The following is a 56,122-nucleotide window of genomic DNA, read 5'->3' on the forward strand; positions in this document are numbered from 1 at the left end:
CTGGGCTGGATTCACGGGCTCGACTGTCGGCACCTGAGCACGCCGCAGCAATTTTTACGGGCTGCATTGTTCCCGGCAGGAAGCTAAATGCCGGTGAGACAGTTCACCGCGACCGGGTGACAGCGCCAAAAAAAAGCCCGCCGGAATGTGCGGGCTGGCAACAACGCGGGACGGTCAGCCGCGCTTGCGGCGCGAGAACGCCAGCAGGCCGGCCAGGCCCAGCCCCAGCATGGCGTATTGTTCCGGTTCCGGCACGGCGGCCGTGGCCGACAGGACATAAGTCTGGGTTTCCGCGGTCCAGCGGTAGCCGTAGTAATAGCTGTTGCCCCACATGCTGCTGAACGAATTGCTGTAAGACACTCCGGTATTCCACGACTCCGAACGATAGAACATTTCGTCATGCACGGCATACTCGGCCTGGAAGATTGGCGCACTGCCCGGCGTGTAGGAGAAGCTGCTCAGGCAGGTGAAGACCGGATAATCATCGCCGCAGCCAGTGCCATAAATCGACCCCGCCTGGAAATACACCACTTCGTCAAGTGAATAACTGCCATCGTTGTTCAGGTCGTCGACGCTGAAGAATGCCTGCAGTCGGCCATTCGGGTCGAAGGTGTTGGTCCGCTCATTAATGAAGCCCTTGAAGACGACCTGCAGGTCCTTCACTTCCGCATGGGCAAGGGTGCACGCGCCCAGCGCGCCCACGACGATCAGTTGCTTTAACATATTATCCTCGGTTAATTTAAGTGGAAGAATAGGTGTCTAGAAACAGGTGTCTGACACCGGAGTGGCAGTGAATCGGCACCGGGTTGCGGCGGCCGGCCACGGCGCGATAAAACGCCCGCCGAAATAGGCGAGCTGGCAGCAACGCGGGATGATCAGCCGCGCTTGCGGCGCGAGAATGCCAGCAGGCCGGCAAGGCCCAGTCCCAGCATGGCGTATTGTTCCGGTTCCGGCACGGCGGCCGTGGCCGACAGGACGTAGGCCTTGGTTTCCGGCGTCCAGCGGTAGCCGAGGTAGTAGCTGTTGCCCCACTCGCTGCTGAACGAATTGCTGTAGGATACCCCGGTATTCCAGGACTGTGAAATGTAGAAGAATTCGTCATGCACGGCATACTCGGCCTGGAAGGTTGGCGCATTGCCCGGCGTGTAGGAGAAGCTGCTCAGGCAGCTGTAAACCGGATACTGTTCGCCGCAGCCAGGGCCAGTAATCGACCCCGCCTGGAAAGACAGCACTTCGTCGAGCGAATAATTGCCATCGTTGTTCAGGTCGTCGACGCTGAAGAATGCCTGCAGTCGGCCATTCGGGTCGAAGGTGTTGGTCCGCTCATTAATGAAGCCCTTGAAGACGACCTGCAGGTCCTTCACTTCCGCATGGGCCAGGGTGGAGGCGGCGAGTGCGCCCACGACGATCAGTTTCTTTAACATATTATCCTCGGTTGATTATTGTGAGATAAAGCGCTGCGCCGAAGATATTAACACCCTGTTAGCTAAATAATATCAGGTTGTTGTAACAAGATCGCCTTGGTTTTTAAATGCAAGTTGGGGGGGATTTGACATTGTGGAATCATCGAGGTGGCCAGCGAATAAAAAAGCCCCGGTAGGCGACTACCGGGGCTTCAAAAATGGAACCTGCTGTCAGAACGCGCAGGGCGCATCAGCCAGGCCCTGCACGCCCGGGCGCAGCAGGATGACGGCGCCGCCCCATTCGGCGTCTTCCGGCTTGCCCGAGACGATCGACGTGACGATCAGCGTCTTCAAGTCGTCGCCGCCGAAGGTGCACATCGACGGCTTCGCGAACGGCACGTCGATGCGGCGATCGAGCTTGCCGCTTGGGGTGAAGCGCAGCAGGCAGCCGGCGTCGTTGGCGCAGGTCCAGTAGCAGCCGTCGGCATCGACGACGGCGCCGTCGGGCCGGCCCACGTGACCGGCCAGGTTCGCGAACACGCGCCGGTTCGACGGCACGCCACTGGCGACGTCGTAATCGAAGGCCCACACGAGGCGGCTCTTCGGATGCGAGTCCGACAGATACATGGTGCGGCCATCGGGCGACCAGGACAGGCCGTTCTGCGTCAACAGGCCATCCACCACGGGCGCCGACAGGCCGTTCGCATCGTAGCGGTACAGGCGGCCGACATCCTTCGCCGCCGCCATGTCCATGAACATGGTGCCGCTCCAGAACCTGCCCTGCCGGTCGGTGCGCCCGTCGTTGAAGCGCATGCCTTCGCCCAGCGCCTCGGGTTTGCCCAGCAAGGTGACGGCGACGCTGCCGTTGTCGAACAGGTCGACGTCGTACATGCCCGTCTCCATGCCCGCGATCAGGCCACCCCGTGCGCGGGGCGCCACGCAGGCCGGCATCTCGGGCGTGTCCCACGCGCGCGTCTTGCCGGCGGCATCGAGCCGCCAGATGCGTTTCGCGGGAATGTCGACCCAGTGCCAGGCCCTGGCCAGTGCGTCCCACGCCGGGCTTTCGCCCGTCGTGCAACGCACGCCGTCGATGCGTTCGATCGACGGGTTGGCCATTACTTCAGCACCAGTTCGCCGTCGACAACGCGCGGGATGCCCAGCGGGTTGTCGCTTGCCAGCGCGGCCGGCAGCAGTTCGGCCGGCACGTCCTGGTAGGAGACGGGACGCAGGAAGCGATCGATCGCCGAGGCGCCGACGGACGTCGAACGGCTGTCCGACGTGGACGGGAACGGTCCGCCGTGGACCATCGCGTGGGCCACTTCGACACCGGTACCGAAGCCGTTGAACAGGATGCGGCCGGCCTTGCGTTCCAGGGTCGGCAGCAGTTTTTTCGCGATGGCGATGTCCGCGCCCGTTGCGTGCACGGCGGCCGTCAACTGGCCTTCCACGTGTTCGGCCACGTCGACCAGTTGCGACTCGCTGTGGCAGCGGATCAGCAGCGAGCAGGGTCCGAAGATCTCGTCCTCCAGCTCCGGCTTGGCCAGGAAGGTGGCCGCGTCGGTGCTGTACAGCGCAGCGACGGCGCCGCACGGGTTGTTGGCTGTCTGGCCTTGCGCCAGCAGGGTCACGCCTTCGACGGCGCCCAGCCTGGCCACGCCGCTGTTGTAGGCCTGGTGGATGCCTGGTGTCAGCATCGTTGCCGCGCCCTTCGCCTGCAGGGCCGCCACGGTCCCTTCCAGGAACTTGTCCAGCGCCGGCGACTCCAGCGCGATCAGCAGGCCCGGGTTGGTGCAGAACTGGCCGGCGCCCATCGTCAGCGAATCGGCGAACTGCTGCGGCAGTTTTTCGTTCGCCAGCGCGCCTTCGAGCAGGAACACGGGATTGATGCTGCTCATTTCCGCATACACGGGAATCGGCTCGGGGCGGGCCGCCGCCGTCTTCATCAGCGCGATGCCGCCGGCGCGCGAACCGGTGAAGCCGACCGCCTTGATGTGCGGGTGGCTGACCAGGTTCTGGCCGATGGTCTGGCCCGCGCCGATCAGCATCGAGAACACGCCTTCGGGCAGGTCGCAGTCGATGGCGGCCTGCTGCACGGCTTTCGCCACCAGCTCGGACGTGCCCAGGTGGGCCGAGTGGGCCTTGACGACGACGGGGCAGCCGGCAGCCAGGGCCGACGCGGTATCGCCGCCGGCCACGGAGAAGGCCAGGGGGAAGTTACTGGCGCCGAAGACGGCGACAGGGCCCAGGCCGATCTTGCGCAGGCGCAGGTCCGGGCGCGGGGCCGGCGCGCGGTCCGGCAGGGCCGAGTCCAGGGTAGCGGACAGGTAGCGGCCGTCGCGTACGACCTTCGCGAACAGGCGCAGCTGGTTGCAGGTGCGACCGCGCTCGCCTTCCAGGCGCGCTTGCGGCAGGCCGGATTCCTGCATGGCGCGTTCGATCAGGGTCGGGCCGATGTCCATGATACGGTCCGCGATCGTCTCGAGGAACCTGGCGCGCTGCTCCGGCGTCGTCTCGCGGTAGCGGTCGAAGGCCTGCCAGGCCAGCGTGCAGGCCTGTTCCAGTTCCGCGTTTGACGCCAGGCCGAAGGCCGGTTCGATCTGCTCGTTGCGCGAAGGGTCGATGGCCTTGACTGTGCCTTCCTTGCCCAGCACGGCCGAACGGCCGATGATCATTTCACCTTTGACTTGCATGTGTTCTCCTTTTGCTGCGCGCCGTGCGCGCATCGGTTGTTCCGGCAAGCAGAATGCACGAATGCGGGCGCCGGGGCCCGCATCGATACTGCAGCATTTCCGGAAGCTGCCGCCGGCAGCTTCCCATTTTCGTATTACTGCGGGCCCTGGGCACGCATCAATTTTTCCAGCATTGCAAACTCTTCTGTATTACTGCGGGCCCTGGGCACGCATCAGTTTTTCCAGCATCTCGAATTCTTCCGGCGTCAGGTCCGTCAGCGGTGCGCGCACGGGGCCGGCATCGTAGCCGGCGATCTTCGCGCCTGCCTTGACGATCGACACGGCATAGCCGGCCTTGCGGTTACGGATGGCCAGGTATGGCAGGAAGAACTCGTCCAGCAGGCGGTTCTGCGTGACGTGGTCGTCGGCCGCCACGGCGTGGTAGAAGTCCATCGCCAGCTTCGGCATGAAGTTGAATACGGCCGACGAGTAGACCGGCGTGCCCAGCGCCTTGTAGGCAGCGGCGTAGACTTCCGCCGTCGGCAGGCCGCCCAGGTAGCTGAAGCGGTCGCCCATGCGGCGCCAGATCGACACCATCAGTTCGATATCGCCGATGCCGTCCTTGAAGCCGATCAGGTTCGGGTTGCGGTCGGCCAGGATCTCCAGCGAATCGGCCGTCAGGCGGCAGGCGCCGCGGTTATAGACGACGACGCCGAAGTCGACGGATTTGCACACTTCCTCGACGTGGCGGATCAGGCCATCCTGGCTCGCTTCGGTCAGGTAGTGCGGCAGCAGCAGCACGCCTTGCGCGCCGATCTTCTCCGCTTCCTGCGCGTAGGCGATGGCGGCGCGGGTCGGGCCACCGGCACCGGCCAGGATCGGCACCTTGCCGCGGCAGGTGTCGACGGCGGTCTTGATGATGTCCGTGTATTCGTTCGGAGTCAGCGAGAAGAACTCGCCCGTGCCGCCGGCGGCGAACAGCGCGGAGGCGCCGTAGGGCGCCAGCCATTCCAGGCGCTTGGCATAGGTGTCCGCGCGGAAGTCGCCATTGGCGTCGAAGTCCGTGACAGGGAAGGACAGCAGGCCATGGGACAGGACGGTTTGGAGTTCTTTCGGTTGCATGTGTCTCTCGCTTCTCTCAAATAGATGGATCAATCAGGGAGTGACAGGCGCTGGGCCAGTCGTTGTATGACATCGTACAACCTAAAGCGAAGCGGAGCAAGCGTTTTGGGCCGCAGCAGGATGTTTCCTGAAAAATGGGGTCTGTCCCCATTTTTCTGGCAACTTATGCGGCGGCGGTTTCGGCCTGGGCCTTGCGCAGGCGTTCGCGGCTGTTGGACAGGTGGGTGCGCATGGCGGCGCGGGCACCTTCAGGATCGCGGCGCAGGATGGCGTTGTAGATTTCCTCGTGCTCGCGGTTGACCCGTTCCAGGTAATCGGCCGGGTCGGCGTGGGCCAGCTGGGCCGAGTTGATGCGGGCGCGCGGTATGATCGTCGTGCCCAGGTGGGTCAGGATGTCGACGAAGTAGCGGTTGCCCGTGGCCTGGGCGATCAGCAGGTGAAAGCGCACGTCGGCCTCGACGGAGGCGCCTTCCAGAATGCGCTGCAGGGCCTCGCCCATTTCCTGCATCTGCTCTTCGGTACGGCGCGAAGCGGCCAGCCATGCCGCTTCCGTCTCCAGGCTGATGCGCAGTTCCAGGATGGCCAGCACGTCGCCGATGGTGCGGATGGTGTCGGCCGAGATGCGCAGCGGCTGGGCTGGCGGCTCCAGCACGAAGGTGCCGATGCCGTGGCGGGTTTCCACCAGCGCTGCGGCCTGCAGGTGGGAAATGGCCTCGCGCACGACGGTGCGGCTGACGCCATGCAGTTCCATGATGACCGATTCCGTAGGCAGCTTTTCGCCCGGCTTGAGCACGCCGTCGCGAATGCTGGCGCTGATGCTCTCCACGACGCCCTGGGCAAGATTGCGGTGGCGCTTCTTCGGCGGCGTAACGATGGGGGCGGTCAATTCGGTCATGCGGGGCGTTCAGGTCAGGGAAGTGCTGATTATAGCAGCAGCGCCAATGGTCCTATCTGGTTGTACGATGACCCCGCAGGAATGTAGAAAACGCGTGCCCTCGGAATCTGCTGATATACTGTATAAACATACAGTATTATTTCTGACTGGCACTATGAGAATCAAAATGGTCAAACTGCGCATGGGCGGCATCTCGCTGCCCAGCCGTGTCCTCGGCGACCGGTCCGCGCCCCGCTTCGGCGAATTGCGCATCCTCGACACGGACGACCAGGGGCTGCGCCGCCCCGTCAAGCTGGCGCGGCTGATGGAACACGGCTCGCAGGTGATCCGCGAGACCTTGCTGGAGCCCCGCATCCTGTGGTGCGGCGACGGCCGCTTCACGTTGACGGGTTTCGAGCGCATCCGCAACCGCAATGGCGAAATCGTCGAGTATGCCCAGTCGTGGCTGTGCGAGATCGACTTCAGCCCGCCGCCCGAACCGCCGCGCGACACCTTGCGCGCCGCGCCCTACAAGGATCGTTGATGCGTGTTTTTGCGTTTATATTGCATGTTTGTGCGGGTTTGTGTACGCTGGCGTCACCTGAACAATGGAGCGCCCCATGCAACTGGCCGAGGAACGACGCCGACTGATCATCGAAGCGGTCGAGCAGGAAGGAAAGGTACTGGCCGCCGCGCTGGCGCAGCGCCTGAACACTTCTGAAGACACCATCCGGCGTGACTTGCGCGAACTCGACCTGGCGGGGCGCCTGCGCCGCGTGCACGGCGGCGCCGTGCGGCGGGCGGCGGGCGAGGCCCACTTCGGCCAGCGTGAAGGCGCGGACCTGCAACGCAAGGCGCTGCTGGGCGAGGCGCTGCGAACCCTCGTGCAAGCCGGCGACACGGTACTGATCGACGCCGGCTCGACCAACCTGGCGCTGGCCCGCCTGCTCGACGATGGCTGCGCGGCGGCCATCGTCACCAACAGCCCCCATATCGCGCTGGCGCTGGGCGAATTTCGCCGCACCCGCGTGATCCTGCTGGGCGGCACATATCACGGCCAATGCGGCGCCGTGCTGGGCGCCCGCACCCTGGCGGACATCGAACAGCTGCGCGCGGACCTGTGCATTGTCGGCCTGTGCGGCGTCGATGCGGGCCGGTTGGGCGCCTCGGACGGCGAGGAAGCCGTGCTCAAGCGCGCCATGCTGGCCAGCAGCAGCCGGCGCGCGGCGGCCGTGCTGAACGAGCGCCTGGGCGCGTCGGCCCCGTTCACGCTCGGCACGCCGGCCGAACTGGACTACCTGGTGCTGGAAGCGGACGCACCGGCGGACCTTGCCGCCGCCATACGCGACGTAGCCGGCGGCCCGGAACTGCTGCGCGCGGAGGCAAAATGAACCACGCCCTCAACAACCTCGGGGCCGCGCGCTGGGCCATCTCCGCCATTTTCTTCCTCAATGGTGCCGGCATCGGCCTGTGGGCCGCGCACGTGCCCGTCGTGCAGGCCCGCGCCGGGCTCGATACGGGCGTGCTGGGCATGTTGCTGCTGACCATCGCCGCCGGTGCCATGGCGGCCATGCCGGTAGCCGGCTGGCTGACGACGCGCTGGAGCACGCGCCGCGCGACGATCTGGTCCACCGCTGCCTTCGCGCTGGCGATACCGCTGCTGGTCGGCACGTCCGACGTCTCCCTGCTATTCGCGGCCGCCTTCGCTTTCGGTGCCAGCAACGGCGCGCTGGACATCTCGATGAACGCCAACGCCAGCGAGGTGGAAACGGCGCGCGGCACGCCGACAATGTCCTCGTTCCACGCATTCTTCAGCCTGGGGGGACTGGTGGGCGCCGGCGTCGGCGGCCTGGCCGTCGAGCACGGTTTCGGCGACGGCCGCGGTGCCTTGGTGCTGAGCGTGGCCACTGTCATCGCGCTGCTGGTCAGCGCCCCACGTATCCTGCCGGCGCCGGCACACAAGGAAGAGGGCGCCAGCAGCCACTTTGCCCTGCCGCGGGGCCCGGCCCTGCTGCTGGGTTTGCTGGCGCTGCTGTGCATGGCTGTCGAAGGCGCGCTGGTGGACTGGAGCGCGCTGCTGCTGACGGAGCGCACGGGTGCCACGGCAGCCTCGGCGGCGCTGGGCTATTCCGCCTTTTCGATTGCCATGGCGGCCTGCCGCTTTGCCGGCGACCGCCTGACGGTGCGCTTCGGCTCGCCGACCCTGATGGTGGTGGGCGGCGTCTCCATGCTGCTGGGCCTGCTGCTGGCCGTCGTCAGTACGCACTACGCGTTGTCGGCCGTGGGCTTCGCGCTGGTGGGCCTGGGCGCGGCCAATGTCGTGCCCCTGATCTTCGCGGCCGCCGCGCGCATTCCCGGCATGTCGGCCGGCGGCGGCGTCGCCACGGCGGCCACGGTGGGCTACACGGGCCTGCTGCTGGGCCCGCCCGTCATCGGCTGGATCGCCGCCCACACGAGCATCGCCGTCGCGCTGGGTGCGCTGTCGCTGGCGGGCGCCGTCATCGCGCTGAACGCGGGCATCGTGCGGGGTGCCGGCAGCCACCACTGACCAGGGCGCTTCAAGCCTTGGTTCCACCGATCGGCGCCGTGCTTGAGGGGCGCCAGCGGCCGGCCGCCAAGTGATTGCGCCCCCGCCCGCCATTGCTATGCTCAACAGGAGACAGCAACCGGAGGAGGGCATCATGAGGAGGGCACCATGAGGAGGGCATCATGACACCGCAGCAGGCAGCGCACATCATCGAGCAACTGGCGCTGGGCACGGACCCGCGCAGCGGCGCCACCCTGGCCGAAGGCGACGCCTGCACGGCCCCCGAGGTCATTCGCGCACTGTTCCTTGTGCGCAATGCGCTGCGGGCCGAGCCGCCACCCGAACCGGCCCGGGCCGCGCGCAAGGGCCCCGTCGTGCGCAACGGCGTGGCCCTGCCGAACGTGGGCAAGAAGTGGACGGGCGACGATGTGGATACCCTGCTGCAGCAGTTCGAAGCGGGCACGCCGTTGACGCAGATCGCCACCCAGCTGGGCCGCACGGACGGCAGCATTGTCGCCCGGCTCGTGCATGCGGGCCTGTTGCCGGACCGGGACCTGGGATATGCGATGTTGAAGGGGCAAAAGCAGGGTGGGGCGGGCGGGCAGGAGCGTCCCGGCGATATATCGAGAGGTTAAAGCGCCCTGGTCACCGTTCCCGACGGTTGGCCGCTGTCCTGCCCGGCTAATGGGCCATCAGCACGGGCAAGGTCATCGACTGCAGGATCGTTGCCGTCACACCGCCGAGCAGCAGTTCCCTGAAGCGGGCATGGCCATACGCACCCATGACGAGCAGGCCGGCCGATTCGTCGGCCGCAAACGACAGCAGCGCCTGGGCCACGTCGTCGCCACCGTCACGCGCCGCAACGGTGGCGCCGATGCCATGCCGGCCCAGGTAGCGGGCGATATCGGCCGGCTCCGCGACCCAGGCCGCGGCGCCCGGCTGGCCCGGGTCGCCCAGCATGACGATCGTGACCTGCCGCGCCAGCCGCAGCAGCGGCAGGGCGAACACCAGCGCCCGGTTCGCTTCCGGGCTGCCATCCCATGCGACCAGGGCCTTGCCGTCCGGCTGGAACTGGGCGCCGATGTCGGGCAGCACCAGCACGGGCCGGCCGCTGCGCAGCAGCACGTGCTCGGCCAGGTCGAGCCGCGACCCCGGCACGGCCGGCGCGTGGGACGACTGCCCCAGCACGGCCAGGTCGCAGCATGCTGCCCGCGCCACCAGGCCATCAGCCTCCTGGTCGTCGATCAGCACGCGCTCGGTCGTGGCCACGCCCGCCGCGCGGGCAATCGCCTCGAACCGGTCCAGCTGTGCGCCGGCCTGGCTGCGCAAGCGCGCGCACCTGGCCGCCACCGCTGGCGCATCGAGAACCGGATTACCCGGCTCCACGAAGCGCGAGATGCCCGTCAGCGCCGTACCCACAAGGTGGGCCGGAAAAGCGGCCGCCAGGCGGGCAGCAATGCCGATGCGGATCTCGGACGACATATGCGCATCGGCATGAACGAGTATGGTCTTGTAGTCCACGGTCCACTCCCCGCGGCAGGCGCCGCATGCATCCAGGGCGGCTACACCGCCGATGCTTCCAAGGTATCGACGCAACACAGCCGGCGCCATGCGCCAGATCAAATGTGCCGACGTTCACAGGGCTGGCAAGTGCAGTGCGGCCGGTCGGCTTGAAGGCTCGTCCTTGCCGCGTCGGACGTTGCGGGTGCCTCCGGGTGCGGACAGCAAAGAACCCGCGATGCCTTGGGCATGCGGATTTCGAGCCTCGGTGGTCTGCGGGGTGCGGCAGCCGGGCGTCGAAAACTCCTGAGCGCTGCTACTGCTTCACCAGAAAGCTTGCGACAACAAAAAAACCGCCATGCCATGAACATGCGGGTTCTGAGTGTTGGATGATGCGATGTGATCCTGGTGCGTGGTGCCGGGAACCGGAATCGAACCGGTACGCCTTGCGGCGCGGGATTTTGAGTCCCGTGCGTCTACCTATTCCGCCATCCCGGCGACGCGCCGTGCATTATCACTGATTTGCCCAGCTGGGGCAACCCTGCAACAGACTTATCGATCAGGCAAGGGCGGGCGGGTCGATGGCGTATCATCTCGGCTGGCTCGTTATGTGCCGCTGGGCGGCAATCACGCATGAAAAACAACAAGATCCGCGAAATCATCTTGGGCAAGGCCCTCGACCCGATGGCCAGCGAGACGCGCCATTCGATGGCGCTGGTGGCCTTCCTGGCCTGGGTCGGCCTGGGTGCCGACGGCCTGTCCTCGTCCGCTTATGGACCCGAGGAAACCTTCAAGGCGCTGGGCGCGCATACGCACCTGGGGCTGTACATGGCCATTGCCACGGCCGTTACCGTCTTCATCATCGCCCTGGCATATAACCAGGTGATCGAGCTGTTTCCCACGGGCGGGGGTGGCTACCGCGTGGCGACCAAGCTGGTGGGGCCTTACCTGGGGCTTATTTCGGGCTGCGCGCTGATTCTCGACTACGTACTGACGATCGCCATTTCCATCGCTTCCGGTGTCGATGCGCTGGCGTCCTTCCTGCCGTTGTGGTTCCAACCTTACAAATTATCCGCCGAGGCCTTCTTTATCGGCCTGCTGATCGTGATGAACCTGCGCGGGCTGAAGGAGGCCATCACGATCCTGCTGCCGATCTTTATCGGCTTCGTGCTGACCCACCTGGTGCTGATCGTGTACGGTATCGCGGCCCATGCGTCCTACCTGCCGGACCTGGTGCCGGCGACCTTGAACGAAACCACCGACCTGGCCGGCTCGATCGGCTGGGCCGGCGTGGCGGGCATGCTGCTGCTGGCGTATTCGCAGGGCGGCGGCACGTACACGGGACTGGAGGCCGTGTCGAACAACGTCAACCTGCTGGCCGAGCCGCGCGTGCGCACCGGCAAGATGACGATGCTGTACATGGCCCTGTCCCTGGCCGTGACGGCCAGCGGCATCATCCTGCTGTACCTGCTGTGGGATGCCTCGCCCATTGCCGGCGAGACCCTGAACGCCACCACCTTCCGGCGCATCATCGAGAACGCCAATCCGGGCGGCGACGTGGCCAACCAGATCATGCTGGCCGTCGTGCTGGCCTTCGAAGCGGGCCTGTTGTTCGTGGCCGCCAACACGGGCTTCCTGGGCGGCCCGTCGGTGCTGTCGAACATGGCGGCCGATTCGTGGGTGCCGCACAAGTTCCGCTACCTGTCGACGCGCCTGGTGACGCAGAACGGCATCCTCGTGATGGGCATCGCGGCGCTGGCGATCCTGTTCTGGACGGGCGGCAGCGTCACCTTGCTGGTGGTGCTGTACTCGATCTCCGTGTTCCTTACCTTCGCCATTTCCCTGTTCGGCCTGTGCCTGTACTGGTTCCGCAACCGCAGGAAGGGCACCTATTGGCTGCGCCGCCTGCTGTTGTCGGCGGTGGGCTTCCTCATCTGTGCAGGCATCCTCGTGATCCTGCTGGTCGAGCGCTTCGCCCAGGGCGGCTGGGCCACGGCCGTCATCATCGGTGCCATTGCCGGGATGTGCATCCTCATCCGAAAACACTACCGGGAAACCAAGCAGGCCATCCACTCGGTCGACGAAGTGTTCGCCACCCAGCCTTTCGGACCGAACCGCGAGCCGGTGGAGCCGAACCCGGATGACCAGACCGCCGTGTTCATCGTCGGCACGTCGCGCGGCGGCGGCCTGCATGCGCTGCTGTGGGTGCAGCGCATGTTCCCCGGCCACTTCAAGAACTTCCTGTTCGTGAACGCCCGCACGGTCGATTCGCATGCCTATGGCGGCGAAGGGGCGATGGACAAGATGCGCGAGGAGGCGGCCGCGACCCTGGAATACTTCGTCGACTTCTGCCATAGCCACGGCATGGCGGCCTCGTCTTACTTGGGCTTCGGCACGGATGCCGTCGACGAGGTGACGCGCCTGTGCGAGGAAATCAGCCGCGAATTCCCCCATGCGATCTATTTCACCAGCAAGCTGATCTTCGCCAGCGACAACTGGATGATCCGCATGCTGCACAACCAGGCCTCCCTGGCTGTGCAGCGGCGTTTGCACCTGGAAGGCTTGCAGATGGTGATCCTGCCGATGAAGGTATAAGCAGCAAGGTATAAGCAGCAGCGTTTTACCCAGTACGTCCCGTCAATTCGCATCGACCCGCACAAGGCCAGGAACATGTCCACATCGCTACTGCCCGAACCTCCCGCCGGCAATCCGCCGCCCTTGCTGAACCCGCATCCGCACGTCAGCATCGTGCCGATCTTCGATGGCCACCAGTGCGTCGTCATCGATGACTTCATGCTGGCGCCCGAAGCGCTGGTCGATTTCGCGGCAGCGAACCACGCGTTCTTCGCGAAGGCGCCGGGCAACTACTACCCGGGCCCGGAATTGCCGCTGGGCGGCGCGATGGCGGCACGTATCCACGACAGCTTCCTGCTGCATGCCCGCGCGCCGCTCAAGGTGCGGCGGGTCGCCAGCATGGCAAGCCGCCTGTCGCTGGTGACGCAGCACCCCGACCAGTTGCTGCCGGGTCAAAGAGTGCCGCACCGGGATACCGCCGGCCTGCCGGCAGGGCAGGAAATGGCGGCCATGGTGCTGTATCTTTTCAAGGATGTGCGCTTTGGCGGCACCAGCTTTTTCAAGCCCAAGGTGCCGCTGCAGGAGATCACGGCGCTGCTGCATGACATGCGGCGCCAGGAGCGCTCTGGCGAAGCAGCCACGGCGGACGTGCCGTCCACGTATGCGATCGGTTCGACGCGCTACTTCGAGAAAATACTGACGATACCGCCGCGCTTCAACCGGGCGATTTTCTACAATGGCGGGCTGTTCCACTCGGGTGACGTGCACTCTCCCGAACTGGTGGTGAACGATCCCAGCCAGGGACGCCTGACGGTCAATGCCTTCTTCCACGTGCGCATGGCCAATACCTGACGCGATGCGCTTTCCCATGAGGTAAGGTTCGGCCCTGCCCGGTGGAATGCCGCCGACGCGCTGAACAGGGCCGCCAGCGCCGCGCCACAGCCATATGCAGTCCAACCCGTATCTCCGCGTTCTGTCCCCGCAAACCTGCGCTTCGTCACTTCCCGCTCCCTTTGCGCCGGTTCGTTTGCTACCTTGTCATTGTTGCCGCACATTACATAGAGGCCGCAACGACCCTGGCAAACCCTTCGGAGAAACAAATGAACAAAATCCTCATCAGTGCAGGTGTCGCGCTTTCCATCGTCGTGGCCGGCCTGGCGCCCGCCATGGCCCAGGTGAACGAGCCCAGCGTGCCCGTGCCGGCACCGGCCCGCGCCACCGCCACCTATGACCTGAAAGCCCACGAGTTCGACGATTACGCCTACAGCTACCGCCTCAGCAACGGTCAGGTGGCCGAATTCACCGAACAGAACAATCGCTACTTCGTCGTCGTGCGCAACCATGCGTCGGGCCAGGCAGTGCAGGCGCTCAACGCCAGCCGCAGCCGGCCGGTGCAGTTGCTGGCCGTTGGGCCAGGCCGCTTCGTCACGCGCGGCGGCGTCGAGATGAGCTTTGCCAACGACGGCGACATGGTGACGATCGCCAACTTCGAGCGCCTGCCGGCCGCCAAGGTGGCCATGGCCGATGCCGGCAAGCCGGTGGTGGCGTTTCGCTGACGCGGATGCGGCGGCCAAAGAAAAAAGGCCCGCTGCGAAGCGGGCCCATTTTCGTCATGCGTGACGGTGTGGAAGTTTATGCGGCCAGGCGCAGCGGTACCGGGTCGAGGCGCTCGTGCAGCAGTTCGAACACGTCGTCCTTGGTCAGCACATAGCGTTCCATCAGCACGTCCTTCAACGATTCCATCACGTCGCGGTAGTCGCTGATCGAATTCAGGGTCAGGCTGTACAGCTCGTCGGCCTTGGCTTCCAGCTGCACCAGCGTGTGCTCGCCGCTGTTGTCGTTCTTGAACTGGCTGTAGTCCAGTTTGGAACGGGAATACATCGACAGGCGGTTGACCATCGTGTCCAGCATCGACGTGGCCTTCTGGATGTCGTTCTGGCTGCCCACGGAAATGCCGCGGGCGCCGTAGAACAGTTCCTCGGCCGCGACGCCGCCGTACAGCTGCATGACGTCGCGTTCCATTTCTTCCAGCGTGCGCAGCGACATGTCGTCGCCGGCGGACAGTACATAGCCCAGCGCATTGAGTTTCGACACGGATTCCGTGCTGATCTTCAGCAGGTGCGACTTTTCCTTCACTTCATCGAGCGTCAGGCCGGCCCGCAGGTAAGGATCGATCTGCATGAAGAAGTGGCCCAGTTCGTGCAAGGCGATGCGTTCGCGCTGGCGCGTCTTCTCGGCCGTCGTGGCGCGGTCCGTCAGGCCGATGGTGGCGCGCTCGAAGGCGCGGAACATCAGGTCCGTGTTGATGACGGTCTTGTCCTGGATCGACAGCAGCGAGGCGCGGTCGACGACGGTTTCCAGCAGGGCAGGGCTGAGGTTGGCGGTGATCTCGGCGACCTGCGACAGGTTCATGTCGTTCCAGTCGACCAGGCCGTCTTCCTTGCGCTTCAGGAAAGAGCGCAGCAGTTCCTCGCGCTCGGCCTTGTTCGGCAGGCGGAAGTTGATCTTGACGGAGAAGCGGCGCAGCATCGCTTCGTCCATCTGCGAATTGTTGTCGTCGAAGTTCGACGCCACCACCCAGATCACGCCCTTGCCTTCGTCGCTCTTGACGCCGTCCAGCAGGCCCAGCAGGGTGTTGGCCGTGTCGTCTTCCCATTTCTTTTCGCCACGACCGCGTGGCATGAACAGGGCTTGCGCCTCGTCCAGGAAAATAATGCAGTTGCCGCGGGCGGCAGCCTTGCGGTACAGCGCGTTCAGGGCCTTCGAACCGCCGCCGATATAACCGGATTCCAGCGCCGAGCCGGAGGCCGAGATCAGCGGATAGCCCAGGCGCTTGGCCAGGTAGCCTGCCAGTTTGGTCTTGCCGGTGCCGGCGGGGCCCGTCAGCATCACGTTGAAAGGCTTGTCGATATTGTGCTGCTTGTACACGGCACGGTTGCGGATCATGTCTTCCAGGTGCAGTACTTCCTGCTTGATGTCTTCCATGCCGATCAGGTCGTCCATCGAGCCCTTCAGCTTGTCCGGCGTGATGACGGAAGCGGACATGCCCATGCCGGGAATGCCGAACTTCAACACGAACAGCAGCACGGTGATCAGGAAGATATCGAAGGCATGGCGGCGCACGAAGGAGGTCACGGTGGCCATCGTGCCGCCGTCGTCCTGCAGCACGGCTTTATGCGAGGCCAGGAACTCTTCCTTGGCGATGGCGTACGGCAGGCTGTTCTTCAGCAGCACTTCGCGCTCCAGGCTCAGGTGGGATGTGCTGGGCACTTTCACCACGTGCAGCTGGGCCGAATCCTTGAACTTGTAGATATAGCGGGGGGCATCCGACAGGGGGCGGGCGATCAGCAGGTAGTCGAGCTTCTCGCGCTGGGCCACCAGGGCCGTGATCTCCGAGATGTTCTGCGAACGCACGACAGGGCTGCCATCCTGCGCCGTCTCATTGCTGAGGATCGCAAAGGCAACGACTGCCACTGCCAGGATCACCAGGGAGACGCGCACCCAGGTGTTCTTGAGAGCAAGCTGAAGTTTGTAGAGATTGAACATGGGCAGACTCAATAAGTGACAAGCAATAAACGGATGTCGGGCACAACGGGCGGGCTGGGGCGCGTGGGCGCGGCGCTTCAGCACAGACCTCGGATTCCAGCAGATGCAGATTGGGGCACCACCGGGAAGTTGCGTGTCGCAGATGCATGGACGCTGCTTGGGGGGCAGCTTTTGTTCCGATAAGGGCTTGTCCCTTAATGCCGAGCGGCAACGTAGCGTATATGTGGACTATACCGGCCTGCACAAGCTTTGTCTTTAGTTTCCTCAAGAAAAGACAATGCCCCGCAACACGTTTTTCAACTTGTCTAGCCCCTTTGGCAAGGCCTATTTTTTCGGGCTTAGATGGTCGTATTGGCGGTCGATACGGGTCAGGCTGCCGTCCGCGCGCATGCCCTCGAAGACGGTATTGAGACGCTCGACGAGAGCATCGGGGACGCTGGGATTGCAGGCCAGATAGAGCTCGACCTTGTTGAACACCAGCACGGGAACAATCTTGCCGTTCAAGGTGAGCTTCTCGAGGATATTGCTGTCGGCGCGGGTGGCGATGGCCCACAGGTCGATACGGTTGAGCAGCAGTTTTTGCTGGTTCGACATATCGTTCAAGGTGGCGTCGACATTGAAGCCCCGGTCGCGCAGGTATTCGCCGCGGGCATCGCCGGTGTAGGAACCGATGCGCAGGGGGCGGGCGTCCTCCAGCGTGCGCAGCTGGAACTTGTGGCCGGCGCGGCCCAGCAGCAGCCATTCCGTGCGGTTGATCGGCCCCACCCATTTGAACAGGGCTTCCCGCTCGGGCGTGCGCGACGTGGAATAGACGCAGGTGAGCGGATCGCGCACGGCCATGACATAGGCCCGCTTCCACGGCAGGATTTCAATGCGGTAGGGAACGCCGGCACGCTGCAGCAGCAGGCGCATCTTGTCGGTCTGGTAACCGACCGGCTTGCCGTCGACGATCATGCTGGACGGTGGCGTGTGTTCGCCCGTGATGACGAGCGCGGGCCAGGCCGTATCCGCCGGGGCAGTCGCGGCCGAAACAAAGGCGGAGCCCGTACGCGGGGCGGCAGCCGGCCCGCTGGCAGAGGCAGGAACGGCTGCGAGAAGTAATGCAAGGGCCGCTGCCGCTGTCCACATGATCATTCACCAAAGCAAGATACGCTTCAGCATAGCGGATCGACTGGCAAGCAGCAAGCGAGGCGGCCCGTCAGCTTTGACAGGTGTTGCCTGCCCGCCGCGCGCCGTCCAGGACATCAAGGCAGGCGGCGCATCAGGCGGAAGCGCTCGCTGCGGTCGCTGGCGCGGCGGCCTTCCCACAGCACGGTCCATTTGCCGGGCGGCGGCGCCACGCGCACGGGGCCACGCACATTGTCCTGCCACAGCAACAATTTGCAGTCCCGTTCACCGGCGCGGCTGAACGGCAGCTTGCCGTAGTAGGCGAACGAGGCGCGCTGGGCCGGGCCGGCATTGCTGGCGATGCAATCGGTATCGGGCGGCAGGGCCGCCGCCACCTGGCCCGCCACCGTGGCGTAGCTCTTGCTGTAGTTGGTGTGCGGCAGGAACAAGGTCATCAACAGAATCCAGATGACGATCACGCCGCCGGAAGACAGCACGACGGCCCGCCACAGCACGGATGGGCGGCGCGACACGCGCCAGTGCACCAGCAGGAACCAGCCCAGGGTGGCACCAGCGGCGACGACCGTGGCCAGCCAGTTTACTTCCGGCACATAGCCGGGCAACAGCTTGAGCACGTTGCGCGCCAGGCGCGGCGGCCAGCCCGTCAGCTGGGCATACCAGAACAGCCACAGCACGGCCGCGCCCAGGGTCAGCACCATCACGGAGAACCAGTCGATGGCGTTGATGGCGCCCCGCTGCACTGTCAGCAGGCCGAACGCGGCCATGATGGCCAGCGGCGGGATCAGCATCAGCAACTGGCCGTGCTCGGGCGCCGGGTGCAGCATCAGCAGCACGGTGGCGATGGCAACGAAGGTCGTCGGCACAACGATATGCAGCAGGTTGCTCTGGCGCCGCCACGCATAGCCGGCCCACAGGGCGAACGGCCAGGCCGGCCAGAAGAACCAGACGCCGTCGCGCAGGAAGATCTGCAGCGCCCGCAGGCTGGGCAAGGCCACCTGCGTGCCGTTCCAGGCCACCCAGGCCGCCAGCGGCGACTGGCCGTAGGGCTGGGTCAGCAGGGCCGGGACTACCCACGGCAGGGTAACGACGGCGGCCACCAGCAGCGACAGCAGCAGGTGCGACAGCGCCCGCACGGCCGGCATGGCGAGAAAGCGGGTGCAGATGAACAGGGCCACCAGCAGGGCCGCCGGCGGCACCCACCCGCGTGTCAAGGTCATCAGGCCCAGCGCCAGGCCGATCAGGGCCGCATTGCGCATACTGGGGCGTTCCATGTAGCGCACCGAGCGGTACAAGGTCAGCGCCAGCAGCGCCGTCAGCAGTGGTTCGGCCGTCGTCTCATGGCTGTGCTGCAACAGGCCCAGGCAGCCCAGGTAGATCAGCAGGGCGGCGTCGGCCAGCGTACGACCGAAGTCGTCCGGCTCGGGCTGGCCGCCGAAGGCCAGCTTCAAGGGCTGTGCCTCGGGCCGCCGCCCAAGGTTGAAGGTGGTGTACCACAGCGACAGGGCGCCCAGCAGGAAGATGAAGACCGTGACCACGCGCGCGCCCAGCACGTCGCCCAGCACGGGACCGAACAGCTTGATCGACAGCGCCCCCAGCCAGAACGCCAGCGGGCCTTCCTCGGGCATCGCCATGCCGGCGATATTCGGCCACAACCAGTCCTGCCAGGCGCCGTGCGCCATCGTCCACATGACGCCGAAGCTGGCCGCATCGTCGTTCTTCCACGGCTCGCGCCCGATCAGTCCCGGCAGGATGTACAGCAGGGCCAGGGCAAACATGGCCCAGCGCGGCAGCGCGAGGGTGGCGGAGGCAGGCAGGCGGACTGGCTTCATCGACAGGATGCTTTATGGAAGAAACAGGAAGTGTAATAAAAAAGGCAGCCGCAGCTGCCTTTTTTTCGTTCTGGAGGTCGATTAACCTGCAGCGACGGCGGTCTTCGAACCGACTTTGCCGAACTTCTGGCGGAACTTTTCCACGCGACCGGCGGTGTCGACGATCTTGTGCTGACCCGTGAAGAACGGGTGCGATTCCGACGAAACCTCGATCTTCACCAGCGGGTATTCTTTACCGTCGAGGGTAATTTTCTCGCGGGTCTGGATGGTCGAACGGGTAACGAACTTGAAGTCGCACGACAGGTCGTGGAACACAACTTCGCGGTAATCTGGATGGGTATCAACTTTCATGGGGCACTCTCGGTTAGGTTGGTAGCCAAACAGCACTTCGTCGGTCGTACAGCTTCGTGACCCGATTGCCGCTCACTTGCCAGGGTTAAAAACAGCCGTGGATTATACACCGTCCACATAAAAAAAATGGGGACGGACCCCATTTTCCAAGAAAGATTTCCCGGAAAATGGGGTCTGTCCCCATTTTTGCAGCAACTTTTTAGCCGCCTCTGCGCATCATGTCGAAGAACTCGGTGTTCGTCTTCGTGGCGCGCATCTTGTCGAGGATGAATTCCATCGCTTCGATCTCGTCCATCGAGTACAGCAGCTTGCGCAGGATCCAGATCTTCTGCAGCTGGTCCGGCTTGATCAGCAGTTCCTCGCGGCGCGTGCCGGATTTGTTCAGGTTGATGGCCGGGTAGACGCGTTTTTCCGCCAGGCGGCGCTCCAGGTGCACCTCCATATTGCCGGTACCCTTGAATTCCTCGTAGATCACGTCGTCCATGCGCGAGCCCGTTTCGATCAGCGCCGTGGCGATGATGGTCAGCGAGCCGCCTTCTTCGATGTTGCGGGCGGCGCCGAAGAAGCGCTTCGGACGCTGCAGCGCGTTGGCGTCGACACCACCGGTCAGCACCTTGCCGGAGGCCGGGATGACGGTGTTGTAGGCACGGGCCAGGCGGGTGATCGAATCCAGCAGGATGACGACATCCTTCTTCATCTCGACCAGGCGCTTGGCCTTTTCCATCACCATCTCGGCGACCTGCACGTGACGCGTGGCCGGTTCGTCGAAGGTCGAGGCGACCACTTCGCCGCGCACCGAGCGCTGCATCTCCGTCACTTCTTCCGGACGTTCGTCGATCAGCAGCACGATCAGGGTGACGTCAGGGTGGTTGGCCGTGATGGCGTGGGCGATATGCTGCAGCATCACGGATTTGCCGGACTTGGGCGAGGCCACCAGCAGGCCGCGCTGGCCCTTGCCGATCGGTGCGATCAGGTCGACGATACGGCCCGTGATGTTTTCCGCGCCGTTCATCTCGCGTTCCAGGCGCAGCGGCTCGTTCGGGTGCAGCGGCGTCAGGTTCTCAAACAGGATGCGGTGCTTCGAGGCTTCCGGCGATTCGCCATTGACCTTGTCTACCTTGACCAGTGCGAAATAGCGCTCGCCGTCTTTCGGCGTGCGCACTTCGCCTTCGATCGAATCGCCCGTGTGCAGGTTGAAGCGGCGGATCTGGGAAGGCGAAATATAGATGTCGTCCGTGGAGGCCATGTAGCTGGCGTCGGGCGAGCGCAGGAAGCCGAAGCCGTCGGGCAGCACTTCCAGGGCACCGTCACCGAAGATCTGCTCGCCGGACTTGGCGCGCTTCTTCAGGATGGCGAACATCAGTTCTTGCTTGCGCAGGCGCGCAGCATTGTCGATATCCAGACCGATAGCCATTTCCAGCAACGCCGAAACGTGGAGGGCCTTTAATTCAGATAGATGCATAGGTGTTTGAGTGTCCCGTGACGGGAAAGTAGGGTAGGGGAGGGAACTGCGTGGACTAAGTTATCAAAAAGGGACGGGCTGGAGCCTCAATCCCTGCCAGGCAGGCAGTGCTGCGGGCGCAACACCGCCTATATTACTCAAATATTGCTGTCGATGAAAGAGGTCAGTTGGCCTTTTGCCATCGCGCCCACTTTCTGTGCCGCTGGAACGCCGTTCTTGAACAGAATCAGGGTCGGAATACCACGAATACCGAACTTGCCCGGCACGGCCTGGTTGGCGTCCACATCGAGCTTGGCGATGGTCAGCTTGCCGTCGTATTCCTTGGCCACTTCTTCCAGGATCGGGGCGATGCTCTTGCAGGGACCGCACCATTCGGCCCAGAAATCGACCAGCACGGGACGATCCGACTTCAGCACGTCCGCTTCGAACGATGCGTCGGTAATGTGTTTGATGTTTTCGCTCATGTTTTTTGCCTCTTCGGGAGGTTGGATTAAGTTTGCCCATGGATGGCACCAAGCCATGCCGCTGGAGAACGGGTCTCCCGCGTCGTCGCCCGGCCGCTTCATAAGCGGCAGATGGTGATGACGTGCGCTAATTCAATGACAGGTTGCTAGGGAAGCGCTGAGTTGAACAAATCAGCGGTTCCCTTAGGGAATCAGGCAGGAATGGATCAAATAATAACCTATTTTCCCGTGCCGTGTGCCGCCGGTCCGGTACGGGCCCGCCGCGTCGCCAGGGCCAGCAGGTCCGCCAGTTCGGCCCGTGCCACCGGCTTGGTGCAGGCCCCCAGGATCGTCAGGCCCTGTGCCATGGCCAGGGTCTCGGCCGCGCGCAGGATGCCGCTGTCCATGCCGGAGAGCAGGATGACGGTGCCGCGAAAGTGGATCTCGGCCGCCGCGCGCAGGAATTCGATGCCATCCATCTCCGGCATGGACAGGTCGCAAACCAGCAGTTCGGGCTGGAACGCGGGCAGGACCGTCAAGGCCTGGCGGGCGTCGCTTTCGCCGTGCACATTGTCGTAGCCCAGGCCGTTCACGATATCGGTCAGCAGTTCCAGCATGAAGGCATCGTCGTCGAGCAGCAGAATCTTGAGGGAAGTATCCATGTCAGTCGTCGGCAAAAGTGGTGTTGGTCATGATGTGTTCGGTGATCTGCGCCAGCAGCGGCCACAGCCGGGCGATCAGGTCGGCCGCAGTGCGCGTTGCGGCCGTCGTGTCGCCGGCGGGCAGGCGTTCGAGCTGTTCGCACAGTTCGCCCAGGCCCATGGCGCCGACCGTGCGGGCAGAAGCCTTGAGCCGGTGGCCCAGGTCGCGCACCGCCTGCAACTGGCCCGCCGCCAGCGCCTTTTCCAGCTCGGCGAAGCCGGCTTCGCTGGTCTGCAGGAACTTGAAGGCGAACTTGCGAATCTTGTCTGGATGATAACCCAGCACCTGGGCCAGCACGGACAAATCGATGATGTCCGGGTCGCCCGCCAGCGGTGGCCGGGTCTGGGCCCGTTTCGGCGCGCGCAGCCGCTCGAATTCATCCTCCGGCTGGCGCGGCGGCAGCCACAGCGCCACGGTCTGGTACATCAGGGCCGGCTGGATCGGCTTCGAGATGAAGTCGTCCATGCCCGCTTCCATGCAGCGGGCCCGGTCTTCATTGGTGGCCGTGGCCGTCATGGCCAGCACGCGCAGCCCGGCCAGGCGGGGATCGGCACGGATGCGGCGGGTCGCTTCCAGCCCGTCCATCAGCGGCATCTGCACGTCCATCAGTACGCAGTCGAAGCTGGCCTGGCGCAGCAGTTCCAGCGCCTCGGCGCCGTTGTTGGCCAGGCAGACGGCCGAGCCGGCCTCTTCCAGCATCTCCTGGGCGATCTGCTGGTTGAAGGTATTGTCCTCGACCAGCAGGATGCGGGCGTCGCGCAGCGCCGACATGCTGGGGCTCGACAGCACGGGCAGGGGCTCCTCGCGCCGCGCCGCGGCGTCGGCCGCCGTGCCGATGCCCAGGCGGGCCGTGAACCAGAAGGTGCTGCCCTGGCCCGGCGCGCTGGTGACGCCCACCTCGCCGCCCATCAGCTGGGCCAGCTGCTTGCAGATCGCCAGGCCCAGCCCCGTGCCGCCATAGGCCCGCGTGGTCGACGTGTCGGCCTGCTGGAATGACTGGAACAGCTTGCTCATCTCGTTGTCGGACAGGCCGATGCCCTGGTCGCTGACGGCAAAGCGCAGCAGGCAGTGGTCGTCGTCGGACACGACTCTGCGCACGCCGACGCGGATGCTGCCCCGTTCACTGAACTTGATGGCGTTGTTGGTGTAGTTGATCAGCACCTGGCCCAGCCGCAGCGGGTCGCCCAGCAGCACCGGCGGCAGTTCCGGGTCGAGATCGAACTCCAGCGCCAGCTCCTTGCCGGCCGCCTTCGGCGCCACCACCGTCGTCAGGGTCTGGATCACGTGCTCCAGCGAAAACGGCACGTGCTCGATCTCCAGCTTGCCGGCCTCGATCTTCGAGATGTCGAGGATATCGTCGATGATGCGCAGCAGGTGCTCGCCGGCGAAGCGGATCTTCTCCAGGTAGTCGCGCTGGCGCGGTTCCAGCGCCGTCTTCAGCGCCAGGTAGGCCATGCCGATCACGCCGTTCATCGGCGTGCGGATCTCGTGGCTCATATTGGCCAGGAACTGGCCCTTGGCCAGGCTGGCTTCCTCGGCCACCTGCTTGGCCTGGTCCAGTTCCTCGGTGCGTTCCACCACGCGCTCTTCCAGGTGGTCGTTCAGGTCGCGCAGCGCCTGTTCGGCGCGCTTGCTGTCGGTGATGTCGATCGACATGCAGATCAGGTAGGAGCGCTCGCCCTGTTCGTCGTACACGGGCTTCTTGAAGGTGCGCAGGAACAGGCGCTGCTGCAGCAGCGGGTTCCAGATGGTTTCCTCGTAGTCGATCAGGTCGCCCCGCGCGAAGGCTTCCTCGTCGCGCCGGCGGAAGCTCGCCAGTTCGGCGGGGCTGTGCAGGTGGGCGTAGCTGCCGTTGTGCAGGTCCTCGAAGGTATAGCCGAACTGCTGCTCGCAGGCCGAGTTCATCTGGATCAGGCGTCCCGCCGCGTCCTTCAGGAACAGGCCGATCGGCATCATCTTGATGATTTCGTGCAGCCGCTGCTCGCCCCGCCGCACGGCGTCCGCGCTGCGCTTGCGTTCCGTGATGTCGGTCAGGCTGACGACGGCCATCGTCGAGGCGCCCAGCTCGTCGCGCATCGGTTCGGCGTTGACGGAGAGCCAGCAGGTCTCGCCGTCGCCCTGGGCCACGCCCATCACGACATTGCGCACCGAGCGGCTGGTCTTGAGCGCGCGCTGCACGGGATGCTCGTCCTCGCCGAACGGGCGGCCGTCCTCGTGCACGCCGGGCCACAGCCGCGCGCCGCTGGCCGCCGCCGCGCCCAGCATGCGCGCGGCCGCCGCATTACATTCGAGCAGCACGCCATCGCTGTTGAGCACCACCAGGCCGTTCGTGACGGCATTGAAGACGGAGGCCATGCGCTGGCTGGAATTGCGCAGCGCCACCTCGGCCAGGCGGCGGTCCGTGATGTCGGTGATCATCGCCAGCGTGCCCGCATACACGCCATTGTCGGCATTGATCTGCGTGGTCGACAGCAGGCCCCACATCGACGAATGGTCCTTGCGGTAGAAGCGGGCGTCGCCCTGCTCGGCCTGGCCGGGACGGCGCCGGCTGTTCTGCTGGCGCAGCAGGGCGCAGCTGTCCTCGTCCATGAATTCGCTCATCGGGCGGCCCAGCATTTCCTCCGGTTCGTAGCCCAGCATGCGCGCCATGGTGGGGTTCACGAAGGAGGTGCGGTCGTTCGCATCGGTCATCCAGATGCCTTCGGCGGCCGTCTGCACGATCAGGCGGTAGCGCTCGGAGCTGGCGTGCAGCGCCTGTTCGGCGCGCTGGCGCTGGGTCATGTCGCGCAGCGACAGCACGGACAGGCCCTGGCCTTCCAGCCGGATCGGCGCCAGGTGCACCATGGCGGGGAAATGGCTGCCGTCGTTGCGCCGCGCCGTCAGCACGCGGCCCGGCAGGTTGGGGCGCGAGAACAGTTCGCGCGCCTGGCCCGGGGTGCTGCGCATCACCTCGGGCACCAGCAGTTCCAGCAGCAGGCCGGGCATCTCGTCGGGCGCGTAGCCGAAGCACTGGGCCGCGGCGCCGTTGGCCTGGCGGATACGGCCGCTGCGGTCGGCCACCAGCATCGGGCCGGGCATCGCTTCGAGCATGGCCGCCACCCGCTCGCGTTCCGCGTTGGCCCGCTCGCCGGCGTCGCCCATGGTGCCGCTGATGCGCAGGGGCCGTCCCTGCTCGTCCCGCTCGAGCACCATGCCGCGCACCTGCACCCATTTATAGTGCCCGTCCCGGCACACCATGCGGAACTCCAGCGAGAAATGGGCCTGGCGGGCCTGCGGCGCTTCCACCGCTTCGATCTGCAGCAGCAGTTGCGGGCGGTCCTCCGGGTGCACCAGTTCCAGCCATTCCTCGCGCGTGCGCGGGGCCAGCTGGCCGGGCGCATGGCCGAGGATTTCCAGGTAACGGTCCGACAGCACCAGCTGCGGCGCCTGCGGCTGCCAGTCCCACAGGCCTTCGCCGGAACCGGCCAGCGCGAAGCCGGCGATGCGCTCGGCGTCGCCGGCGCGCTCCTCGGCGCCATGCAGCCGCCGTGCCATGCCGCGCTGGCGCCACAGGGCGAAGCCGGCCAGCAGCAGGGTCGCCACGGCACCGACCAGCCAGGGCAGGTAGGGCCGGGGTGCGGCTTCCTCGTACAGGAAGCCCTGCAGCGGGTAGCTGGCCGGCATCATGCCCAGCGCCGCATAGGTGTCGGCAATGGCCTGCCAGCGCACGGGATTGCTGTACCCCAGTTCGATCAGGTGCTGCTCCAGCAGCGGTGTCGTGCGGCGCGCCTCGAACATCAGGTGTTCGCGGGTATTGCGGTCCGGGTAGCGGGCCCGGATCAGGTCGGCGATTTCCTCGGGATGCTCGATTGCATACTGCCAGCCCTTCAACGTGGCGGCGCGCATGGCCCTGGCCCGCTGCGGATGTTCGCGCAGTTCGCCTTCGGTGGTATAGAGGGTATCGCCATAGAAGTCGATGCCGGCCGCGCGCGGCAACACAACGTCATACGGCACGCCGGCCCGTTGCAGCGCGTAAGGCGTCACCGTCAGGTAGCCGGAGATGGCGTCCACCTTGCCTTCGGCCAGATCCTCGTAGCGGTAGCTGTAGGGCAGCAGGGCCATGTCCTGCGTGCGCAGGCCCGCCTGGCGCAGGTAGGCGCGCACTTCGTCGCTGTCCGGTCCCAGCATGACGCGGCTGCCCGCCAGCGGGAGCGGCTTGCCGCCCGGTCCGCGCCGTACGATCAGGGCCGAAGCCGAGTGCTGGAAGATCGACGCCAGCACCACCACGGGGGCGCCGGCGGCGCGCTTGAGCAACAGGCTGCTGTCGCCCGTGCCGTACTGGGCACGCCCGTCCAGCACCGCCGCCACCGGGTCGGTGCCGGGCTGCGCTTCCACCAGCGTCACATCCAGCCCGGCGTCGCGGTAGTAGCCCTTGTCCTGGGCCGCGTAATAGCCGGCGAACTGGAACTGGTGGCGCCATTTCAACTGGACCGTGACGGGTTCGGCCAGGGCCAGGGCGCTGGCCAGCAGCGGCACGAGGCACAGCAGGCGCAGGCAGGACAGGGGGGCAAGAGGCGAGGCAGGGCGCGGCAGCGGCACCGCGCGCACCAGGCGGCGGAGCAGCGGAGGACTGGTCTTGATTCTGCGGTGTGGCAAGCGCTACCCTTTCATGACGGTAGCCAGTCGATGGCTGCCGGTGCCCGGTCAACTATAGCATCGAAGCGCCGCCCTGTAACGCCCGCCGCCTCAGCCTTCCTTGGCCGCGCTGACGCTGCCGGCGAACTGGTAGCGGTGGCCCGGATGCCACATCGTCACGATCGAGGCAACCTTGCCGCCCGAGCGGGTCTGGCGGCGCAGCACGAGGCAGGGCTGGCGCGCGTCCATCGCCAGCATCTCGGCGATGTCGCGCGGGGCGGCCAGCGCTTCCAGGCTGTAGCTGGCGCCCTGCAGCGGCGCGGCCGCCACCAGGTATTCGTTCGGCGTGATGCGCGTGAAGTCCTGCGCCATATAGGCCGGCGCGCACTGGGGGTTGACCCAGCGGTCTTCCACCTGGATCGGCACGCCGCTTTCGTAATGGACGATAATCGAATGGAACAGGGTTTGGCCCGCCGGCAGTTCGAACTGCTTGGCCAGCAGCTCGCTGGCGCGGCCCTGTTCCAGCAATTGCAGGGTGCTGCGGTGGACATGGCCGCGCGAGCGCACTTCGTCGGCGATGCTGCGGATTTCCAGCAGGGTGGCCTGGTATTTTTGCGGGGCGACGAAGGTGCCGGAGCCCTGGCGCCGCGTCAGCACGGCTTCGGCCGTCAGCTCGCGCACGGCACGGTTGACGGTCATGCGCGAGACGCCAAACTGCCGTACCAGCGCCTGCTCCGACGGGATCACGTCGCCTTCCTTCCAGTGGCCGGCTGCGATCTGGGCCGTCAGGAAGTCTTTGATGCGCTGGAAGATCGGCGTGCCGTCCGGGGTATTATTTTGTGCTGGCTGTGCTTCCAAACCGGGTCTCCGCTGCAAGGTGTGGCGATTTTAGCATCGGGCCGGATGAATTCGAAAGCAAGGCCCGGAGTGCCGTGGCAGGGCCGCCACCCTACCATGTCGGCATCGATCAAGCGAGGTAAGCCGATGAACCAAGTCACCTATACCACCGACGACGCGCGCTGGGGCGCCGTGCAGCAGCGCGACGGCAATGCCGACGGCCAGTTCTGGTATGCCGTGCGCACCACCGGCGTGTATTGCCGGCCCTCGTGCGGCGCCCGCCCGGCGCTGCGCGCCAACGTCACCTTCCACGCCAGCATGGCCGAGGCGGAAAGCGCGGGCTTCCGGCCCTGCCGACGCTGCAAGCCGGACCAGCCGCCGCTGGCCGAGCGCCATGCCGCCCTGGTCGAACGCCTGTGCCGGCTGATCGACGCCGCCGACAGCGAACTCGATCTCACCAGCCTGGCCGCGGCGGCCGGCGTCAGCCAGTTCCACCTGCACCGCGTCTTCAAGGCGCAGACGGGCATCACGCCAAAGGCCTACGCGGCCGCCGGGCGCCAGCGCCGCATGCAGGAAAAGCTGGTGCAGCAGCCCTCCGTGACGGATGCCATCTACGCGGCCGGCTTCAATTCCAGCGGCCGCTTCTACGCCGCCTCGCAGGGCGCCCTGGGCATGACGCCGACAGCCTTCCGTGCCGGCGGGCAGGGGGCCACCATCCGCTTCGCCATCGCCCAGTGCTCGCTGGGCGCCATCCTGGTCGCCAGCACCGATGTCGGCATCTGCGCCATCCTGCTGGGCGACGACCCGGAACTGCTGGCGCGCGACCTGCAGGACCGCTTCCCGAAGGCGGAACTGATCGGCGCGGAAGCCGACTACGAGCAGACCGTGGCACGCGTGATCGGCATGGTCGAGGCGCCCGAGCTGGGCCTGGACCTGCCGCTGGACGTGCGCGGCACGGCCTTCCAGCAGCGCGTCTGGCAGGCGCTGCGCACGATCCCGGCCGGCCGCACCGTCAGCTACACGGAACTGGCCCGGCTGATCGGCGCGCCGGCCAGCGTGCGCGCCGTGGCCGGGGCCTGCGCCGCCAATGCCGTGGCCATTGCCATCCCCTGCCACCGCGTGGTGCGCACGGACGGTTCCCTGTCCGGCTACCGCTGGGGCGTCGAACGCAAGCAGGCCTTGCTGGAAAGGGAGGGCGCCAGGTGACGCCCTTCGACTGGGCCGCCATCGAGGAAGCCTTGAACGCGCACGGCTGCGCCCACGTGCCGGGCGTGCTGGCGCCAGGGGATTGCGCGGCGCTTGCCTCGCTGTACGCCGACGGCGAGCGCTTTCGCAGCCGCGTCGTGATGGCGCGGCACGGCTTCGGCCGCGGCGAGTACCAGTATTTTGCCTACCCGCTGCCGCCGCTGGTTGCCGCGCTGCGCGAGCGGATGTACGGCCCCCTGGCCGCCATCGCCAACCGGTGGTACGAAGCGATGGCGCTGCCGGTGCGGTTTCCGCCCACGCACGCCGAATTCCTCGCGCGCTGCCACGCCGCCGGCCAGCAGCGGCCCACGCCCCTGCTGCTGCGATACGAAGGGGAGGACTACAACTGCCTGCACCAGGATTTATATGGCGAGCACGTATTCCCCCTGCAGGCGGCTTTCCTGCTGTCGCGGCCCGGCCAGGACTTCACGGGCGGCGAATTCGTGCTGACCGAGCAGCGCCCGCGCATGCAGTCGCGGGTGGAAGTGGTGCCGCTGGCGCAGGGCGACTGCGTCATCTTCCCCGTCTTCCACCGGCCCGTGAACGGCACGCGCGGCATCTACCGCGTCAACCTGCGGCATGGCGTGTCGCGCGTGCGCAGCGGCATGCGGCATACGCTGGGGGTGATCTTTCACGATGCGGCGTGAGGGCAGGCCGCATTTCCGCTGTCGCCTACCGGCCGGCCATGCGCCGCCAGCTGGCGGCGTAGCGCCAGCATCGAACGCTGAAGTCCCGCGTCGATCGCGGCCACCATCGAGGCCGAGAACGACTGGGGGTCTTCCCGCAGTCCTCGCTCGAGCCGGGCGATTTCCTCGGCAAGTCCCTGCGCCCCCAGCGTGGAGGCGGTTCCCTTCAGCGTGTGCAGCGTGGCGGCGGGATCCCTGTGCTGCGCCACATCGAGGCTGCCGTCGATTGTCGCCAGCAGCCGTGCCGCCTGCTCCGGCAGGGCTTCGAGCAGGCGGGCATAGATGTCGGCCGCGCCGCCGAAGCGGCGCATGATATCGGCGAACGGCTCGACGAAACAGGCGTCTTCGCCAGCGCTCCGAGACTGGCAAGTCTCCGTCAGCACATCGACCACTTGACCGATGTCGATGGGCTTGGCGATATGGGCGTTCATGCCGGCCGCGAGGCATGCTTGCCTGTCCGCCTGCGCGGCGTTGGCCGTCATCGCAATGATGGGCAAATCCTTGAGACGATCGACAGCGCGGATATGGCGGGTCGCTTCCAGGCCGTCCATCACGGGCATCTGCATGTCCATCAGCACGGCGTCGAACAGGTTGTTCGTTGCGTAACCGACTGCTTCCCTGCCATTTTCCGCCACGGTCACGCACGCACCTTCCTGCGTCAGCAGGATGTAGGCCACTTGCTGGTTGAGCTGATTGTCTTCCGCCAGCAGGATATGCATGCCATCAAGTCGATGCGAGCCCTGGAAGCTGTGCGCATGTTCGCCCGGCGCAAGCTTCAGGGCGCGCGACACCGCATCGACGATCAGGTGCGGCATGACGGGCTTGGTCAGCATGTCGGCGATTGCGGCGCCGCCATCCTCCGTTTGGATGCTCGTCATCGCCTCCCGGCCATACGCGGTGACCATGATGATCACCGGGGGCCGTTCCACCCCGGCCAGTTCCGCGATCCGGCGTGCCGCGCCGGTGCCGTTCAGGCCGGGCATGTTCCAGTCCATCAGCACCACGTCGAAACGTCCGTCGCCGTTGGCCACGCCGGCAACCGTGTCGATCGCTTCCTCGCCGCTTCCCGCCAGCCGTACCTGCCAGCCGAGGGACTCGACCATCCGGCCCAGAAGGGCCGCGGCCAGGGGATTGTCGTCGACGACCAGGACGCGGACGGGCTTCATGGGCGGCGGCGTGACGAGGGCCAGGCTATCATCGGTTGCCGGCAGGTCGACCTCGAACCAGAACCGGCTCCCCACGCCGGGAGCGCTGTCGAGCAGCAGTTCCGAGCCCATCATCCGAACCAGGCGCTGCGCGATCACCAGCCCCAGGCCGGTACCGCCGAAACGGCGCGATATCGAAGTTTCCGCCTGCGTGAAGCTTTCGAAGATGGCCTGCTGCTGCTCGGGAGCGATCCCGATGCCCGTGTCCGAAACGGTAAACCGCGTGCGCTGCTCGTTGCTGTCCTGCATGCGCTGCACGGACAGCACGACGTCGCCACGCTCCGTGAACTTCAGCGCGTTGCCCGTCAGGTTGATCAGGACCTGCTGCAGGCGCAGGCGATCGCCGAGCAGTTCGACGGGGAGCGTGGGGTCGAGATCGAACATGATCTCGACTTCCTTGGCCCCCAGCGTGCCGGAGAGGATGATGGATAGGTCGTTCAGCAGCTCGCGCAGGTTGAAGCGGTCGACGTCGAGCACCAGCTTTCCCGCCTCGATCTTCGAATAGTCGAGCAGGTCGTTCAGCAGCTGCAGCAGCGAACGGGCCGCGCTGGTCGCCTTGACGGCGTAGTCCTGCTGGTGGGGCGCCAGCCCGCTCTGCTTCAGGATCTGCAGCATCCCCAGCACGGCATTGAGCGGCGTGCGGATTTCATGGCTCATATTGGCGAGGAAGTTTGATTTTGCCTGGCTGGCCGCGTCGGCTTCCTCCTTAGCCTGGCGCAGGGTATTGACGAGCTCCATGCGCTCCGTCACGTCCAGGCTGATGCCCGTGATCTGGCGCGCCATGCCTTCCCCGTCGTATTCCGTGCGTGTCGCCGACTGCAGGTAACGGATCTGCCCGTCCTTGCGGAGGATGCGGAAGACGTGATCGTGCTCGCCTTGGCCCTGGGCGATTGCATCGAGCCGGCCGCGCGCGTCGATCACGTCGTCCGGGTGGACCATGGCCAGCCAATCATCGATGCCGGGGCCGGTACCGCCAGGATCCGGCTCGATGCCATAGATGGCGAACATATGGGCATTCCACTCCGGACTGCGTCCGTCCAGCCGCCAGCTCCATACGCCGAGACGCGCCACGTCGGCGGCGAGCAGCAGGTGATCTCGCACCAGCAGCAGCTCCGCATGTTGCCGTTGCAGCTCGGCTTGCGCCCGCCGCAGCTGGCTGACATCCATCGCGATACTCAGGTAGCCGGTCAGTTCCGGGCCGTCGCGCAAGGCGCTGATGGCAACCGAAACGGGCAGCTTCTCGCCGCTCTTGCAGAGGTAGGTCCATTCGCTCGTCTCCGGTTCGCGCGCGCAAGCCGCGCGCAGGACGGCGCGCATGCCGGCATCGCGTTCGACCGGCAGGACGGCGGGGTCCAGCCGTGCCTCGATATCGCCCAGCTCGACGAGCATGGCCAGCGAGGCGCGCCCCACCATTTCGGCCGCGCCATAGCCAAGCAGGTTCTCCGCGCCCCGGTTGAAGACGGAGATGACACCCCTGTCGTCGGTTGCGATGATTGCCAGCTCAAGCGAGCCCAGCACGCTGTCGAGCAGGATGTTGAGTTTGCGCAACTGTGAGGTGCGGTTGCTGACGGCAATCGCCATCTCCTTGTATGTCCGTTCGGCCAGCGCCTCCATCGACTTGCGTTCCGTGATGTCGCGCACCGTCTTCGAGGCACCGACGACGGTGCCGGTGGCATCGCGGATGGGCGAGGCGGTAACCGATACGGTCACCTTGCTGCCGTCCCGGCATAACCGGACCGTGTCGAAGTGCGCTACCGTCTCGCCGCGCGCGAGCCGCGCCAGGATATCGGCTTCTTCCTGGCGCAGTTCGATGGGCACGATCAATTCCGCCACCGTCCTGCCCACGGCTTCGGCCTTCGAATAGCCGAACAGCGCTTCGGCGCCACCGTTCCATGTTGTCACGATGCCATCGAGCGTATTGCCGAGAATGGCATCGTTCGAATTTTCGACGATCGCGGCCAGGCGCGCATGGGTTGCCGTGATCTGCCGTCGCCGCCAGCGGTTGCCGGCAATCGACCCCGAAAGCGCAGCGGCCAGGCTGCTGACGACCAGGCCGCCCAGCAGCACCCATCGGGCCGGCATCGTTCCCTGCTGCATGGTGAACGCGGGCCGGGCGTGGAACTTCAACCGCCACTGCCTGCCGTAGACATTCACGACCGTGCTGTACAGGTAAACCGGATGCACATTCGCCGGCGCCAGCGGCACGATCACTTGTTCGTTGTGCCGGTCGGTAATGTCCGACACGCCCAGATCGATCCGGGTGGGATCCAGGCCCAGCGTGTGCAGTAATTCGTCGATGACCAGGGGCGCATAGGTCCACCCCTTCAGACTGCGGCGTCGTTCCTGCACGGTGACAGGCGTGCCCGGCCCGTCGTAGACGGGCAGCAGCAGCAGGAACGACCGCTGGTGCTTGCCGCTTTCCTGCAACAGCGTAATCGGCGCGGTCAGTTGCGCGGTGCCCCCATCCATGGCGGCCAGGGCCGCCTGGCGTCGATTGGCTTCGGAGGCGATATCGAAGCCCACTGCTGCCCGGTTGGGCGCCAGCGGCTCGATATACTCGATAACGAAGCGGTCACCGTCATGAGGAGCAAGTTCGCGGATTTTCGCACCGGCGATTCCACCAGTTTGCATGTGCCGCTCGAACTCGCGAGCCTGGGCGCGGGCGACGCGCCGGATGAAGCCTAACCCTCGCGCGCCCGGGAATTCCGTGGCGATGTCCCGTGTCCTGCTGTAGCGCTCCAGGTCGGGCATCCGCAACACGTCCGGACCCACGGTGAGAATGAAGCCGCGTAGTCCACGCAGGCCATACTGGTACACGCCCATGCGCTGAACCGCGTGGTCGGCCGCGGTGCCGGCGGCCGCCGACAAGCGTTCAAGGATAACGGCGTCGTTGAAGCGATCCTGCCAGAATGCCGCGCCAATGCTCAGCGCCGCCCCCGTTACCAAGACCAGGCCAGCACTGAACAATGCGACCCGGGTTGCCGGCTCGTCGTGTGGCGCGGCGATAGGCGCTTTGGGCATGTCAAGGCACCGGCTGGGTGCCGGCCTGCGTCGCCGCCGACGGCAGCACGATCGTGAAGGTCGTACCCAGGCCCACTGTGCTGACGACGTCGATGGTGCCGTTCATCTGGCGCATCAGGCGGTCCGCGATGGTCAGGCCAAGGCCCGTGCCCTCCGCCGAGGACGTCGATCGCCCCAACCGGTCGAATGGCTGGAATAACCTTTCCCGCAAGTCGGGCGCGATACCCTGGCCGGTGTCGCTGACCGTGATGGAAGTGTGGGTGAGCCCCAATCCGCATACGGCAACGGTCAGGGTGCCGCCAGGCTTGTTGTACCTGGCGCCATTGCTCAGGAGGTTCAGCAGTACCTGTTGCAGCCGCGTGGCATCCGCATGGACGGAATGCCCGACGTGGTCGGGCATTATAAGCGTCACGCCATGGCGCTCGCATTCGGGCGCAATCAGCCGGGCGCATTTTTCCAGCAGCGGCGCGAGCATCACGCAGTCGACGCGCAGGTCGGCCTTGCCCGCTTGGATCTTCGCCAGGTCCAGCACTTCGTTCACGAGCGACAACAGGTGGTTCGCCGCATCGACGATATGCCCGGCGAATTCAGCCGATTGCACCGGTGTGCTCGACAAATGCGCGGAGCGCAGGATATGCGCGAATCCGATGATGGAATTGAGCGGCGTACGCAGCTCGTGGCTCATCGATGCCAGGAAGCGTGACTTGGCCTCGTTCGCCAGCTCGGCGCTGTTACGCGCCAGGATCAATTGCCGGTTCAGCATCGCGAGCTCCATCATGTGCTGCTGGATTTTCTGGTCGGCGCTCCATGCCGCCTTGCGCAGCGCCACAGTACGAAAGGCGCGCTGCAGCCCTGCCTTGACCGCGACGATGTTGAACGGCTTGAGCAAGTAATCGATGGCACCGGCGTCGAGGGCGCGCTGGCTGGTCGGCAGGTCGCCTTCGCCGGTCACGATCAGGCAACCGAGGTCCGGCTTCAGTGCCAGTGCCGCCTCGATCACAGCGATGCCATCCATCGACGGCATATTCAGGTCGATCAACGCAAGCTTGTAGGGAACGCCGGCCAGGCTGGCCAGCGCCGCCATGGGATCGGCGAATCCTGCGGGCGCATAGCCTTCCCGCGTCAACAGTTCGCACATCACTTCGCGTACGAGGTCCTCGTCGTCCACCACGAGGATGGGCAGCGGCGCATCGCGTCCGTCGACATCTTGCATGTCCGTCTCCATGTGTACGCACCTGCCGCAAAGCGTCGCTCAAGCGCCCTTCGCCAGGCCATTCATCGGGTCGGCGACTATCATTTCGCAAGCTGCAAGCGCGAAAGTCCATATAGATAGTTACATGATTTCAGCGGGGCGTAAAGCAGACTTCGTGCACCCATTCACATCATTTACCTGGTCGTCATGGGTAGCGTTCTTCGACGATAAATCGATGATCGACGACCGTTGCGGCCTGCATCCGAAATGTCCTGCCGATCGTCGTCCCGGCCGTCGTCATTGCCCCGCATGGGCTCAGGCGGGACCAGCGCGACTATGGGCTGGAGGCCGGCGGCGAAGCAGGCCTTGCGGGGTCACATCGCCGGCGGGACCATTCCGGCCGCCGCCGTGCTCGCGCGGGTGTCGTCATCGCCGGGGCTGAATGCTGCCCCGGCACGTGGTCTCGTCCTGATCCCGGTACCCGGGTGGAATGTCGATCACATCGACGCCGTCGTCGCGGCCGCGTCTTGCGGTGCCACGCCACAGGCCGCGCACACGCTGTCATCGACCTTGATCTTGCGCTCGAACGGCAGGCGGAGCGACCAGGTATCCTCCGGCATGCGACCGGCCTGTAGGCATGCACCGGCATGCCATGCACCAGCGGCGCGCCGTTGGTCCACCGTGCCTTGAACGTGATCGAAAAGCACGGCACGCCGTCCGGGGACCGTACCTTCAGGCCGGCCGGCCGGCAGGAGGGGCAGCAGCGTGCGGGCCAGGCAACGTTGGACCGGTCGCACGGATCGGGATGGTGGGGGTGATCGACCATTGCAGGCCCGCCGCCGGACCGGTTGGCCGGCGATGCGAATTTCGCTACACTCTGAAGCTTCCCAGCCCAGCAAGGAATTCCATGCCCCGCCTGCACCCGATCGCCGCCAGCCTCGCCCTGGCATTGACTGTCTCCGCCCACGCGCAAACGCCGGCCACCACCGGCACCGTCATCGACAATGCCAACGGCTACACCTTGAACGCCGCCGGCAAGCTGGTGCGCTTCCAGTCGCTGGCGTTCGACGGCCAGGGCCGCATCGTCGCCGTCGGCAGCGCGCGCGACGTGGCCGCCAGGGCCAAGGGTTTCCAGCATGTCGACGTGCAGGGCAAGACCGTGCTGCCGGGCCTGATCGACGCCCATGGTCACGTGTTCGGCCTGGGTGAAGTCGCCACGGCGGCGGAGCTGTACAGCTCCACGTCGCTGGACGGCGCCCTGGCGACCATCGGCAGCTTCGCGCGGGCCAACGGCCAGCGCGCCTGGGTGGTGGGCAATGGCTGGAACCAGGAGATCTGGAAGCTGGGCCGCTTCCCCACGGCGAAGGAGCTCGATGGCGTCGTGCCGGACCGGCCGGCGCTGATGCACCGCGTCGACGGCCATGCCGTGTGGGTCAACAGCCGTGCGCTGGCCCTGGCCGGCATCACGAAGGACACGCAGGACCCGGCCGGCGGCAAGATCGAGCGCGACGCGGCGGGCGAGGCCACCGGCATCCTCGTCGACGGCGCCATCGAACTGGTCACGAAGGTGATGCCGAAAGCCACCGAGGCCGAGTCGCGCGCGGCGCTGGACGGCGCGCTGGCCATTCTCGCCAAGAACGGCCTGACCAGCGTGCACGATGCCGGCGTCGGTGTCGGCGCGGACAAGCTGTATCGTGCCTATGCGGACAGCGGCAAGCTGAGCGCGCGCGTCTACGCGATGATCGGTGACACGGGCGAGGACTTCGACCGTCTGTCCGCCCAGGGGCCGTTGAAGAGTTACGCCAACGACCTGTATGCGCTGTCCTCGGTGAAGCTGTATGCGGACGGCGCCCTGGGCAGCCGCGGCGCCGCACTGATCAAGCCATACAGCGACGCGCCGCACACGCACGGCCTGCTGTTTTACAAGGACGGCGAGATGCGCGCCAAGATGGAAAAGGCCATCAAGGCCGGCTACCAGCTCAATGTGCACGCCATCGGCGACGCCGGCAACCGCCAGATCCTGGACAACTACGCGGCGCTGCTGAAGAAGCATCCGGGCGCCGCGCTGCGCCACCGCATCGAGCACGCCCAGGTCGTCGCACTGGCCGATATCCCCCGCTTCAAGGCGCTCGGCATCATCCCGTCGATGCAGCCGACCCACGCGACGTCGGACCAGAACATGGCCGAGCAGCGGGTCGGCCCGCAGCGTATCGAAGGCGCCTACGCGTGGCACACTTTCCTGAAGCAGGGCTCGCGCATCGCCTGCGGCTCGGACTTCCCCATCGAATCGCCCAACCCCTTCGAAGGCATCCATGCCGCCGTCACGCGCCAGGACATGCGCGACGTGCCCGCCGGGGGCTGGCACAAGGAGCAGGCCATGACCTTGCAGCAGGCCTTCCGCTGCTTCACGCTCGATGCGGCCTTTGCAGCGCGCCAGGAAAACGTCATCGGTTCGCTGGAGCCGGGCAAGTGGGCCGACTTCATCGTCACGGACCAGGACCTGTTCCAGGTGGCGCCCGAGAAGATCGGCCGGATCGGCGTGCTGCAGACGTGGGTGGGCGGCCGCCAGGTCTACCGCAAATAATCCCGGCGTTCAGCGCGCGCCGGCCATGCCGTCCAGTTCCGCCACCGCGTCGGCCGGCAGGTCGAGCGCGGCGGCGGCCAGGTTCTCGTGCAGGTGCGCCACGGAAGACGTGCCTGGAATGACGAGGATGTTCGGCGCGCGCCGCAGCAGCCACGCAATGGCCACCTGCATCGGCGTCGCGCCAAGCCGCGCCGCCACGTCCGACAGCGTGCCTGATTCCAGCGGCGAGAAGCCGCCCAGGGGGAAGAAGGGCACGTAGGCGATGCCGTCGGCCGCCAGCGTGTCGATCAGCGCATCGTCATCCCGGTGCACCAGGTTGTAGTGGTTCTGCACGCAGGCGATCGGCACGATGCGCCTCGCCTGGCGCACCTGCTCCGCCGTGACGTTGCTCAGGCCGATATGGCGCACCAGCCCCTGTTCGCGCAGGCCGGCCAGCACGGCGAGCGGTTGTTCCAGGCTGCCTTCGGCCGGGCCGTGCACGCTGAACATGGCGCGCAGGTTGACGACGTCGAGCGTTTCCAGGCCCAGGTTGCGCAGGTTGTCGTGCACCGCGGCGGTCAATTCCTCGCGGCCGAAGGCCGGCAGCCAGCCGCCCTGGTCATCGCGCCGCGCGCCGATCTTCGTGACGATGGCCAGGCCGGCCGGATAGGGATGCAGGGCCGCGCGGATCAGCTGGTTCGTCACGTGCGGGCCGTAGAAGTCGGACGTATCGATATGGTCGATCCCCGCCGCGATGGCCGCCTGCAGCACGGCGCGGGCGGCGGACGGGTCCTTCGGCGGGCCGAACACGCCGGGGCCGGCCAGTTGCATGGCGCCGTAGCCGATGCGGTGGACGGTACGTCCGCCCAGTCGGAAGGTGCCGCTGCGTGCGATGTCGGTCATGTGCTACTCCTCGTGTGGTTGATGAACCCATGTTGAGGCCAGCACGATTCGGCGACAATCCGGTACAGTGTGCACGGGCTGTACGAAAAAACGCACAACACTACAAGAGGAGCAGGAATGGGTGTCGACCTGGGCGACCTGAACGCCTTCGTGGCCGTGGCACGGGCCGGGGGCTTTCGCGATGCGGCGCGCGCCGGCGGCGTCTCCGCCTCCGGCTTGAGCGAGGCCGTGCGCCGCCTGGAGCAGCGCCTGGGTGTGCGCCTGCTGAACCGCAGCACGCGCAGCGTCGTGCCCAGCGAGGCGGGGCGGGGGCTGCTCGAGCGCCTCGGGCCGGCGCTGCAGGAAGTGGAACTGGCGCTGGACGTGGTCAACGGCTTTCGCGACCGCCCCACGGGCACCTTGCGCCTGAACGTGCCGATGGCGGCGTCGCGCCTCGTGCTGCCGGCCATCGTGCCGCCGTTCCTGGCGGCCTACCCGGATATCGTGCTGGACGTCGTCACGGAAGACAGCTTCGTCGACATGCTGGCGGCCGGCTGCGATGCCGGCATCCGCTACGAGGAACGCCTCGAACAGGACATGATTGCAGTACCCATCGGCCCGCGCGTGCAGCGCTTCGCGGCGGCCGCGTCGCCGGCCTACCTGGCGCGCCACGGCCGGCCGGCGCATCCGGGCGAACTGACGGCGCATGCCTGCCTGGGCGGCCACTTCGCCGGCAGCACGCCGTTCGAATGGACTTTCGAGCGGGACGGCGAACAGGTCAACGTCATGCCGCGCGGCCCGCTGACGGTGCGCCTGGGCGGCGCGGCCGACCTGGCTGTCAGCGCGGCCATTGCCGGCACCGGCATCGTCTACCTGTTCGAGGACTGGCTGCAGCCCCACTTCGCCAGCGGCGCGCTGGAGCCGGTGCTGGCGCCGTGGTGGCTGAGCTTTTCCGGCCCCTACCTGTATTACCCGGGGCGCCGCCTCGTACCGGCGCCGCTGCGCGCCCTGATCGGCTTCATCCGCGAACATGGCGCTTGACTTCGGTTGTATAGACAACTTATGCTTGTTGTATCACCAACAGGAGACGACATGAGCCACGACACCAGTTTCGATCCCCGTTTCGACGCCACCCGCGATATCCGTGCGCCGCGCGGCCCTGAGCGGGTCTGCAAGACCTGGGGCGCGGAGGCGGCCTACCGCATGATCCAGAATAACCTGGACAAGGAAGTGGCGGAAAACCCGCAGCACCTGGTCGTCTATGGCGGTATCGGCCGGGCCGCGCGCAATTGGGAGTGCTTCGACCAGATCCTGGCGTCGCTGAAGGAACTGGGCGAGGAAGAGACCCTGCTGATCCAGTCCGGCAAGCCCGTCGGCGTATTCCGCACCCATGCCGACGCGCCGCGCGTGCTGATCGCGAACTCGAACCTGGTGCCGAAGTGGGCCAACTGGGAACACTTCAATGAGCTGGACCGCAAGGGCCTGTTCATGTACGGCCAGATGACGGCCGGCAGCTGGATCTATATCGGCACCCAGGGCATCGTGCAGGGCACGTTCGAAACCTTCGCCGAGGCGGGGCGCCAGCATTTCGGCGGCGACCTGAAAGGGCGCTGGCTGCTGACGGCCGGCCTGGGCGGCATGGGCGGCGCCCAGCCGCTGGCCGCCACGATGGCCGGCGCCGTGTCGCTGACGATCGAATGCCAGCAAAGCAGCATCGACTTCCGCCTGCGCACCCGCTACCTGGACAAGCAGGCCGCCAGCATCGACGAGGCGCTGGCCCTGGTGCGCCAGCACAAGGACAACGGTGACGCCATCTCGATCGGCCTCCTGGGCAACGCGGCCGACATCCTGCCGCAGCTGGTGGAAAAGGCGAAGCAGGGCGGCCTGGTGCCGGACCTCGTCACGGACCAGACCTCGGCCCATGACCTGATCAACGGTTACCTGCCGCAGGGGTGGACCGTGGCGCAGTGGAAGGCGGCGCAGCAGGACCCGGCCCGCCATGCCGAACTGACGGCGGCGGCCGCACAATCCTGCGCCGTGCACGTGCAGGCCATGCTGGACTTCCAGGCATTGGGCGCGAAGGTGGTCGACTACGGCAACAATATCCGCCAGGTCGCCTTCGACCACGGCGTGAAGAATGCCTTCGACTTTCCCGGCTTCGTGCCCGCGTATATCCGCCCCCAGTTCTGCGAAGGGCGCGGCCCGTTCCGCTGGGTGGCCCTGTCCGGCGACCCGGAAGACATCTATAAGACGGACGCCAAGATCAAGGAACTGTTCCCCCACCACGCCAATGTGCACCGCTGGCTGGACATGGCGCGCGAGCGCATCGCCTTCCAGGGCCTGCCGGCGCGCATCTGCTGGCTGGGCCTGGGCGAGCGCCACCTGGCCGGCCTGGCCTTCAACGAAATGGTGAAGAACGGCGAACTGAAGGCGCCCATCGTCATCGGGCGCGACCACCTGGACACGGGCTCCGTGGCCAGCCCGAACCGCGAAACGGAAAGCATGAAGGACGGCACCGACGCCGTCTCCGACTGGCCCTTGCTGAACGCCCTGCTCAATACCGCCGGCGGCGCCACCTGGGTCTCGCTGCACCATGGCGGCGGCGTCGGCATGGGCTACTCGCAGCACTCCGGCGTCGTCATCGTTGCCGACGGCACGGAAGCGGCGGCCAGGCGGCTGGCGCGGGTGCTGGTCAACGACAGCGGCTCGGGCGTCATGCGCCACGCGGATGCCGGTTACGACACGGCGGTCGACTGCGCCAAGCGCAATGGCCTGAACCTCCCGATGATCAAATAAACCAGGTATCGAACATGAAGCAAACCAATCACACCCTGACCATCAAGCCCGGCAAGCTGACCCTGGCCGAACTGCGCGCAGCCTGGACCACGCACGGCAATATCGCGCTGGCCGCCGAAGCCTATCCCGTCATCGACGCCGCCGCGCAGGCCGTGCAGGCCATCGTGCAAAAGGGCGACGCCGCCTACGGCATCAACACAGGCTTCGGCCTGCTGGCGAAAACCCGCATCCCGGACGACAAGCTGGAACAATTGCAGCGCAACCTGATCCTGTCGCATTCCGTCGGCACGGGCGAGCTGATGGCGGACCACGTGGTGCGCCTCCTGATGCTGATGAAGATCGGCAGCCTGGCGCGGGGCTACTCGGGCATTCGCGCCGTCGTCATCGATACCCTGATCGCGCTGTACAACGCCGGCATCATGCCCGCCATTCCCGTCAAGGGCTCGGTCGGCGCCTCCGGCGACCTGGCGCCGCTGTCGCACATGACCCTGGCCATCCTGGGCGTGGGCGAAGTGCGCGTCAAGGGTGAGCTGATGCAGGCGGCCGATGCGCTGAAGTCCGCCGGCATCGCGCCGGTGGTGCTGGCCGCCAAGGAAGGCCTGGCCCTGATCAACGGCACCCAGGCATCGGCGGCGCTGGCGCTGCATGGCCTGTTCATGGCCGAGCGGCTGCTGGAAGCGGGCATGGTGACGGGATCGCTGTCGCTGGACGCGGCCAAGGGCAGCGATTCGCCGTTCGACGCACGCGTGCACGAAGTGCGCGGCCAGCCGGGGCAGATCGCCGCCGCCGCCATCTACCGCCAGCTCGTGACGGGCAGCGCCATCCGCGCCTCGCACCTGGAAGGCGACGAGCGCGTGCAGGACCCGTACTGCCTGCGTTGCCAGCCGCAAGTGATGGGCGCCTGCATGGACCTGATCGGCAACGTCACGCGCACCCTGCTGATCGAGGCGAACGCCGTCACCGACAATCCGCTGCTGTTCCGCGACGGCGACGAAGTGAACATCGTCTCGGGCGGTAACTTCCACGCCGAACCCGTCGCCTTCGCGGCCGACACGCTGGCGCTGGCCATCGCCGAGATCGGCAGCATCGCCGAGCGGCGCATCGCGCTGCTGATCGACGCCACCCTGTCCGGCCTGCCGCCGTTCCTGGTGCGCGACCCCGGCGTCAACTCCGGCTTCATGATCGCCCACGTGACGGCCGCCGCGCTGGCTTCGGAAAACAAGTCTCTGGCGCACCCGGCCAGCGTCGACACCATTCCCACGTCGGCCAACCAGGAAGACCACGTCAGCATGGCCACCTTCGCGGCGCGCCGGCTCGACGAGATGGCGCACAATACGGCGGCGATCGTCGGCATCGAGCTGCTGGCGGCGGCGCAGGGCATCGACTTCCACCGCCCACTGCGCACGTCGCCGCACCTGGAACACGTGCATTCGCAGCTGCGCCAGAAGGTGCCGTTCTTCGACGCCGACCGTTACTTCGCGCCCGATATCGAGGCCGCCAAGCAGATGGTGCTCAAGGGCGAGCTGTCGGCGACCTGCCGCAGCCTGTTCACGCCGCTGCATCCATAACCGACAAGGGAGGGGCGATGGATTACCGTTTCAACGCAGGCAGCGCGCCGCTGCTGGTGTCGATGCCCCACGTGGGCACCGATATTCCGGACGATATCGCCGCCGGCATGGCGCCGTGCGCGCAGGCTCGCGCCGACACGGACTGGCACCTGGAGCAGCTGTACGGCTTCGCGCAGGAACTGGGCGCCTCGACCCTGGCGGCGCGCTGGTCGCGTTACGTCATCGACCTGAACCGCCCGCCCGAGAACACCAACCTGTATCCGGGCCAGGACACGACCGGCTTGTGCCCCGTCGATACCTTCGCGCGCGAGCCGCTGTACCAGCCGGGGCGCGCTCCCGATGCGGCGGAAGTCCAGCGCCGCCTGGCGGCCTACTGGCAGCCGTACCACGACTGCCTGCGCACGGAGCTGAGCCGGCTGCTGGCCCGGCACGGCCGGGTCGTGCTGTGGGAAGCCCATTCGATCGCATCCGTCGTGCCGCGCTTCTTCGAAGGCAAGCTGCCGGACCTGAACTTCGGCACGGCCGACGGCGCCAGCTGCGATGGCACGCTGACGGAACTGGTGACGAACCTGGCGCGGGCGGGAGAGCGCTTCACGGTGGCCGTCAACGGCCGCTTCAAGGGCGGCCATATCACGCGCCGTTACGGCAATCCGGCCGGCGGCGTGCACGCCATCCAGCTGGAGATGTGCCAGTCCACCTATATGAATGAAAGCTTCCCGTTCGACTACCGGCCCGACCTGGCCGCACAGGTGCAGCCCGTACTGCGGGACATGCTGCAGGCGGCCGCCGGCTGGGCCCGGCCGTGAGCGCGCTGTTCTGCCGGCACGCGCTGCTGCCCGAAGGCTGGCGCAACGATGTGCTGCTGCGCTGGGACGGGGCGGGACGCCTGACGGCAGTGACGCCGGATGCCTCCGTGCCGGCCGGCGTCGAGCAGGCGCAACTGGTCATTCCCGGCATGGTCAACCTGCATTCGCACAGCTTCCAGCGCGCCCTGTCCGGCATGACGGAAGTGGCGGGGGCGGGGCCGGACAGCTTCTGGACGTGGCGCGACCTGATGTACCGTTTCGCCCGCCAGATCACGCCGCAGCAGATCGAGGCCATCGCGGCCCAGCTGTTCGCCGAGTGCCTGCGGCACGGCTATACGTCGATTTGCGAGTTCCATTATGTGCACCGCCAGCCCGATGGCGCGTTATACCCCGATATGGCCGAGACGGCGAAGCGGGTGATCGGGGCGGCGAAACTGGCCGGCATCGGCATCACGATGCTGCCCGTGCTCTACCGTTACGCCGGCTTCGGCGACGCCCCGTTAAAGCCCGAGCAGGCCCGCTTTCGCACCGATGCGGCCGATGTGCTGGCCATCGTCGACGCGCTGGAACCGCTGCGCGGGCCCATGGTCGAAGTGGGCGTGGCGCCGCATTCGCTCCGGGCCGCGTCCGTGGCGCAGGTCGACACGGTGCTGGCGGCGCTGCCGGCCGGACGCCCGGTGCATATCCATATCGCCGAGCAGCAGGCCGAGGTACGGCAGTGCCTGGACCATGGCGGGCGCCGCCCGGTGCAGTATCTGTTCGATAATCTGCCGGTCGATGCGCGCTGGTGCCTGGTGCACGCGACGCACCTGGACGAGCAGGAAGTGGGCCTGCTGGCCCGCAGCGGCGCCGTGGCGGGGCTGTGCCCCACCACCGAGGCCAACCTGGGCGACGGCCTGTTCCCGCTGGCGCCCTACCTGGCCCAGGGCGGCCGGCTCGGCGTGGGCAGCGACAGTCATGTGTCGCAAAGCCCCGTGGAAGAACTGCGCTGGCTGGAATACGGCCAGCGCCTGCTGCATCAGCAGCGCAATATCGCCGTCTCGCCCAGCGAGCGGCGCGTGGGCAGCCACTTGTGGCAGGCCGCGCTGGCAGGCGGTGCGCAAGCCGCAGGCCGTCCCGTCGGCGCACTCGCGCTTGGCCACATGGCCGATGCGCTCGTGCTGGACGACAGCCACCCGAACCTGTTCGGGCTGGCGGCACCGGATGTGCTGAACGGCCTTATCTTCAGCGGCAACGACAATCTGGTAAAGGACGTTTTGGCCGGCGGACAGTGGATCGTGCGTGGCCAGGAGCACGTGGCGCAACAGGCCATCGCCGCGCGCTTCCGACAGACGCTGGCCGAACTGCGCGAGTTGCGATCATGACGACGCTGATTCAGTATGCAAGCCTGAACCCCACGCCCTGGAAGAATGGCGGGGGCTGTACCACGGAGATCCTGGCGTCGCCGCCCGGTGCCACCCTGAACGATTTCGACTGGCGCATCAGCCTGGCGACGATCGCCCAGAGCGGACCGTTTTCCGTCTTCCCCGGCATCGATCGCACCCTGACCCTGGTGGACGGCGGTAACGTCGTGCTGGACGTGGGCAACGAGCGCAAGGTGGCACTGTCCGAGCGCGAGCCCGTGGTGGCCTTCCCTGGCGAGGTGGCCGTCAACGCCACCGTCGACGGCGTGCCCACGACGGACTTCAACGTGATGACGCGGCGCGAGCGCTGCACCCACCAGCTGGAGCGGCGCGTGGTGCGCGACTTCTCCACGCTGGAGCGGCGCAGCGCGCTGACGGTGCTGTTCCTGGCCGAAGGCGAGAGCCTGACCGTCTACAGCAGCCGTGAGCGGATGGTCCTGGTGCGCTATGATGCCGTGGTACTGGACCGCGAGGAAGTGTGGACGCTCGAAGCGCCCCGCGCCACCGTGTTCATCGTCGATATCATGCCCAACGAGGAGGACGACTAGCGCATGCAGCAATGGGACCTGTTGATCACCAACGTACACCTGGCGCGGATGACGGCAGGCGCCTACGGCGAACTGCCTGACGGCGCCATCGCCGTACGCGCCGGCCGCATCGCCTGGCTGGGCCCCCGCGCCGACACGGCCGCTGCCGGCACCGCGCTGGAAGAACGCGACGGCGCCGGCTGCTGGCTCACGCCGGGCCTCGTCGACTGCCACACCCACATTGTCCATGCCGGCAACCGCAGCGACGAATTCGAGGCCCGGCTGAACGGCGCCACCTACGAGGACATCTCCCGCGCCGGCGGCGGCATCATGTCCACCGTGCGCGCCACCCGCGCCGCCAGCGAAGACGAACTGCTGCGCCAAAGCCTGCCACGCATTGCCAGCCTGCTGGCCGAGGGCGTGACGACCATCGAGATCAAGTCCGGCTACGGCCTGGACCTGGCGTCCGAAGCGAAAATGCTGCGCGTGGCGCGCCGCGTCGGCGAAGCGCTGCCGGTGCGGGTGGCGACGACCTTCCTGGGCGCCCATGCGCTGCCGCCGGAATTTGCCGGCAATGGGGACGGCTATGTCGATGCCGTCTGCGCCATGATTCCCGCGCTGGTGGACGAAGGCCTGGTCGATGCCGTCGACGCCTTTTGCGAACGGATCGGCTTCACCAATGAACAGACGGCGCGCGTGTTCGACGCGGCGCGCGCCTACGGCCTGCCCGTCAAGCTGCACGCCGAGCAGCTGTCGGACCAGCAGGGCGCGCAGCTGGTGGCGCGCTGCCACGGCCTGTCGGCCGATCACCTGGAGCACTTGAGCGAGGCGGGCATTGCCGCGATGGCCGCGAGCGGCACCGTGGCCGTGCTGCTGCCCGGCGCTTATTACTTCCTGCGCGATACCACGCCGCCGCCCGTCGCCGCCTTGCGCGCGGCCGGCGTGCCGATGGCGGTCGCCACGGACAACAACCCCGGCACGTCGCCAATGACTTCGCTGCTGCTGGCGATGAACATGGCCTGCACCTTGTGGCGCCTGACGCCGCAGGAAGCGCTGGCCGGCTGCACGGTTCACGGCGCCCGCGCGCTGGGCCTGGCCGACGACATCGGCACCCTGGAAGTGGGCAAGCGGGCCGACTTCGCCCTGTGGCGCATCGCCCGCCCGGCCGACCTCAGTTATGCCATCGGCTTCAATCCCTGCGCCGCCGTCGTCAATGGCGGCGTGTGGCGCGAACCGGCGGTGAAGGCGGCTGCCTAGTGCGGGCGCTGCTGGGTTGGATATTGTTTTGCCTCGTGCTGCCGGCATCGGCCGACGACGTGCTGCGGGTGGGCTCGAAGCGTTTCACGGAGTCGTACATCCTGGCCGAGGTGGTGACGCAGGCGGCCGCGCCGCACGCGAAAACGGAGCACCGCCAGGGCCTGGGCAACACGGCCATCGTGCTGGCCGCCCTGAAGAACGGCAGTATCGACGTCTATCCCGAATATGTCGGCACCATCGACCAGGAAATCCTGAAGCACGAGCGGCCGTCGTCGCTGGCGCAAATGCGCGAGGAGCTGGCGCCGCTGGGCCTGGGCATCGCCGTGCCGCTGGGCTTCAACAATACCTACGCGCTGGCCGTACGGGGCGACACGGGCCTGCGCACGCTGTCCGACCTGGCGGGGCAGGGCGACCTGCGCTTCGGCCTGTCGCATGAATTCATCGGCCGCGCCGACGGCTGGCCGGGCCTGCGCGAGCGCTATGGCTTGCTGCAACAACCGCGCGGACTGGATCACGGCATTGCCTACGAGGCGCTGGCGCAGCGCCAGGTGGACGTCATCGACATCTACTCCACCGACGCCAAGATCGCCCGTTACAAGCTCACCGTACTGGAAGACGACAAGAATTATTTTCCCCGCTACGACGCCGTGCTCCTGTACCGGCTGGACGCGGCCCGGCGCTTCCCCGCTGCCTGGGCCGCGCTGCAAAAGCTGGAAGGCCGCATCACGGCCAACGACATGATCGCCATGAACGGCGCGGCCGAGCTGCAAGGCCAACCGTTCAACCAGATCGCGGAGCGCTGGCTTGCCGCCCATCCCGCTGCCGAGTCCGTGTCCACCCTCGGGTCAGACCCCGACAAGGACACGGCCTCATCCAAACGATCCCCGCCAGGCCTGTCCTCCGTCCTGTTCGGCCCCGACCTGGCGCGCCTGACGGGCCAGCACGTGCTGCTTGTAGGCATGTCGGTGCTGCTGGCCTGCCTGGCCGGTATTCCGCTGGGCATCGTTGCCGCCTACCGCGCGCGGCTGCGCCAGGGCGTGCTGGGCCTGGCCGGCATGCTGCAGACGATTCCTTCGCTGGCCCTGCTGGCGATCCTGATTCCGCTGCTGGGCCGCATCGGCATCGTGCCGGCGCTGGTGGCGCTGTTCGTCTACGCGCTGCTGCCCATCGTGCGCAATACGTGCACGGGCCTGGCGGGCGTGCCGCGCGGGCTGCGGCAGGCGGCGCTGGCGCTGGGACTGAACCGCTGGCAGCGGCTGTCGCATGTGGAGTTGCCGCTGGCGCTGCCGGTGATCCTGGCGGGCGTGAAGACGGCGGCGGTGATGAGCGTGGGCACGGCGACGATCGCGGCCTTTATCGGCGCGGGCGGCTACGGCGAGCGCATCACGACGGGCCTGGCCCTGAACGACAACAATATGATGCTGGCCGGCGCCTTGCCGGCCGCCGTACTGGCCCTCGTCACGCAGGGATTATTCGAACTGCTGGAGCGCCGTTATGTGTCGCGTCAAGGGATGGCCTGATCGCTGTAAGCCAATCCTAAGGCGTGGTAAGCATTTGTAAAGCTGGCAGGCAGGATTGGTGACGGCGACTATATTGAAAGCGTTGATTCATCTCCCCTCCCAAATGACACTGGGTTTGCCACCCACGCCGCGCATCGCACGGCGTGGGATTTTTTTATTCGGCCCGGGCCAGTGCGGTGAGCGCCTCGCCCGTCACGCGGCAGATGCGCCAGTCCGGCAGCACGGCCGCGCCCATCTTTTCGTAGAAGCTGATGGCATTGGCATTCCAGTCCAGCACCGACCATTCGAAGCGCCCGCACTGGCGCTCGACGGCCAGGGCCGCCAGGGCTTTCAGCATCAGCTTGCCGTAGCCCTTGCCGCGGCGGCTTTGCCGCACATACAAGTCTTCCAGGTACAGGCCCTTCTTGCACAGGAAGGTGGAGAAATTATGGAAGAACAGGGCGAAGGTGACGACTTCGCCCGCTTCCTCGCCGACGATGGCTTCGCAGGGCGGGCGCACGCCGAACAGGGCGTCGTGCAGCATGGCTTCGTCGGCCACGACCATGTGTTCCAGTTTCTCGAACACGGCCAGCTCGCGGATCATGGCAAAGATGGCGACGACGTCTTCCGGGCGGGCCGGGCGGATATTCAGGCTCATGAGGCTTTCTTTAACAGGATGGAAACAGCTGGTGCAGGCTCCCGTTCGGCCGCCGGGGCGGCGCGGCGCGAAGGCGCTTTCAGGGCCCAGGCCACGCTGCCCAGGCACAGCAGCATGCCCACGCATTCGAGGATGCCGGGGCGGAAATCTTCCAGGCGAATCGACAGCAGCACGGAAATGACGGGCGTGACGACGCCGATATACACGGCCTTGTCCGAGCCGATGCGGTCGATCAGGGTGAAGAAGCAGGCAAAGGCGATGACGGAGCCGAACAGCGACAGGTAGATGAGGCCGGCCCAGTAGCGCGGCGTCGGCGGCGCGACGAAGCGCTCGCCCGTTGCCAGTGCCCACAAGGCCACCAGCAAGGTGCCCCACAACATGCCCCACGCCATCGTCAGCAGCACGTTCGGTGCCTGCTGGCGTACCTTGACGACCAGCACGTTGCCGACGGAGCTGGCAATCGTCGCCACCAGCGCCAGGATCAATCCCAGCAGGAAATGGCCTTCGCCGCCGGCCATGATGTCGCGCAGGGCGCCGCCGATCGACTGGTAGAACAGCAGGATGACGCCGGACACGGCCACGCTGCCGGCCGCCCACGTGCGCCAGCCCAGCGGCGTGCCCAGGATGACTCTGCTGATAAGGGGATTCCAGAACACCATCAGCGCGAACAGCACGGCCACCAGCGCGGACACCAGGTACTGCTCGGCGGAATAGGTGCAGATATAGCTGAGGCCGAACGTGGCGCAGCCTTGCACGATGGTCCAGCGCTGTGCCCGCCAAGACAGCATCAGCTTGTCGCCCCGCAGCTTGCACCAGACAAACAGCACGGCGGACGCCAGCGCGAAGCGGTAGACCACCGACACGGCCGGCGGCACGTCGCCCAGCTGCAAGGTGATGGCCCAGAAGGTGGAGCCCCAGATGAGGCAGGCGACAACGAAGAGAAGGGGGCTGGGCATCGGCAAAGTATACGTGCTTTCCGCTGAAATTACTCTACGGATACTTGCTGTTGTATGCGGGCACAGGGCCGTTGACGTCTCTCAACGACAGCGCAGCCAGTGGAATATTTGCAAATTAGAAAAAGTATTATGCAAAGACTAAGCGCGTCAAAGGAGCCTGCCGTGAACAAATGCCTGCAATGGAAAGTCGCCTCGCTGCTCGGTTATGTCACCGTGCTGATGTTCACCCTGGTGGTCTGCTCCGAGCAGGCCATGCCGGCCGGCTGGCTTGTCTTCAAGATGCCACTGTAAGGCTTCAATAAGCAAGGTTCAGGCGCCGGTACAGGAAACTGAGCACGAACACGGGGCCGATCAGCAGGAAGCGCAGGTCGTCGAGAAACGACGGCTTCTTGCCTTCGATGATATGGCCGATGAACTGGCCGATCCACGCCAGCACGAAAATGGCGATACTCAGCGGCAGCACCGTTACCGGCGGCAACGCCGCCAGGATCGACAGCATCAGCAGCGCCATCACCAGCATGCCGAAAGCAAACGGGCGCGACAGCTTCCAGTAGTAATACAGGCTGGCACCGGCCACCGCGACCGCCACCGCGGGATGTATCCACCACAACAATCCCAGCAGCGAAAACACGATGAGCGGGACGCAGACGAAGTGAATCAGCTCGTTCGTGTGATTGCGGTGGCTGTCGCTGTATTGCGCCAGCAGTTCATCGATGGTGCGCGTTGCGGTCATTGGCGGTCTCCCTTGTTTTTCGGCACGGTCGTCTGATTCTACACCGAACGTTTGCCGCTACAATCGCCGCATGTCCCCCTCGTCCCCAACGCTTCTGGCGGGCCTGGCGCCCGTGATCGACGCCGATACCCGCATCCTGATACTGGGCAGTTTCCCGGGCGCCGCGTCGCTGGCGGCGCAGCAGTATTACGCCCATCCCCGCAACCTGTTCTGGCGTCTCGTCTCCAGTCTGGTCGGCGAGGACCTGGCGACGCTGCCGTACCCGGAGCGCTTGCCGCGCCTGCTGGCGCACGGCGTCGGCCTGTGGGACGTGTTGAAAGCGTGCGAGCGCGAAGGCAGCCTCGATTCGGCCATCCGCAATCCCGCCGCCAACGATTTCGCGCGACTGCGGCAGCTGTGCCCGAAGCTGGAAACGGTGGGCTTCAACGGCCAGACGTCGGGCAAGTTCGCACCCCAGTTCGCCGCGCATGGTTATCGTACGGTGGTGCTGCCTTCGTCGTCGCCGGCGCATGCGAGCATGGGGTTCGAGGAGAAACTGGCGGTCTGGCGCCGGCTGACGGGCGACGCGGCGCCGTGAATCGCTGCGCTACTCGTCCGACCACAGCTTGCCGCCCGTGGCCCAGTGCTCGCGCTTGATCTCATGGATCAGGATATCGACGGAACCTGGCGTGGCGCCCAGGGTCTTGACGGTGGCTTCCGTGACGGCCTGCACGAAGGCGCGTTTTTCTTCCAGGGTACGGCCTTCGAACAGTTGAACGTTAATGGTCGGCATGGGGCTTCCTTTTGTGAGGTTCAGGTACGGTGTTGGGGACGGGCGGCATCCAGACGCCGCAGCAGCGAAGGCCATTCCGGCGCGCCTTCGGGTGAGCCGTCGCCCACCAGTTGCCCGTGCACGTGCTGGCACATATCGTCGCGCGGCTGGCGCAGCGGCACGCCGGCGGCCTGTGCGCGCAGCTGCACTTCGCAGGCGCGGTCCAGGGTTTCCATCAGCACGAACGCTTCCGGGATGGTGCGGCCCACGGTCAGGCTGCCGTGATTGCGCAGCAGCATGGCGTAATGCGCGCCCAGGTCCCGCACCAGGCGCGCCTGCTCGTCTGGCATCATGGCGATGCCTTCGTAGTCGTGATACGCCAGTTCGCCGTAGAAACGCAGTGCATACGGCGACAGCGGCAACAGTCCCCCTTCCTGCATGCCGACGGCGATGCCGGCGACGTTATGCAGGTGCATGACGCAGGCCGCCTCCGGCCGCGCCTTGTGCACGGCGGCGTGCAGGCGAAAGCCGGACTGGTTCACGGTGTATTGGGTCGGCCCGATCACGGCGCCGTCGCCATCGACCTTGACGAGGTTATGGGCCCGCACTTCGTCGAAGCGCATGCCGAAGGGATTGATCAGGTAATGGCCCGCTTCGCCGGGAACGGCGGCGGAGATGTGGGTGTAGATGCCGTCGTCCCAGCCGTACAGCGCGCACAGCTGGTAGCACGCGGCCAGGTCGACGCGGGTTTGCCATTCGGCGGGGGAGATGATGCCGGCGCCAGGCATGGCGGCCTGGGCGGAAAGCGCGAGTTTGTCCATTACGCCAGCGTAGCAGGGTTGGCGCAAGTTGACATATGCGCAGGGGCATGGGGGATATGCCGCACCTGAAAACAAAATTTTCACTTCCGCGAATCCTTTTCGCCATCCCGCCCCTCCTAGCTTGGCAAGCCCGGCAATAAAGCCGTACGCTTGCCACCGAGGAGATCACATGTTCAAGAACAGAAACCTGTCGGGCCGGCACAGCGCCGTGCGTATCGTGGGCGGCTGCCTGCTGCTGGTGGGCGCCCTGATGTACTTCCAGGCGACCTTGCCGGGCCTGGTCCTGGCCGGCATCGGCGCGGTTGGCGTCGCCAGCGGCGTGTTCGGCTACTGCCCCGCCTGCGCGCTGGCGGGCCGTGGAGTGCGCAAAGGGGTGGGCAAATGAGCCTGCGAATCGGGGAACAAGCGTTTGCCAGCGCGCAGGCGGGCGATCCTGCCGCGCTGGCGCAGCTCCTGGCCCAGTTGCGGCCCGATATCCGGCGCTACGCCATGTACCAGTGCAAGCGCTCTTCCGCCGTGGACGACGTCGTGCAGGAAGCGCTGATCATACTGTACCGCCGCATCGGCACCGTGCAGGCGGCTGCGTCGCTGGGCGGCTGGCTGGCGCGCATCGTCACGCGGCTGTGCATGCTGCCGGCGCTGATGTTCATCCGGGGCGTGGACGACCTGCGCGGCATCGAGGACTCGGCGCGCTTCGCCAGGATGCCGGTCGACGATCTGCGCGTGGACCTGGTGCGGGCGCTGGAGTCCCTGCCGGCCGCGCACCGGGAGATCGTGCTGCTGCGCGACGTGCAGGAGATGACGATCCGCGACCTGGCCGCCCACCTGGGCATCACGCCGGAGGCGGCGAAGAGCCGGCTGCACCGGGCCCGCGCGATGGTGCGCGAATACCTGCTCGCGGGCGATACCGCCGTGCAGCCTTGAACGGGGGAGAGCACATGCCCAGCTACCAGCATCCGGAAGATCTGTCGCTCGCCAGGGACCTCGCCCAGCTCGCGCCCGTCGAAGCGAAGGCCTTCCTCGGCCTGAAGGGGGCCACGGAACGGGCCGACGGGGCGATTCCCGACAAATACCGCGAGCTGATGTCGATCGCGGTCGCGCTGACGACGCAGTGCGCCTACTGCATCGACGCGCATGCGAAGAACGCCGTGAAGGCCGGGGCGACGCGGGAAGAAATCGCCGAGACGGCCTTTATCGCCGCCGCCCTGCGGGCCGGCGCCGCCGTGGGCCATGGCCTGCTGGCCTTGCGGCTGTTCGACAAGGCGGCCGCCGGCCGCTAGCGGCTCAGCTTCGCGCGGTCTTCTTCCAGCTGCGCCAGCACGGCCGCGGTGTCCAGCACCTGCGCATATTCGCCGTCCAGGTTGGACAGCGCCATTGCGTGCACGTCGTCCGCGCTGCGGGCATTGCCGGCATAGTCGCGCCGGGCGAAGGCGAACGTGGCGTCGGCCACCACCTGCGTGGCGAAGCCCAGGTTGCCGGCCGTGCGCGCGCTCGACTCCACCGAGTTGTTGGTGCTGACGCCAACGATGACGAGCCGCGTGATGCCGCGCACGTGCAGCCACCGTTCCAGGCCCGTGTTGATGAAGCAGTCCGGCACGTTCTTCTCCACCACGTGGGCATGCGTCAGCGGTTCGAAGCGCGGCTGGAACTCCACGCCCGGCTGGCCGGGCCAGAACGGCGACCCGGGCGTGCGCGAGATGTGCCGCACGTGGACGACCGGCGCATCGGCCGCGCGCCAGGCCGCCAGCAGTGCAGCCATATTGTCTTCCGCCATCGGGTTGTTACGGTCCCCGGCGGCCGGATCGGCCATGCCGTTTTGCATATCGATCAGGAGCAGGGCTGGCAGTGGCATCGGATCTCCGTGGCGCAAGACTGAGGGGCGTCGTCGATGCGCCCCGATCCGGCAAGGCTAACCGAAGCCGATGGCTGGGGCAAGTCACCCGTGCTACCCTCGCGCCATGAAAGACAAACACGAACAAACCAGCAAATTCCTGTCCCTGATCCTGCGCCATGCGCCGGACACCATCGGCCTGACCCTGGACGCTCAGGGCTGGGCCAGTGTGGCCGAGCTGCTGGCGCGGGCCAATGCGCATGGCAAGCACCTGTCGCCGGAACTGCTGCGCGAGGTCGTGGCGGCCAACGCAAAGCAGCGGTTCGCGTTCAGTGACGACGGCCTGTCGATCCGCGCCAGCCAGGGGCATTCACTGAAATCGGTCGACCTGGCACTGGCGCCCATTGCGCCGCCGGACCTGCTGTACCACGGCACAGCCAGCCGCTTCATTACGTCGATCCGGCAGGGAGGCCTGAAGGCGCAGGCGCGCCAGCACGTTCACCTGTCGACCGAACAGGCCACGGCGGTGGCCGTCGGCGCGCGCTATGGGGTACCGGTGATATTGACAGTGCGCGCAGGGGAGATGCACGCGGGCGGGCACGTGTTCTACCAGTCCGACAACGGCGTGTGGCTGACGGACGCGGTGCCGCTGCGCTACATCGATTTCCCGAAATAAGACAGTTCTGCGACGCTTCGCAGAATTTGTGCACCGCACAAACACATCTATGCTATACTTCGTTTGTCGGTGGAGTTTAATTGGTCCGCCGGCACCTGCAGGTGTCGCAGATAGGCGTGTGTAAAGCCGCGCTGCGAGGTCCACCTTCAGGGTTGTCATACCAGACATTGGTCGAATTACACGTTGGAGGCACCATGCAGATAGCATGGGCGTCCGAAGCGCCGGCACCACGCAGATAGCATGGGCTAGCGCAGCGATTCAAGCATTGGCATCACATTGAAACGAAGCCCGCAGTAAGCGGGCTTTTTTTTCACGATATCTCCCCCATCTGGTATACCACCGTAGCACCCGGCACCAATCGGCGTCCGGCAAAGGCTCCGCGCCACCCACGAAAGGAAATATGGCTAAAGAAGAACTGATCGAAATGAACGGCCTCGTTACCGAAATCCTGCCCGAGATGCGTTTCCGCGTCGACCTCGATAACGGCCACAAACTGGTAGCATATACGTCGGGCAAAATGAAGAAGAACCACATCCGCATCCTGGCGGGTGATCGTGTCACCCTGGAACTGTCGCCGTACGACCTGAACAAGGGCCGTATCACGTTCCGTCACATTGAGAAACGCGGCCCAGTGCCAACCCATCAGGCGCGCCGTCGCTGATGTACCCCGCCGCTGATATGCGGCATTGAAGTGGCAATCCACTTCTGCAGCCCCCGTTAGCTGCTTCCCTCGTTGGGAAATCCAAGCGGGACCACGAAAACCGCCGCGGTATTCACCGCGCTGCGGCTTTTCGTCGTTAACGTACCGTTTTTTCTAGGCCGCGCTGGGTGCCGTCTCCGGCAATGGTCGCGTGACGGCGAACTGTGTCGTCAGGAACTGGGCGATCTTCTGCTGCGTGGCGGGCAGGTAGGGGATATTCATGTGGTCCGAATCGGGAATGATCTCGTCCTGGTGCACGCGCGTCATCTGCGCCACCAGCAGATCCGTGTGCGAGTGCGGCACGACATCGTCGCTGGCCGCCCGCACGATATAGGTCGGTGCGCTCAGCAGTGAAGCGTATTTGACGGACTCGAAGCGATGCTTCAGTACGAAGCTGACGGGCACGACACGGAACTTGCGCTGCGCCAGCGCCAGGATGGAATCGTAGGGCGTGATCAGCACGACGGAATGGGCCGGCCGCTCCTTGGCCACCTGCACGGCCACGCCGGAACCGAGGCTGCGCCCGACGACGGCCACGCGCGCCTTGTCGACATTGCTGCGGCCACAGAGCCAGTCGAACAGCATGCAGCCGTCCTCGATCATGTGTTCTTCGCCGGGCACGCCGCGCGAGTCGCCATAGCCCCGGTAATTCACCGCCAGCACGGCCATGCCGGGGAACAGGGTGCCCGCATCGCGCGCCACCCATGACACTTCTTCCGAACGGCCGCCGAAGTACACGACAGCCGGGTGCGGACCGGGCAGGTT

Annotated in this window: 52 protein-coding genes and 1 tRNA gene (1 of these 53 cut by a window edge); 25 read left to right on the plus strand and 28 right to left on the minus strand. The window is 66.2% G+C overall.

Annotation, left to right across the window (positions count from 1 at the left end; all coding sequences use genetic code 11):
- Window positions 1–174: 174 nt before the first annotated feature.
- From GM672_RS04165 to GM672_RS04190, 6 genes are all read right to left on the minus strand, one after another.
- The gene (locus tag GM672_RS04165; RefSeq protein WP_155469272.1) at window positions 175–723 is read right to left on the minus strand and encodes a PEP-CTERM sorting domain-containing protein; all 549 of its coding nucleotides are present in this window, start codon (window positions 721–723) and stop codon (window positions 175–177) included.
- A gap of 152 nt (window positions 724–875) precedes the next feature.
- Window positions 876–1,424, minus strand: a complete 549-nt coding sequence (locus GM672_RS04170) for a PEP-CTERM sorting domain-containing protein (protein WP_155469273.1) — start codon at window positions 1,422–1,424, stop codon at window positions 876–878.
- 210 nt (window positions 1,425–1,634) lie between these two features.
- The gene (locus GM672_RS04175; RefSeq protein WP_155469274.1) at window positions 1,635–2,519 is read right to left on the minus strand and encodes an SMP-30/gluconolactonase/LRE family protein; all 885 of its coding nucleotides are present in this window, start codon (window positions 2,517–2,519) and stop codon (window positions 1,635–1,637) included.
- Window positions 2,519–4,093 (minus strand): aldehyde dehydrogenase (NADP(+)), encoded by a 1,575-nt coding sequence (locus tag GM672_RS04180; protein ID WP_155469275.1) that lies wholly within the window; start codon window positions 4,091–4,093, stop codon window positions 2,519–2,521. The genes GM672_RS04175 and GM672_RS04180 overlap by 1 nt, the downstream gene beginning before the upstream one ends.
- Window positions 4,094–4,282: 189 nt before the next feature.
- Window positions 4,283–5,194 carry a 5-dehydro-4-deoxyglucarate dehydratase gene (kdgD, locus tag GM672_RS04185; RefSeq protein ID WP_155469276.1) on the minus strand — a complete coding sequence of 304 codons (912 nt, stop codon included), beginning with the start codon at window positions 5,192–5,194 and terminating at the stop codon, window positions 4,283–4,285.
- A gap of 163 nt (window positions 5,195–5,357) precedes the next feature.
- Window positions 5,358–6,089, minus strand: a complete 732-nt coding sequence (locus tag GM672_RS04190; RefSeq protein WP_155469277.1) for a FadR/GntR family transcriptional regulator — start codon at window positions 6,087–6,089, stop codon at window positions 5,358–5,360.
- A gap of 166 nt (window positions 6,090–6,255) precedes the next feature.
- Between GM672_RS04190 and GM672_RS04195 the strand changes: the two genes are divergently transcribed.
- The 4 genes from GM672_RS04195 to GM672_RS04210 all read left to right on the plus strand — a co-directional run bounded on the left by GM672_RS04195 (window position 6,256) and on the right by GM672_RS04210 (window position 9,230).
- Entirely contained in the window at window positions 6,256–6,612 is a 357-nt protein-coding gene (locus tag GM672_RS04195; protein WP_155469278.1) for a hypothetical protein, read from the plus strand.
- 76 nt (window positions 6,613–6,688) lie between these two features.
- A complete protein-coding gene (locus GM672_RS04200; protein WP_170299923.1) occupies window positions 6,689–7,459 on the plus strand; it encodes a DeoR/GlpR family DNA-binding transcription regulator in 771 nt (256 codons plus the stop codon).
- Entirely contained in the window at window positions 7,456–8,616 is a 1,161-nt protein-coding gene (locus GM672_RS04205) for an MFS transporter (protein ID WP_155469280.1), read from the plus strand. The genes GM672_RS04200 and GM672_RS04205 overlap by 4 nt, the downstream gene beginning before the upstream one ends.
- A 161-nt stretch (window positions 8,617–8,777) precedes the next feature.
- Window positions 8,778–9,230 (plus strand): hypothetical protein, encoded by a 453-nt coding sequence (locus GM672_RS04210; protein ID WP_155469281.1) that lies wholly within the window; start codon window positions 8,778–8,780, stop codon window positions 9,228–9,230.
- A 46-nt stretch (window positions 9,231–9,276) separates the two neighbouring features.
- Here the strand turns inward: GM672_RS04210 and GM672_RS04215 are convergent, their stop codons facing one another.
- Together GM672_RS04215 and GM672_RS04220 are read right to left on the minus strand one after the other, a co-directional pair.
- Window positions 9,277–10,116 (minus strand): universal stress protein, encoded by an 840-nt coding sequence (locus tag GM672_RS04215; RefSeq protein WP_170299924.1) that lies wholly within the window; start codon window positions 10,114–10,116, stop codon window positions 9,277–9,279.
- A 392-nt stretch (window positions 10,117–10,508) separates the two neighbouring features.
- Window positions 10,509–10,593 (minus strand) — tRNA-Leu (locus tag GM672_RS04220).
- A gap of 135 nt (window positions 10,594–10,728) precedes the next feature.
- Here GM672_RS04220 and GM672_RS04225 point away from each other — a divergent pair.
- The 3 genes from GM672_RS04225 to GM672_RS04235 all read left to right on the plus strand — a co-directional run bounded on the left by GM672_RS04225 (window position 10,729) and on the right by GM672_RS04235 (window position 14,225).
- Entirely contained in the window at window positions 10,729–12,690 is a 1,962-nt protein-coding gene (locus tag GM672_RS04225) for an APC family permease (RefSeq protein WP_155469283.1), read from the plus strand.
- A gap of 75 nt (window positions 12,691–12,765) precedes the next feature.
- Entirely contained in the window at window positions 12,766–13,521 is a 756-nt protein-coding gene (locus GM672_RS04230) for a DUF6445 family protein (RefSeq protein WP_155469284.1), read from the plus strand.
- Window positions 13,522–13,769: 248 nt separating this feature from the next.
- Window positions 13,770–14,225, plus strand: coding sequence for a hypothetical protein (locus GM672_RS04235; RefSeq protein WP_155469285.1), 456 nt, complete (start codon window positions 13,770–13,772; stop codon window positions 14,223–14,225).
- 76 nt (window positions 14,226–14,301) lie between these two features.
- On the opposite strand, the gene GM672_RS04240 is transcribed toward GM672_RS04235, so the two are convergent.
- The 9 genes from GM672_RS04240 to hutC all read right to left on the minus strand — a co-directional run bounded on the left by GM672_RS04240 (window position 14,302) and on the right by hutC (window position 27,602).
- Window positions 14,302–16,215 (minus strand): AAA family ATPase, encoded by a 1,914-nt coding sequence (locus GM672_RS04240; protein WP_155469286.1) that lies wholly within the window; start codon window positions 16,213–16,215, stop codon window positions 14,302–14,304.
- A gap of 324 nt (window positions 16,216–16,539) precedes the next feature.
- Complete coding sequence (locus tag GM672_RS04245) at window positions 16,540–17,343, minus strand: substrate-binding periplasmic protein (protein WP_155469287.1); 804 nt, start codon at window positions 17,341–17,343, stop codon at window positions 16,540–16,542.
- A gap of 116 nt (window positions 17,344–17,459) precedes the next feature.
- Entirely contained in the window at window positions 17,460–19,172 is a 1,713-nt protein-coding gene (locus tag GM672_RS04250) for an ArnT family glycosyltransferase (protein ID WP_155469288.1), read from the minus strand.
- 81 nt (window positions 19,173–19,253) lie between these two features.
- Window positions 19,254–19,523, minus strand: a complete 270-nt coding sequence (locus GM672_RS04255; protein WP_155469289.1) for a type B 50S ribosomal protein L31 — start codon at window positions 19,521–19,523, stop codon at window positions 19,254–19,256.
- 199 nt (window positions 19,524–19,722) lie between these two features.
- Complete coding sequence (rho, locus tag GM672_RS04260; protein WP_134385353.1) at window positions 19,723–20,985, minus strand: transcription termination factor Rho; 1,263 nt, start codon at window positions 20,983–20,985, stop codon at window positions 19,723–19,725.
- Between the two features lie 137 nt (window positions 20,986–21,122).
- Window positions 21,123–21,449, minus strand: a complete 327-nt coding sequence (trxA, locus tag GM672_RS04265) for a thioredoxin TrxA (RefSeq protein WP_155469290.1) — start codon at window positions 21,447–21,449, stop codon at window positions 21,123–21,125.
- A gap of 218 nt (window positions 21,450–21,667) precedes the next feature.
- The gene (locus GM672_RS04270) at window positions 21,668–22,090 is read right to left on the minus strand and encodes a response regulator (RefSeq protein ID WP_155469291.1); all 423 of its coding nucleotides are present in this window, start codon (window positions 22,088–22,090) and stop codon (window positions 21,668–21,670) included.
- A 1-nt stretch (window position 22,091) separates the two neighbouring features.
- Entirely contained in the window at window positions 22,092–26,765 is a 4,674-nt protein-coding gene (locus GM672_RS04275) for a PAS domain S-box protein (protein WP_155469292.1), read from the minus strand.
- Between the two features lie 90 nt (window positions 26,766–26,855).
- Window positions 26,856–27,602 carry a histidine utilization transcriptional repressor HutC gene (gene hutC / locus GM672_RS04280; RefSeq protein WP_155469293.1) on the minus strand — a complete coding sequence of 249 codons (747 nt, stop codon included), beginning with the start codon at window positions 27,600–27,602 and terminating at the stop codon, window positions 26,856–26,858.
- 126 nt (window positions 27,603–27,728) lie between these two features.
- Here hutC and ada point away from each other — a divergent pair, with 126 nt between their 5' ends.
- Window positions 27,729–28,787 (plus strand): bifunctional DNA-binding transcriptional regulator/O6-methylguanine-DNA methyltransferase Ada, encoded by a 1,059-nt coding sequence (gene ada / locus GM672_RS04285; protein ID WP_155469294.1) that lies wholly within the window; start codon window positions 27,729–27,731, stop codon window positions 28,785–28,787.
- Window positions 28,736–29,473, plus strand: a complete 738-nt coding sequence (locus GM672_RS04290; protein WP_371867027.1) for a 2OG-Fe(II) oxygenase — start codon at window positions 28,736–28,738, stop codon at window positions 29,471–29,473. Before ada ends, GM672_RS04290 begins: the two co-directional genes overlap by 52 nt.
- On the opposite strand, the gene GM672_RS04295 is transcribed toward GM672_RS04290, so the two are convergent.
- From GM672_RS04295 to GM672_RS29520, 3 genes are all read right to left on the minus strand, one after another.
- Entirely contained in the window at window positions 29,458–33,738 is a 4,281-nt protein-coding gene (locus tag GM672_RS04295) for a PAS domain-containing hybrid sensor histidine kinase/response regulator (protein ID WP_155469295.1), read from the minus strand. The genes GM672_RS04290 and GM672_RS04295 overlap by 16 nt on opposite strands.
- Window position 33,739: 1 nt before the next feature.
- The gene (locus tag GM672_RS04300; protein ID WP_170299926.1) at window positions 33,740–34,951 is read right to left on the minus strand and encodes an ATP-binding response regulator; all 1,212 of its coding nucleotides are present in this window, start codon (window positions 34,949–34,951) and stop codon (window positions 33,740–33,742) included.
- A gap of 476 nt (window positions 34,952–35,427) precedes the next feature.
- On the minus strand, window positions 35,428–35,550 hold the full coding sequence (locus GM672_RS29520) for a hypothetical protein (protein WP_260098631.1): 123 nt from the start codon (window positions 35,548–35,550) through the stop codon (window positions 35,428–35,430).
- 287 nt (window positions 35,551–35,837) lie between these two features.
- Between GM672_RS29520 and GM672_RS04305 the strand changes: the two genes are divergently transcribed.
- A complete protein-coding gene (locus GM672_RS04305) occupies window positions 35,838–37,514 on the plus strand; it encodes an amidohydrolase (RefSeq protein ID WP_155469297.1) in 1,677 nt (558 codons plus the stop codon).
- Between the two features lie 9 nt (window positions 37,515–37,523).
- Here GM672_RS04305 and GM672_RS04310 read toward each other — a convergent pair whose 3' ends face one another.
- A complete protein-coding gene (locus GM672_RS04310; RefSeq protein WP_155469298.1) occupies window positions 37,524–38,396 on the minus strand; it encodes an aldo/keto reductase family oxidoreductase in 873 nt (290 codons plus the stop codon).
- A 117-nt stretch (window positions 38,397–38,513) separates the two neighbouring features.
- Between GM672_RS04310 and GM672_RS04315 the strand changes: the two genes are divergently transcribed.
- Genes GM672_RS04315 through GM672_RS04350 form a run of 8 tightly spaced genes read left to right on the plus strand, consistent with a single transcriptional unit; the run spans window position 38,514 to window position 48,252 of the window.
- Window positions 38,514–39,416 (plus strand): LysR family transcriptional regulator, encoded by a 903-nt coding sequence (locus GM672_RS04315; protein WP_155469299.1) that lies wholly within the window; start codon window positions 38,514–38,516, stop codon window positions 39,414–39,416.
- A gap of 51 nt (window positions 39,417–39,467) precedes the next feature.
- Window positions 39,468–41,171, plus strand: a complete 1,704-nt coding sequence (gene hutU / locus GM672_RS04320; protein WP_155469300.1) for a urocanate hydratase — start codon at window positions 39,468–39,470, stop codon at window positions 41,169–41,171.
- Between the two features lie 14 nt (window positions 41,172–41,185).
- Entirely contained in the window at window positions 41,186–42,739 is a 1,554-nt protein-coding gene (gene hutH / locus GM672_RS04325) for a histidine ammonia-lyase (protein ID WP_155469301.1), read from the plus strand.
- Window positions 42,740–42,756: 17 nt separating this feature from the next.
- A complete protein-coding gene (gene hutG / locus GM672_RS04330; RefSeq protein ID WP_155469302.1) occupies window positions 42,757–43,545 on the plus strand; it encodes an N-formylglutamate deformylase in 789 nt (262 codons plus the stop codon).
- Window positions 43,542–44,909, plus strand: a complete 1,368-nt coding sequence (locus tag GM672_RS04335) for a formimidoylglutamate deiminase (RefSeq protein WP_170299927.1) — start codon at window positions 43,542–43,544, stop codon at window positions 44,907–44,909. Before hutG ends, GM672_RS04335 begins: the two co-directional genes overlap by 4 nt.
- The gene (locus GM672_RS04340) at window positions 44,906–45,496 is read left to right on the plus strand and encodes a HutD/Ves family protein (RefSeq protein WP_155469304.1); all 591 of its coding nucleotides are present in this window, start codon (window positions 44,906–44,908) and stop codon (window positions 45,494–45,496) included. Before GM672_RS04335 ends, GM672_RS04340 begins: the two co-directional genes overlap by 4 nt.
- Before the next feature lie 3 nt (window positions 45,497–45,499).
- Window positions 45,500–46,732 (plus strand): imidazolonepropionase, encoded by a 1,233-nt coding sequence (gene hutI / locus GM672_RS04345; RefSeq protein ID WP_155469305.1) that lies wholly within the window; start codon window positions 45,500–45,502, stop codon window positions 46,730–46,732.
- A gap of 11 nt (window positions 46,733–46,743) precedes the next feature.
- Window positions 46,744–48,252: an ABC transporter permease/substrate-binding protein gene (locus tag GM672_RS04350; protein ID WP_155469373.1), complete on the plus strand. Its 1,509-nt coding sequence runs from the start codon at window positions 46,744–46,746 to the stop codon at window positions 48,250–48,252.
- A 154-nt stretch (window positions 48,253–48,406) separates the two neighbouring features.
- On the opposite strand, the gene GM672_RS04355 is transcribed toward GM672_RS04350, so the two are convergent.
- Together GM672_RS04355 and GM672_RS04360 are read right to left on the minus strand one after the other, a co-directional pair.
- On the minus strand, window positions 48,407–48,889 hold the full coding sequence (locus GM672_RS04355; RefSeq protein ID WP_155469306.1) for a GNAT family N-acetyltransferase: 483 nt from the start codon (window positions 48,887–48,889) through the stop codon (window positions 48,407–48,409).
- Window positions 48,886–49,845: a DMT family transporter gene (locus GM672_RS04360; RefSeq protein WP_155469307.1), complete on the minus strand. Its 960-nt coding sequence runs from the start codon at window positions 49,843–49,845 to the stop codon at window positions 48,886–48,888. The genes GM672_RS04355 and GM672_RS04360 overlap by 4 nt, the downstream gene beginning before the upstream one ends.
- A 162-nt stretch (window positions 49,846–50,007) precedes the next feature.
- Between GM672_RS04360 and GM672_RS29525 the strand changes: the two genes are divergently transcribed.
- The gene (locus tag GM672_RS29525; protein ID WP_260098635.1) at window positions 50,008–50,136 is read left to right on the plus strand and encodes a hypothetical protein; all 129 of its coding nucleotides are present in this window, start codon (window positions 50,008–50,010) and stop codon (window positions 50,134–50,136) included.
- 4 nt (window positions 50,137–50,140) lie between these two features.
- Here the strand turns inward: GM672_RS29525 and GM672_RS04365 are convergent, their stop codons facing one another.
- Complete coding sequence (locus tag GM672_RS04365; RefSeq protein ID WP_155469308.1) at window positions 50,141–50,578, minus strand: Mpo1 family 2-hydroxy fatty acid dioxygenase; 438 nt, start codon at window positions 50,576–50,578, stop codon at window positions 50,141–50,143.
- Window positions 50,579–50,648: 70 nt separating this feature from the next.
- Between GM672_RS04365 and GM672_RS04370 the strand changes: the two genes are divergently transcribed.
- On the plus strand, window positions 50,649–51,155 hold the full coding sequence (locus GM672_RS04370; protein ID WP_155469309.1) for a DNA-deoxyinosine glycosylase: 507 nt from the start codon (window positions 50,649–50,651) through the stop codon (window positions 51,153–51,155).
- 9 nt (window positions 51,156–51,164) lie between these two features.
- On the opposite strand, the gene GM672_RS04375 is transcribed toward GM672_RS04370, so the two are convergent.
- Window positions 51,165–51,350, minus strand: coding sequence for a 4-oxalocrotonate tautomerase (locus GM672_RS04375; protein ID WP_155469310.1), 186 nt, complete (start codon window positions 51,348–51,350; stop codon window positions 51,165–51,167).
- Window positions 51,351–51,370: 20 nt separating this feature from the next.
- Window positions 51,371–52,150, minus strand: coding sequence for a class II aldolase/adducin family protein (locus tag GM672_RS04380; protein ID WP_155469311.1), 780 nt, complete (start codon window positions 52,148–52,150; stop codon window positions 51,371–51,373).
- A 169-nt stretch (window positions 52,151–52,319) separates the two neighbouring features.
- Here GM672_RS04380 and GM672_RS04385 point away from each other — a divergent pair, with 169 nt between their 5' ends.
- Genes GM672_RS04385 through GM672_RS04395 form a run of 3 tightly spaced genes read left to right on the plus strand, consistent with a single transcriptional unit; the run spans window position 52,320 to window position 53,430 of the window.
- Entirely contained in the window at window positions 52,320–52,535 is a 216-nt protein-coding gene (locus tag GM672_RS04385; RefSeq protein ID WP_155469312.1) for a YgaP family membrane protein, read from the plus strand.
- Window positions 52,532–53,074, plus strand: a complete 543-nt coding sequence (locus GM672_RS04390) for an RNA polymerase sigma factor (protein WP_155469313.1) — start codon at window positions 52,532–52,534, stop codon at window positions 53,072–53,074. Before GM672_RS04385 ends, GM672_RS04390 begins: the two co-directional genes overlap by 4 nt.
- Before the next feature lie 14 nt (window positions 53,075–53,088).
- Window positions 53,089–53,430: a carboxymuconolactone decarboxylase family protein gene (locus tag GM672_RS04395; protein WP_155469314.1), complete on the plus strand. Its 342-nt coding sequence runs from the start codon at window positions 53,089–53,091 to the stop codon at window positions 53,428–53,430.
- Here the strand turns inward: GM672_RS04395 and GM672_RS04400 are convergent.
- Window positions 53,427–54,002, minus strand: a complete 576-nt coding sequence (locus GM672_RS04400) for a cysteine hydrolase family protein (protein ID WP_155469315.1) — start codon at window positions 54,000–54,002, stop codon at window positions 53,427–53,429. The genes GM672_RS04395 and GM672_RS04400 overlap by 4 nt on opposite strands.
- Window positions 54,003–54,108: 106 nt before the next feature.
- Between GM672_RS04400 and GM672_RS04405 the strand changes: the two genes are divergently transcribed.
- Window positions 54,109–54,657 (plus strand): RNA 2'-phosphotransferase, encoded by a 549-nt coding sequence (locus GM672_RS04405; protein ID WP_155469316.1) that lies wholly within the window; start codon window positions 54,109–54,111, stop codon window positions 54,655–54,657.
- 400 nt (window positions 54,658–55,057) lie between these two features.
- Window positions 55,058–55,318, plus strand: a complete 261-nt coding sequence (gene infA / locus GM672_RS04410) for a translation initiation factor IF-1 (protein WP_155469317.1) — start codon at window positions 55,058–55,060, stop codon at window positions 55,316–55,318.
- A 153-nt stretch (window positions 55,319–55,471) separates the two neighbouring features.
- Here infA and GM672_RS04415 read toward each other — a convergent pair whose 3' ends face one another.
- On the minus strand, window positions 55,472–56,122 hold the 3' portion of the coding sequence (locus GM672_RS04415; RefSeq protein WP_155469318.1) for an alpha/beta hydrolase. Its footprint extends 216 nt past the window's final position; the window shows 651 of its 867 coding nt (coding positions 217–867); the start codon falls outside the window, past its right edge — the gene reads right to left on this strand; the stop codon is at window positions 55,472–55,474.

Source organism: Pseudoduganella buxea, from assembly GCF_009720835.1.
GTDB lineage: Bacteria > Pseudomonadota > Gammaproteobacteria > Burkholderiales > Burkholderiaceae_D > Rugamonas > Rugamonas buxea.

What these genes read in the sequence shown, in the direction of transcription:
- hutH (WP_155469301.1), top strand. Translation starts at nt 41,186, where the DNA reads ATGAAGCAAACCAATCACACCCTGACCATCAAGCCCGGCAAGCTGACC.
- hutU (WP_155469300.1), top strand. Translation starts at nt 39,468, where the DNA reads ATGAGCCACGACACCAGTTTCGATCCCCGTTTCGACGCCACCCGCGAT.
- GM672_RS04405 (WP_155469316.1), top strand. Translation starts at nt 54,109, where the DNA reads ATGAAAGACAAACACGAACAAACCAGCAAATTCCTGTCCCTGATCCTG.
- GM672_RS04205 (WP_155469280.1), top strand. Translation starts at nt 7,456, where the DNA reads ATGAACCACGCCCTCAACAACCTCGGGGCCGCGCGCTGGGCCATCTCC.
- GM672_RS04170 (WP_155469273.1), bottom strand. Translation starts at nt 1,424, where the DNA reads ATGTTAAAGAAACTGATCGTCGTGGGCGCACTCGCCGCCTCCACCCTG.
- GM672_RS04370 (WP_155469309.1), top strand. Translation starts at nt 50,649, where the DNA reads ATGTCCCCCTCGTCCCCAACGCTTCTGGCGGGCCTGGCGCCCGTGATC.
- trxA (WP_155469290.1), bottom strand. Translation starts at nt 21,449, where the DNA reads ATGAGCGAAAACATCAAACACATTACCGACGCATCGTTCGAAGCGGAC.
- GM672_RS04380 (WP_155469311.1), bottom strand. Translation starts at nt 52,150, where the DNA reads ATGGACAAACTCGCGCTTTCCGCCCAGGCCGCCATGCCTGGCGCCGGC.
- GM672_RS04310 (WP_155469298.1), bottom strand. Translation starts at nt 38,396, where the DNA reads ATGACCGACATCGCACGCAGCGGCACCTTCCGACTGGGCGGACGTACC.
- GM672_RS04385 (WP_155469312.1), top strand. Translation starts at nt 52,320, where the DNA reads ATGTTCAAGAACAGAAACCTGTCGGGCCGGCACAGCGCCGTGCGTATC.
- GM672_RS04255 (WP_155469289.1), bottom strand. Translation starts at nt 19,523, where the DNA reads ATGAAAGTTGATACCCATCCAGATTACCGCGAAGTTGTGTTCCACGAC.
- GM672_RS04305 (WP_155469297.1), top strand. Translation starts at nt 35,838, where the DNA reads ATGCCCCGCCTGCACCCGATCGCCGCCAGCCTCGCCCTGGCATTGACT.
- GM672_RS29520 (WP_260098631.1), bottom strand. Translation starts at nt 35,550, where the DNA reads ATGCCGGAGGATACCTGGTCGCTCCGCCTGCCGTTCGAGCGCAAGATC.
- GM672_RS04315 (WP_155469299.1), top strand. Translation starts at nt 38,514, where the DNA reads ATGGGTGTCGACCTGGGCGACCTGAACGCCTTCGTGGCCGTGGCACGG.
- hutI (WP_155469305.1), top strand. Translation starts at nt 45,500, where the DNA reads ATGCAGCAATGGGACCTGTTGATCACCAACGTACACCTGGCGCGGATG.
- GM672_RS04390 (WP_155469313.1), top strand. Translation starts at nt 52,532, where the DNA reads ATGAGCCTGCGAATCGGGGAACAAGCGTTTGCCAGCGCGCAGGCGGGC.
- GM672_RS04295 (WP_155469295.1), bottom strand. Translation starts at nt 33,738, where the DNA reads ATGCCCAAAGCGCCTATCGCCGCGCCACACGACGAGCCGGCAACCCGG.
- GM672_RS04250 (WP_155469288.1), bottom strand. Translation starts at nt 19,172, where the DNA reads ATGAAGCCAGTCCGCCTGCCTGCCTCCGCCACCCTCGCGCTGCCGCGC.
- GM672_RS04175 (WP_155469274.1), bottom strand. Translation starts at nt 2,519, where the DNA reads ATGGCCAACCCGTCGATCGAACGCATCGACGGCGTGCGTTGCACGACG.
- GM672_RS04340 (WP_155469304.1), top strand. Translation starts at nt 44,906, where the DNA reads ATGACGACGCTGATTCAGTATGCAAGCCTGAACCCCACGCCCTGGAAG.
- GM672_RS04165 (WP_155469272.1), bottom strand. Translation starts at nt 723, where the DNA reads ATGTTAAAGCAACTGATCGTCGTGGGCGCGCTGGGCGCGTGCACCCTT.
- ada (WP_155469294.1), top strand. Translation starts at nt 27,729, where the DNA reads ATGAACCAAGTCACCTATACCACCGACGACGCGCGCTGGGGCGCCGTG.
- hutG (WP_155469302.1), top strand. Translation starts at nt 42,757, where the DNA reads ATGGATTACCGTTTCAACGCAGGCAGCGCGCCGCTGCTGGTGTCGATG.
- GM672_RS04180 (WP_155469275.1), bottom strand. Translation starts at nt 4,093, where the DNA reads ATGCAAGTCAAAGGTGAAATGATCATCGGCCGTTCGGCCGTGCTGGGC.
- GM672_RS04200 (WP_170299923.1), top strand. Translation starts at nt 6,689, where the DNA reads ATGCAACTGGCCGAGGAACGACGCCGACTGATCATCGAAGCGGTCGAG.
- GM672_RS04245 (WP_155469287.1), bottom strand. Translation starts at nt 17,343, where the DNA reads ATGTGGACAGCGGCAGCGGCCCTTGCATTACTTCTCGCAGCCGTTCCT.
- GM672_RS04210 (WP_155469281.1), top strand. Translation starts at nt 8,778, where the DNA reads ATGACACCGCAGCAGGCAGCGCACATCATCGAGCAACTGGCGCTGGGC.
- GM672_RS04300 (WP_170299926.1), bottom strand. Translation starts at nt 34,951, where the DNA reads ATGCAAGATGTCGACGGACGCGATGCGCCGCTGCCCATCCTCGTGGTG.
- kdgD (WP_155469276.1), bottom strand. Translation starts at nt 5,194, where the DNA reads ATGCAACCGAAAGAACTCCAAACCGTCCTGTCCCATGGCCTGCTGTCC.
- GM672_RS04395 (WP_155469314.1), top strand. Translation starts at nt 53,089, where the DNA reads ATGCCCAGCTACCAGCATCCGGAAGATCTGTCGCTCGCCAGGGACCTC.
- GM672_RS04195 (WP_155469278.1), top strand. Translation starts at nt 6,256, where the DNA reads ATGGTCAAACTGCGCATGGGCGGCATCTCGCTGCCCAGCCGTGTCCTC.
- GM672_RS04225 (WP_155469283.1), top strand. Translation starts at nt 10,729, where the DNA reads ATGAAAAACAACAAGATCCGCGAAATCATCTTGGGCAAGGCCCTCGAC.
- GM672_RS04375 (WP_155469310.1), bottom strand. Translation starts at nt 51,350, where the DNA reads ATGCCGACCATTAACGTTCAACTGTTCGAAGGCCGTACCCTGGAAGAA.
- GM672_RS04190 (WP_155469277.1), bottom strand. Translation starts at nt 6,089, where the DNA reads ATGACCGAATTGACCGCCCCCATCGTTACGCCGCCGAAGAAGCGCCAC.
- infA (WP_155469317.1), top strand. Translation starts at nt 55,058, where the DNA reads ATGGCTAAAGAAGAACTGATCGAAATGAACGGCCTCGTTACCGAAATC.
- GM672_RS04360 (WP_155469307.1), bottom strand. Translation starts at nt 49,845, where the DNA reads ATGCCCAGCCCCCTTCTCTTCGTTGTCGCCTGCCTCATCTGGGGCTCC.
- GM672_RS04365 (WP_155469308.1), bottom strand. Translation starts at nt 50,578, where the DNA reads ATGACCGCAACGCGCACCATCGATGAACTGCTGGCGCAATACAGCGAC.
- GM672_RS04235 (WP_155469285.1), top strand. Translation starts at nt 13,770, where the DNA reads ATGAACAAAATCCTCATCAGTGCAGGTGTCGCGCTTTCCATCGTCGTG.
- GM672_RS04355 (WP_155469306.1), bottom strand. Translation starts at nt 48,889, where the DNA reads ATGAGCCTGAATATCCGCCCGGCCCGCCCGGAAGACGTCGTCGCCATC.
- GM672_RS04270 (WP_155469291.1), bottom strand. Translation starts at nt 22,090, where the DNA reads ATGGATACTTCCCTCAAGATTCTGCTGCTCGACGACGATGCCTTCATG.
- rho (WP_134385353.1), bottom strand. Translation starts at nt 20,985, where the DNA reads ATGCATCTATCTGAATTAAAGGCCCTCCACGTTTCGGCGTTGCTGGAA.
- GM672_RS04230 (WP_155469284.1), top strand. Translation starts at nt 12,766, where the DNA reads ATGTCCACATCGCTACTGCCCGAACCTCCCGCCGGCAATCCGCCGCCC.
- GM672_RS04400 (WP_155469315.1), bottom strand. Translation starts at nt 54,002, where the DNA reads ATGCCACTGCCAGCCCTGCTCCTGATCGATATGCAAAACGGCATGGCC.
- GM672_RS04240 (WP_155469286.1), bottom strand. Translation starts at nt 16,215, where the DNA reads ATGTTCAATCTCTACAAACTTCAGCTTGCTCTCAAGAACACCTGGGTG.